Origin of the sequence: Humitalea rosea (assembly GCF_003253705.1) — a bacterium.
GTDB classification, from domain to species: Bacteria; Pseudomonadota; Alphaproteobacteria; order Acetobacterales; family Acetobacteraceae; genus Humitalea; species Humitalea rosea.
Genome location: NZ_QKYU01000018.1, coordinates 54404 through 109794 on the forward strand (window position 1 = coordinate 54404; position 55391 = coordinate 109794).

Annotated in this window: 58 protein-coding genes, 1 tRNA gene and 1 pseudogene (2 of these 60 running past the window's edge); 27 read left to right on the top strand and 33 right to left on the bottom strand. The window is 68.7% G+C overall.

Annotation, left to right across the window (positions count from 1 at the left end):
- From radA to C8P66_RS15770, 10 genes are all read right to left on the bottom strand, one after another.
- Nucleotides 1-333, bottom strand: the 5' end (the start) of a protein-coding gene (radA, locus tag C8P66_RS15725) for a DNA repair protein RadA (RefSeq protein WP_111399232.1). Its footprint begins 1077 nt before the window's first position; only the first 333 of its 1410 coding nucleotides appear in the window; its start codon is at nucleotides 331-333; its stop codon lies off the left edge, out of view.
- 58 nt (nucleotides 334-391) lie between these two features.
- Nucleotides 392-1165: an ABC transporter ATP-binding protein gene (locus C8P66_RS15730; protein WP_111399233.1), complete on the bottom strand. Its 774-nt coding sequence runs from the start codon at nucleotides 1163-1165 to the stop codon at nucleotides 392-394.
- Nucleotides 1162-1947 carry an MlaE family ABC transporter permease gene (locus C8P66_RS15735; RefSeq protein ID WP_408882141.1) on the bottom strand — a complete coding sequence of 262 codons (786 nt, stop codon included), beginning with the start codon at nucleotides 1945-1947 and terminating at the stop codon, nucleotides 1162-1164. The genes C8P66_RS15730 and C8P66_RS15735 overlap by 4 nt, the downstream gene beginning before the upstream one ends.
- Entirely contained in the window at nucleotides 1944-2999 is a 1056-nt protein-coding gene (gene alr, locus C8P66_RS15740) for an alanine racemase (protein WP_111399234.1), read from the bottom strand. Before alr ends, C8P66_RS15735 begins: the two co-directional genes overlap by 4 nt.
- Nucleotides 2989-4476, bottom strand: coding sequence for a replicative DNA helicase (locus tag C8P66_RS15745; RefSeq protein WP_111399235.1), 1488 nt, complete (start codon nucleotides 4474-4476; stop codon nucleotides 2989-2991). Before C8P66_RS15745 ends, alr begins: the two co-directional genes overlap by 11 nt.
- 81 nt (nucleotides 4477-4557) lie before the next feature.
- Nucleotides 4558-5124, bottom strand: coding sequence for a 50S ribosomal protein L9 (gene rplI / locus C8P66_RS15750; RefSeq protein ID WP_111399236.1), 567 nt, complete (start codon nucleotides 5122-5124; stop codon nucleotides 4558-4560).
- 26 nt (nucleotides 5125-5150) lie between these two features.
- Complete coding sequence (locus tag C8P66_RS15755) at nucleotides 5151-6029, bottom strand: hypothetical protein (protein ID WP_146422891.1); 879 nt, start codon at nucleotides 6027-6029, stop codon at nucleotides 5151-5153.
- 62 nt (nucleotides 6030-6091) lie between these two features.
- Nucleotides 6092-6364 carry a 30S ribosomal protein S18 gene (gene rpsR, locus C8P66_RS15760; RefSeq protein ID WP_111399238.1) on the bottom strand — a complete coding sequence of 91 codons (273 nt, stop codon included), beginning with the start codon at nucleotides 6362-6364 and terminating at the stop codon, nucleotides 6092-6094.
- A 3-nt stretch (nucleotides 6365-6367) separates the two neighbouring features.
- Nucleotides 6368-6859 carry a 30S ribosomal protein S6 gene (gene rpsF, locus C8P66_RS15765; RefSeq protein WP_111399239.1) on the bottom strand — a complete coding sequence of 164 codons (492 nt, stop codon included), beginning with the start codon at nucleotides 6857-6859 and terminating at the stop codon, nucleotides 6368-6370.
- 184 nt (nucleotides 6860-7043) lie between these two features.
- A complete protein-coding gene (locus C8P66_RS15770) occupies nucleotides 7044-7793 on the bottom strand; it encodes an SDR family oxidoreductase (protein WP_111399240.1) in 750 nt (249 codons plus the stop codon).
- Nucleotides 7794-7909: 116 nt separating this feature from the next.
- Between C8P66_RS15770 and C8P66_RS15775 the strand changes: the two genes are divergently transcribed.
- The 6 genes from C8P66_RS15775 (at nucleotide 7910) to mltG (ending at nucleotide 12837) form a co-directional block, all read left to right on the top strand.
- A complete protein-coding gene (locus C8P66_RS15775) occupies nucleotides 7910-8296 on the top strand; it encodes a winged helix-turn-helix transcriptional regulator (RefSeq protein ID WP_245903579.1) in 387 nt (128 codons plus the stop codon).
- Between the two features lie 82 nt (nucleotides 8297-8378).
- Nucleotides 8379-9341: an ACP S-malonyltransferase gene (gene fabD, locus C8P66_RS15780; protein ID WP_111399242.1), complete on the top strand. Its 963-nt coding sequence runs from the start codon at nucleotides 8379-8381 to the stop codon at nucleotides 9339-9341.
- Nucleotides 9342-9346: 5 nt separating this feature from the next.
- Entirely contained in the window at nucleotides 9347-10084 is a 738-nt protein-coding gene (gene fabG / locus C8P66_RS15785) for a 3-oxoacyl-[acyl-carrier-protein] reductase (RefSeq protein WP_111399288.1), read from the top strand.
- Between the two features lie 176 nt (nucleotides 10085-10260).
- Complete coding sequence (locus C8P66_RS15790; protein ID WP_111399243.1) at nucleotides 10261-10497, top strand: acyl carrier protein; 237 nt, start codon at nucleotides 10261-10263, stop codon at nucleotides 10495-10497.
- Between the two features lie 56 nt (nucleotides 10498-10553).
- Nucleotides 10554-11825, top strand: a complete 1272-nt coding sequence (gene fabF / locus C8P66_RS15795; protein WP_111399244.1) for a beta-ketoacyl-ACP synthase II — start codon at nucleotides 10554-10556, stop codon at nucleotides 11823-11825.
- Nucleotides 11826-11889: 64 nt separating this feature from the next.
- Nucleotides 11890-12837, top strand: a complete 948-nt coding sequence (gene mltG, locus C8P66_RS15800) for an endolytic transglycosylase MltG (RefSeq protein WP_111399245.1) — start codon at nucleotides 11890-11892, stop codon at nucleotides 12835-12837.
- Between the two features lie 10 nt (nucleotides 12838-12847).
- On the opposite strand, the gene C8P66_RS15805 is transcribed toward mltG, so the two are convergent.
- Together C8P66_RS15805 and C8P66_RS15810 are read right to left on the bottom strand one after the other, a co-directional pair.
- Entirely contained in the window at nucleotides 12848-14452 is a 1605-nt protein-coding gene (locus C8P66_RS15805; RefSeq protein ID WP_158537267.1) for a sensor domain-containing diguanylate cyclase, read from the bottom strand.
- Between the two features lie 115 nt (nucleotides 14453-14567).
- Nucleotides 14568-15350 carry an SDR family NAD(P)-dependent oxidoreductase gene (locus C8P66_RS15810; RefSeq protein WP_111399247.1) on the bottom strand — a complete coding sequence of 261 codons (783 nt, stop codon included), beginning with the start codon at nucleotides 15348-15350 and terminating at the stop codon, nucleotides 14568-14570.
- 38 nt (nucleotides 15351-15388) lie between these two features.
- Here C8P66_RS15810 and C8P66_RS15815 point away from each other — a divergent pair, with 38 nt between their 5' ends.
- Genes C8P66_RS15815 through C8P66_RS15825 form a run of 3 tightly spaced genes read left to right on the top strand, consistent with a single transcriptional unit; the run spans nucleotide 15389 to nucleotide 17833 of the window.
- On the top strand, nucleotides 15389-16282 hold the full coding sequence (locus C8P66_RS15815; protein WP_111399248.1) for a YicC/YloC family endoribonuclease: 894 nt from the start codon (nucleotides 15389-15391) through the stop codon (nucleotides 16280-16282).
- On the top strand, nucleotides 16279-16905 hold the full coding sequence (gmk, locus tag C8P66_RS15820; RefSeq protein ID WP_111399249.1) for a guanylate kinase: 627 nt from the start codon (nucleotides 16279-16281) through the stop codon (nucleotides 16903-16905). The genes C8P66_RS15815 and gmk overlap by 4 nt, the downstream gene beginning before the upstream one ends.
- 4 nt (nucleotides 16906-16909) lie before the next feature.
- The gene (locus tag C8P66_RS15825) at nucleotides 16910-17833 is read left to right on the top strand and encodes an AEC family transporter (RefSeq protein WP_111399250.1); all 924 of its coding nucleotides are present in this window, start codon (nucleotides 16910-16912) and stop codon (nucleotides 17831-17833) included.
- Here C8P66_RS15825 and rsmA read toward each other — a convergent pair.
- From rsmA to C8P66_RS15880, 11 genes are all read right to left on the bottom strand, one after another.
- Nucleotides 17796-18629: a 16S rRNA (adenine(1518)-N(6)/adenine(1519)-N(6))-dimethyltransferase RsmA gene (gene rsmA / locus C8P66_RS15830; RefSeq protein WP_111399251.1), complete on the bottom strand. Its 834-nt coding sequence runs from the start codon at nucleotides 18627-18629 to the stop codon at nucleotides 17796-17798. The two genes, C8P66_RS15825 and rsmA, sit on opposite strands and share 38 nt — an antisense overlap.
- Nucleotides 18626-19882 (bottom strand): peptidylprolyl isomerase, encoded by a 1257-nt coding sequence (locus tag C8P66_RS15835; RefSeq protein WP_158537268.1) that lies wholly within the window; start codon nucleotides 19880-19882, stop codon nucleotides 18626-18628. The genes rsmA and C8P66_RS15835 overlap by 4 nt, the downstream gene beginning before the upstream one ends.
- A gap of 142 nt (nucleotides 19883-20024) precedes the next feature.
- The gene (locus C8P66_RS15840; protein WP_111399253.1) at nucleotides 20025-22433 is read right to left on the bottom strand and encodes an LPS-assembly protein LptD; all 2409 of its coding nucleotides are present in this window, start codon (nucleotides 22431-22433) and stop codon (nucleotides 20025-20027) included.
- 9 nt (nucleotides 22434-22442) lie between these two features.
- Nucleotides 22443-23570, bottom strand: a complete 1128-nt coding sequence (gene lptG / locus C8P66_RS15845) for an LPS export ABC transporter permease LptG (protein WP_111399289.1) — start codon at nucleotides 23568-23570, stop codon at nucleotides 22443-22445.
- Nucleotides 23567-24751, bottom strand: coding sequence for an LPS export ABC transporter permease LptF (lptF, locus tag C8P66_RS15850; protein ID WP_111399254.1), 1185 nt, complete (start codon nucleotides 24749-24751; stop codon nucleotides 23567-23569). Before lptF ends, lptG begins: the two co-directional genes overlap by 4 nt.
- Before the next feature lie 14 nt (nucleotides 24752-24765).
- On the bottom strand, nucleotides 24766-25341 hold the full coding sequence (locus C8P66_RS15855) for a trypsin-like peptidase domain-containing protein (protein WP_158537269.1): 576 nt from the start codon (nucleotides 25339-25341) through the stop codon (nucleotides 24766-24768).
- 143 nt (nucleotides 25342-25484) lie between these two features.
- Nucleotides 25485-26945 (bottom strand): FAD-binding oxidoreductase, encoded by a 1461-nt coding sequence (locus C8P66_RS15860; protein ID WP_245903581.1) that lies wholly within the window; start codon nucleotides 26943-26945, stop codon nucleotides 25485-25487.
- 77 nt (nucleotides 26946-27022) lie between these two features.
- Nucleotides 27023-27823 (bottom strand): molybdate ABC transporter substrate-binding protein, encoded by an 801-nt coding sequence (locus C8P66_RS15865; RefSeq protein WP_111399256.1) that lies wholly within the window; start codon nucleotides 27821-27823, stop codon nucleotides 27023-27025.
- On the bottom strand, nucleotides 27820-28656 hold the full coding sequence (locus C8P66_RS15870) for a substrate-binding domain-containing protein (protein ID WP_111399257.1): 837 nt from the start codon (nucleotides 28654-28656) through the stop codon (nucleotides 27820-27822). The genes C8P66_RS15865 and C8P66_RS15870 overlap by 4 nt, the downstream gene beginning before the upstream one ends.
- Nucleotides 28657-28685: 29 nt before the next feature.
- Nucleotides 28686-29405: an ATP-binding cassette domain-containing protein gene (locus C8P66_RS15875; RefSeq protein WP_111399258.1), complete on the bottom strand. Its 720-nt coding sequence runs from the start codon at nucleotides 29403-29405 to the stop codon at nucleotides 28686-28688.
- The gene (locus C8P66_RS15880; RefSeq protein ID WP_245903583.1) at nucleotides 29405-30109 is read right to left on the bottom strand and encodes an ABC transporter permease; all 705 of its coding nucleotides are present in this window, start codon (nucleotides 30107-30109) and stop codon (nucleotides 29405-29407) included. Before C8P66_RS15880 ends, C8P66_RS15875 begins: the two co-directional genes overlap by 1 nt.
- 102 nt (nucleotides 30110-30211) lie before the next feature.
- Between C8P66_RS15880 and C8P66_RS15885 the strand changes: the two genes are divergently transcribed.
- Together C8P66_RS15885 and C8P66_RS15890 are read left to right on the top strand one after the other, a co-directional pair.
- Nucleotides 30212-31090 carry a helix-turn-helix transcriptional regulator gene (locus C8P66_RS15885; protein WP_111399259.1) on the top strand — a complete coding sequence of 293 codons (879 nt, stop codon included), beginning with the start codon at nucleotides 30212-30214 and terminating at the stop codon, nucleotides 31088-31090.
- 65 nt (nucleotides 31091-31155) lie between these two features.
- Nucleotides 31156-32370 (top strand): Kelch repeat-containing protein, encoded by a 1215-nt coding sequence (locus C8P66_RS15890; RefSeq protein ID WP_111399260.1) that lies wholly within the window; start codon nucleotides 31156-31158, stop codon nucleotides 32368-32370.
- On the opposite strand, the gene C8P66_RS15895 is transcribed toward C8P66_RS15890, so the two are convergent.
- Nucleotides 32258-32953: a glutathione S-transferase family protein gene (locus C8P66_RS15895; protein WP_111399261.1), complete on the bottom strand. Its 696-nt coding sequence runs from the start codon at nucleotides 32951-32953 to the stop codon at nucleotides 32258-32260. The two genes, C8P66_RS15890 and C8P66_RS15895, sit on opposite strands and share 113 nt — an antisense overlap.
- Before the next feature lie 54 nt (nucleotides 32954-33007).
- Between C8P66_RS15895 and glpK the strand changes: the two are divergent.
- Nucleotides 33008-34526, top strand: a pseudogene (gene glpK / locus C8P66_RS15900) (glycerol kinase GlpK).
- Nucleotides 34527-34646: 120 nt separating this feature from the next.
- Complete coding sequence (locus C8P66_RS15905; RefSeq protein ID WP_245903584.1) at nucleotides 34647-35237, top strand: DedA family protein; 591 nt, start codon at nucleotides 34647-34649, stop codon at nucleotides 35235-35237.
- Nucleotide 35238: 1 nt separating this feature from the next.
- Here the strand turns inward: C8P66_RS15905 and C8P66_RS15910 are convergent, their stop codons facing one another.
- From C8P66_RS15910 to C8P66_RS15925, 4 genes are read right to left on the bottom strand one after another with little or no spacing between them, the layout of a single operon-like run.
- Entirely contained in the window at nucleotides 35239-36048 is an 810-nt protein-coding gene (locus C8P66_RS15910; RefSeq protein WP_111399263.1) for a sugar phosphate isomerase/epimerase family protein, read from the bottom strand.
- Complete coding sequence (locus tag C8P66_RS15915) at nucleotides 36045-37202, bottom strand: dihydrodipicolinate synthase family protein (protein WP_111399264.1); 1158 nt, start codon at nucleotides 37200-37202, stop codon at nucleotides 36045-36047. The genes C8P66_RS15910 and C8P66_RS15915 overlap by 4 nt, the downstream gene beginning before the upstream one ends.
- Entirely contained in the window at nucleotides 37202-38356 is a 1155-nt protein-coding gene (locus C8P66_RS15920) for a Gfo/Idh/MocA family protein (RefSeq protein ID WP_111399265.1), read from the bottom strand. The genes C8P66_RS15915 and C8P66_RS15920 overlap by 1 nt, the downstream gene beginning before the upstream one ends.
- A 52-nt stretch (nucleotides 38357-38408) precedes the next feature.
- On the bottom strand, nucleotides 38409-39035 hold the full coding sequence (locus tag C8P66_RS15925; RefSeq protein ID WP_111399292.1) for a TetR family transcriptional regulator: 627 nt from the start codon (nucleotides 39033-39035) through the stop codon (nucleotides 38409-38411).
- 107 nt (nucleotides 39036-39142) lie between these two features.
- On the opposite strand from C8P66_RS15925, the gene C8P66_RS15930 reads away from it, so the two are divergent.
- The 4 genes from C8P66_RS15930 to C8P66_RS23575 all read left to right on the top strand — a co-directional run bounded on the left by C8P66_RS15930 (nucleotide 39143) and on the right by C8P66_RS23575 (nucleotide 42105).
- Nucleotides 39143-39880 (top strand): maleate cis-trans isomerase family protein, encoded by a 738-nt coding sequence (locus C8P66_RS15930; protein WP_111399266.1) that lies wholly within the window; start codon nucleotides 39143-39145, stop codon nucleotides 39878-39880.
- A 197-nt stretch (nucleotides 39881-40077) separates the two neighbouring features.
- The gene (locus C8P66_RS15935) at nucleotides 40078-41025 is read left to right on the top strand and encodes an SMP-30/gluconolactonase/LRE family protein (protein ID WP_111399267.1); all 948 of its coding nucleotides are present in this window, start codon (nucleotides 40078-40080) and stop codon (nucleotides 41023-41025) included.
- 48 nt (nucleotides 41026-41073) lie between these two features.
- A tRNA-Gly gene (locus tag C8P66_RS15940) sits at nucleotides 41074-41148 on the top strand.
- 453 nt (nucleotides 41149-41601) lie between these two features.
- Nucleotides 41602-42105 (top strand): hypothetical protein, encoded by a 504-nt coding sequence (locus C8P66_RS23575; protein ID WP_146422895.1) that lies wholly within the window; start codon nucleotides 41602-41604, stop codon nucleotides 42103-42105.
- Here C8P66_RS23575 and C8P66_RS23580 read toward each other — a convergent pair.
- Nucleotides 42086-42616 (bottom strand): hypothetical protein, encoded by a 531-nt coding sequence (locus tag C8P66_RS23580; protein ID WP_146422896.1) that lies wholly within the window; start codon nucleotides 42614-42616, stop codon nucleotides 42086-42088. The genes C8P66_RS23575 and C8P66_RS23580 overlap by 20 nt on opposite strands.
- Nucleotides 42617-42749: 133 nt before the next feature.
- Between C8P66_RS23580 and C8P66_RS23585 the strand changes: the two genes are divergently transcribed.
- Nucleotides 42750-43406, top strand: a complete 657-nt coding sequence (locus C8P66_RS23585) for a hypothetical protein (protein WP_146422898.1) — start codon at nucleotides 42750-42752, stop codon at nucleotides 43404-43406.
- A gap of 14 nt (nucleotides 43407-43420) precedes the next feature.
- Here C8P66_RS23585 and C8P66_RS15955 read toward each other — a convergent pair whose 3' ends face one another.
- The 4 genes from C8P66_RS15955 to C8P66_RS15970 form a co-directional block, all read right to left on the bottom strand.
- The gene (locus tag C8P66_RS15955; RefSeq protein WP_245903586.1) at nucleotides 43421-44692 is read right to left on the bottom strand and encodes a DNA methyltransferase; all 1272 of its coding nucleotides are present in this window, start codon (nucleotides 44690-44692) and stop codon (nucleotides 43421-43423) included.
- Nucleotides 44693-45022: 330 nt separating this feature from the next.
- Nucleotides 45023-45409, bottom strand: coding sequence for a hypothetical protein (locus C8P66_RS15960; RefSeq protein ID WP_111399271.1), 387 nt, complete (start codon nucleotides 45407-45409; stop codon nucleotides 45023-45025).
- A complete protein-coding gene (locus C8P66_RS15965; RefSeq protein WP_111399272.1) occupies nucleotides 45406-46728 on the bottom strand; it encodes a recombinase family protein in 1323 nt (440 codons plus the stop codon). Before C8P66_RS15965 ends, C8P66_RS15960 begins: the two co-directional genes overlap by 4 nt.
- Nucleotides 46729-46754: 26 nt before the next feature.
- Nucleotides 46755-47252 carry a DUF2924 domain-containing protein gene (locus C8P66_RS15970; RefSeq protein ID WP_111399273.1) on the bottom strand — a complete coding sequence of 166 codons (498 nt, stop codon included), beginning with the start codon at nucleotides 47250-47252 and terminating at the stop codon, nucleotides 46755-46757.
- Nucleotides 47253-47578: 326 nt separating this feature from the next.
- On the opposite strand from C8P66_RS15970, the gene C8P66_RS23590 reads away from it, so the two are divergent.
- The 9 genes from C8P66_RS23590 to C8P66_RS24130 all read left to right on the top strand — a co-directional run.
- On the top strand, nucleotides 47579-48811 hold the full coding sequence (locus tag C8P66_RS23590; protein ID WP_146422900.1) for a hypothetical protein: 1233 nt from the start codon (nucleotides 47579-47581) through the stop codon (nucleotides 48809-48811).
- The gene (locus tag C8P66_RS15980; RefSeq protein WP_111399275.1) at nucleotides 48771-49739 is read left to right on the top strand and encodes a winged helix-turn-helix domain-containing protein; all 969 of its coding nucleotides are present in this window, start codon (nucleotides 48771-48773) and stop codon (nucleotides 49737-49739) included. Before C8P66_RS23590 ends, C8P66_RS15980 begins: the two co-directional genes overlap by 41 nt.
- Nucleotides 49740-49854: 115 nt before the next feature.
- Nucleotides 49855-50415, top strand: coding sequence for a sigma factor (locus C8P66_RS15985; RefSeq protein ID WP_158537270.1), 561 nt, complete (start codon nucleotides 49855-49857; stop codon nucleotides 50413-50415).
- Between the two features lie 63 nt (nucleotides 50416-50478).
- On the top strand, nucleotides 50479-50790 hold the full coding sequence (locus C8P66_RS15990; RefSeq protein WP_245903588.1) for a hypothetical protein: 312 nt from the start codon (nucleotides 50479-50481) through the stop codon (nucleotides 50788-50790).
- Nucleotides 50787-51281 (top strand): hypothetical protein, encoded by a 495-nt coding sequence (locus tag C8P66_RS15995; protein ID WP_342768018.1) that lies wholly within the window; start codon nucleotides 50787-50789, stop codon nucleotides 51279-51281. Before C8P66_RS15990 ends, C8P66_RS15995 begins: the two co-directional genes overlap by 4 nt.
- Nucleotides 51282-51295: 14 nt before the next feature.
- The gene (locus tag C8P66_RS16000; protein WP_158537271.1) at nucleotides 51296-51475 is read left to right on the top strand and encodes a hypothetical protein; all 180 of its coding nucleotides are present in this window, start codon (nucleotides 51296-51298) and stop codon (nucleotides 51473-51475) included.
- Nucleotides 51475-52338: an ATP-binding protein gene (locus C8P66_RS16005; RefSeq protein ID WP_111399278.1), complete on the top strand. Its 864-nt coding sequence runs from the start codon at nucleotides 51475-51477 to the stop codon at nucleotides 52336-52338. Before C8P66_RS16000 ends, C8P66_RS16005 begins: the two co-directional genes overlap by 1 nt.
- A gap of 16 nt (nucleotides 52339-52354) precedes the next feature.
- Nucleotides 52355-53011, top strand: a complete 657-nt coding sequence (locus tag C8P66_RS16010) for a hypothetical protein (RefSeq protein ID WP_111399279.1) — start codon at nucleotides 52355-52357, stop codon at nucleotides 53009-53011.
- Between the two features lie 16 nt (nucleotides 53012-53027).
- On the top strand, nucleotides 53028-55391 hold the 5' portion of the coding sequence (locus C8P66_RS24130) for a Hint domain-containing homing endonuclease (RefSeq protein WP_211314168.1). It continues 366 nt past the right edge of the window; only the first 2364 of its 2730 coding nucleotides appear in the window; its start codon is at nucleotides 53028-53030; its stop codon lies off the right edge, out of view.

Sequence of the window (55391 nt, forward strand, 5' to 3'; positions counted from 1 at the left end):
TGCCGCCGCCTGCAGCAGGATGGTGGATTTGCCGATGCCCGGATCGCCGCCGACCAGCACCGCCGAGCCCGCGACGAAGCCGCCCCCCAGCACCCGGTCCAGCTCCGCCATACCGCTGCGGGTGCGCGGTGGGGGGGCGGAGGTGCCGCGCAGGGCGACAAACTCCACCCGCCGGCCGCCACCGGCGAGTTTGGCGGCGACGCCGGGGCCGCGGGATTCGGCGGTTTCCTCGACCAGCGTGTTCCAGCCGCCGCAGGCGTCGCAACGGCCCTGCCACTTCGGGGCGGTCGCACCACAGGCCTGGCAGACAAATTTAGGGGAGGCTTTGGCCAAGTTGGGGCTTTACTGCCAGGGGTTGGGGCAAAACGTGAACATCATGCCACCCCGGCCGCTATTTCCGCAACTCCATCTGGATCGGCCCCTCGCGTTCGCCGCGGGCGAACTGGTCCACCATGGGATTGCCGGTCTGGCCCAGGGTCGCGGCGGGGCCATTCCAGATGATTTTGCCCTTGTGGATCATCGCCGCGTCATCGCCGATGCGCCGGGCGCTGGCCATGTCATGGGTGATGGCGACGGTGGTGGCGCCGAGACGCTTCACGCAATCCACGATCAGCCCATCGATGACGGCTCCCATGATCGGGTCCAGCCCGGTGGTGGGCTCATCCAGGAACAGGATGTCGGGTTCGGCGGCAATGGCGCGGGCCAGGGCCACGCGCTTCTGCATGCCGCCGGAGAGCTCGGCCGGCGAAAGATCGCCGACGCTCGGCGCCAGCCCGACCTGCGCCAGGATCTCGGCGGCCTTGTCGCGGGCCTTGGCCCTGGAAATGCGCTTCTGGGCGAGCAGCTTGAAGCAGACGTTCTCCCAGACCGGCAGGCTGTCGAACAGCGCGCCGTTCTGGAACAGCATCCCGGTGCGGTCCATGATCTCGGTCCGCTGGCGGTCCGTCATCGCGGAGACGTCGCGACCGTCGATCTCGATCAGCCCGGAATCGGGGCGGATCAGCCCCAGGACGCATTTGATGGTGACGGACTTGCCCGATCCCGAGCCGCCCAGCACCACCATCCCGTGCCTGGCCCGGACATCCAGATCCACACCGTCCAGCACCACCTTGCTGCCGAACGCCTTGCGGACGTCGCGCAGCCGGATCTTTGGCGTATCGGTCATCGTGCGAAGAACATCTCGGTCAGCACATAATCCAGCGCCAGGATCAGGATCGAGGCCGATACCACCGCCGAGGTCGTCGCCTGCCCCACGCCCTGCGCGCCGCCCTTGGAGCGGTAACCATGCCAGCAGCCCATCAGGGTCACGACGAAGCCAAAGACCGCCGCCTTCACCAGGCCCGAGACCACATCCTCGGTCTTCAGCGTATCCATGGTGGAAACGAGGTAGGCGCCGGAGCCGAAGCCGAGCTTGGCGGTGGCGATGAGCCAGCCGCCCATGACGCCGAGCACATCGGCGACCACCACCAGCAGGGGCATGGCGAGCGTGCCCGCGACGAGGCGGGGGGTGACCAGATACTTCATGGGATCGGTGGAGAGCGTGGTGAGCGCATCGATCTGGTCGGTGACGCGCATGGTGCCGATCTCGGCGGCAAAGGAGGCGCCGATGCGCCCCGCGACCATCAGCGCCGCCAGCACGGGGCCGAGTTCGCGGGTGATGGACAGCACCACCACCGCCGCGGTCGCGCTCTCGGCATTGAAGCGGGAGAAGCCGGTGTAGGATTGCAGCGCCAGCACCATGCCGGTGAAGACCGCGGTCAGCGCCACCACCGGCAGCGAGAAGAAGGCGATCTCGACGAAGGACTGCCACAGCATGCGCCAGAACACCGGCGGCCGCAGCACATTGGACAGGCCATTGCCGGCAAAGATCGAGATCTCGCCGGTGTAGCGGCACACGCCGATCACGCTGCGGCCCGTGGCCGCCAAGGCATCGAGGGGATTGATCACGCGACCCAAGCCCTGTCGTAGCGGGCGCCAAGGCTGGTCAGCATCTCATAGCCGATGGTCCCGGCCACATGCCCGAGGTCATCCGGCGCGACGCCCTTGCCCATCAGGGTGATCATCTCGCCCGGCGCCGGTTCAGGCCCATCCGTCGCATCGAAGGTCAACAGATCCATGGAAACCCGGCCCACCAGCGGCACCCTCCGCCCGGCCAAGATGGCCCAGCCCCTGCCTGACAAGGCTCGGAGATAGCCGTCCGCATACCCCGCGGCAACGGTGGCGATGCAGGAGGGGCGGGTGGCGGTCCAGGCCGCGCCATAGCCGACGCTCTCCCCGGTCCGGACCTGACGTATCTGGAGGATGGGTGCCTCCAGTGTCACCACCGGCTGCATCGGGTTGGGCTGGCCCGGCGTCGGGTTCAGCCCGTAGAGCGCCGCCCCAGGTCGCGCGAGCGCCGTTGCGTAGCCGGCGCCCAGGAACAGGCCGGAGGAATTGGCCAGGCTCCGCGGCACATCGGGGTAGGGCGCGCAGGCGGCGGCGAAGCGCTCCTGCTGGGCTTCGTTCAGCGGATGGGCAGGCTCATCGGCGCAGCACAGATGCGTCATCACGAACCGCAGCACGATTCCCTGCCGCAGGGAGGGGGCGCCGGCAAGGATCATCTGTTCCGCCGCATCCAGCCCCAGCCGTGCCATGCCGGTATCGAGATGCAGGATCGCCTCCCGCCCCATCCCGGACCAGGCGTTGACATCGGGGAGGCTGTTCAGCACCGGCACCAGATCGCTGTCGTCGGGGGCGAAGCCGTTCAGCACCGCGATCATTGGCCCGGGGCCGATCGCCTGGCGCAGCGCCACACCCTCCTGCCGATGCGCCACGAAGAAATGGCGGCAGCCGGCATCGCGCAGCGCCGGGCCGATCGCGGCGGCGCCCAAGCCATAGGCGTCGGCCTTCATCACCGCCGCGGCCGTCTGGCCCGGATGCATCGCGCCCAGCAGGCGCCAATTGGCGATGATGGCGCCCAGGTTGACCGTGAGCCGGCCGCGCCCGATTTCAGTAAGCATCCTGGCCGTGCGTCACGTCCAGATTGCCGAAGCGGGTGAATTCCGCCTCGAAATACAGGTCGATTTTGCCGGTCGGACCGTGCCGTTGCTTGCCGAGATGCAGCTCGGCGCGGTTGTGGACCATCGACATGTCTTCCTTCCACTTGTCGTGGGCGGCGTGGAATTTCTCGCGGTCCGGGAAGTTCATCTCCTTCGGCTCTTTCTGCTGAAGGTAGTAGTCGTCGCGATAGACGAACATGACCACGTCGGCGTCCTGCTCGATCGACCCGGATTCACGCAGGTCGGAGAGCTGCGGCCGCTTGTCTTCGCGGCTTTCGACCGCGCGCGACAGCTGGGACAGCGCGAGCACCGGCACCGAGAGTTCCTTGGCGATCGCTTTCAGCCCCTGGGTGATCTGGCTGATTTCCTGCACGCGGTTTTCCGGCTTGGTGCCGGCGGCGGGGCGCATCAGCTGGAGGTAATCGACCACCACCAGATCCAGCCCCTTCTGGCGCTGCAACCGGCGGCAGCGGGTGCGCAGGGCGGAGATGGAGATGGCCGGCGTATCGTCGATGTAGATCGGCAGCAGCGACAATTCGCGGCTGGCCTCCACGAAGCGGTCGAAGTCGCGCTGGTCGATCTCGCCGCGCCGGATGCGGTCGCCGGAGATGCGGGCTTCTTCCGACAGCAATCGGGTAGCGAGCTGGTCGGCACTCATTTCCAGCGAGAAGACGGCGACGCCCGCCTTGGGGACCGCCATCGGCCCGCCCTTCTCCCGCGCCTCGGCCAGCAGGGATTTGGCCGCACCGAAGGCGATCTTCGTCGCCAGCGCGGTCTTGCCCATGCCCGGCCGCCCGGCGAGGATCATCAGATCCGAGGGGTGCAGCCCGCCCATCTTGGCATCGAGGTCGCGCAGCCCGGTCGATAGCCCCGAGACGCCCTCGCCGCGCGTGAAGGCGCGGGCGGCGGCCTCGACCGCCTGGGTCAGCGCGCGGTCGAAGCCCAGGAATCCGCCGCCCGTGGCGGTGTCCTTGCCCAGGTCGAACAGCGCCTGCTCGGCGGCCTCCACCTGTTCGCTGGCGATCAGCCCCTCGGCATCGCCGAAGGCGCGGTTCACGACGGTCTCGCCAAGGTCGATCAACTGCCGCCGCAGCCAGGCGTCATGGATGACGCGGCCATATTCGCCGGCATTGATGACGCCGACCGTCGCGGACAGCAGCTGCGCGAGGTAGGCGGCACCGCCGACCTCCACCAATTGCCCGGAATGTTCGAATTGGGCGCGGAGCGTGACCGCATCGGCCAATTGGCCGTTTTCCAGCCGCTGCTGGATCGCCTTGAAGATCAGCCCGTGGATCGAGTCGGCGAAGTGCTCGGCCGCCAGGAATTCGGAAACCCGCTCATAGGCCTTGTTATTGGCGAGCAGGGCGCCGAGCAAAGCCTGCTCGGCGGCGACATTGTGCGGCGGCAGGCGCGGCGTGACGGGCAGAAGTGAATCCATACCCGGCACCATAGCCCATCAGGCGGGGCCCGTGGGGGCCCCGGCCTGTGGATAACGGGCGCAGTTTGCGCGCCCGTCGTGTTACTCGCTGGCGGCGCCCAATTCGGCCAGCTCGGCGGCCAGTTCGGCCTCCAGGCTCGCTTCCTCGGCTTCGTCGGCGGCCTTCAGATCTTCGCCGCGGGCTTGCTTATCGGCCTGCTCGACGCTGCGGGCGATGTTCACGATCACGGGGAAATGCACTTCCGGGTGCAGCTCCACCTGGACGGTGTGCAGGCCGACCGTCTTGATCGGCTGCTCCAGCAGCACCTGGGCGCGGGACACGGTCAGGCCACCGGCGGCGCAGCCGTCGGCGATGTCGCGCGGGCTGACGGAGCCATAGAGGCCGCCGCTCTCACCCGCCTGGCGGATGATGGTGACGGTCAGGCCGGAGACGCGCTCGGCGACCCGCTCGGCCTCTTCGCGCTGCTTGAGGTTCTGGGCCTCGAGCTGGGCGCGCTGTTCGGCGAATTTGGCGAGGTTGTCGCGGTTGGCGCGCATCGCCTTGCCCTGCGGCAACAGGAAGTTGCGCGCATAGCCCGGACGGACCTTCACCGTCTCGCCCATCTGGCCGAGCTTGGCGACGCGCTGCATCAGAATGAGATCGATCATCGGGTAGGTTTCCCGTCCTTCATGTATCAGGTGGTGCCGCGCGCGGGGCGGGCGGCGAAGTGGTCGAAAAGGGCAAGTCCCACCAGGAAGATCGCGGTGGGCAGGCTGAAAATCGCAAGCGCGACATAGATGGCGCCGAGCATCAGCCCACCACCCTTGCGTCCGCGGCTGCGCGTATGGATGACGCCGAGACCGCGCAGCAGCATCGGCAGCAGCAGGATGATCAGCAGCGACAGCGTGGTGCCGCCGAAGCCATCCAGCAGTGCCGCGGCGAGGGCGATGGCCGGCAGGACCGGATAGGCGAAGGGCAGGCGCGTCGTGGCCAACCCCGGGTTCGGCACCAGGGCCAGGCCCCGCCGCGCGAGAAAACGCTGCGCGCCGATGCCGTTCACCAGCATCGCGACGGAGAGCCAGAAGCCCACCGCGGCCGCCATCACCGGGACGATATCGGCGACGAGGGCCTCGGAGGCCTCCATGCCCATCCGGTCGATACCAACCTTGACCAGGGCGGTCAGCACGACCTCCAGCCCGCCACTATCGGCCAGCAGCCCTTCGGCCACCAGGATGCACAACGCCGGGTAGGCACCGAGCAGGGCCATCGGCACCGAGGCCGTGAATCGCCCTTGCCGCAGACCCGTCGCGACCACCAGCATTGCCGGGATCGCGAAGGCTGCCGCATAGACGGCCACCGGAATCGTGCCGCCGAGCAGCGCCAACCCGAGGGCTGCCACCACGACGGCGCCGAGCAGACTGGGCAGGCCGAAGCCGAACCCCGCCAGGAACAGCGGCATCGGCGACAGCCAAAGCAAGGCCGGACCGAGCGGCAGGCCGCGGAAGGCCCACATCGCCAGCGCAGCCGAGGCAAATCCTCCCGCGCCGGCGGCAAGCCAGCGCGGATCGTTCACCAAGCTACCCGGGGAAGGGAGCGCCACCGTCGACATGCCTCCGGTTCCGTGCCCGTCCGCAATCAGTCCGCGATCACATAGGGCAGAAGGGCGAGGAACCGCGCGCGCTTGATGGCGTTCGCGAGTTCACGCTGCTTCTTGCCCGAGACGGCGGTGATGCGGCTCGGCACGATCTTGCCGCGCTCCGACAGGAAGCGGGACAGCAGGCGCACGTCCTTGTAGTCGATCTTCGGCGCATTCGGGCCGGAGAAGGGGCAGGACTTGCGACGACGGTAGAAGGGGCGACGCGCGCCGACCGCGGTGCGGCGGCCAGCCGGGCTGGTATCCTCGGACATCGCTTATTCCTCCCCGCCGCGGGGACGATACTCGCCGCCGCCTTCGTCGCCGTCATCGCGCCCACGGGCGCGGAATTCCTCGCGGTCGTCGCGCTCACGACCACGGCCGCTGCCGAAACGGCCAGCCGGACGGGGGCCGCGGAAGCCGCGGTCGCGCTCACGGTCGTCGGCGCGCTTCGCCAGGATCGCCGAGGGGGCCTCGGGGTCGATCTCTTCGACGCGCAGCGTCATGTGACGCAGGATGTCTTCGTTGAGGCCGAACTGCCGGGCCACTTCCTGCTCCGCCGCGGGCGGGCATTCCATGCCGAGGAGCATGTAATGCCCCTTGCGGTTCTTCTTGATGCGGTAGGCGAGGCCGCGGAGGCCCCAATATTCCCGCTTCTTGACCTCACCGCCGGTGGTGCCGATGATTTCGGCAACCTGATCGGCAATGGCTTCGACCTGAGCTTGGGTCAGATCATTGCGTGCGATGAACACGCTTTCGTACAACGGCACCGGTTTTCCCTTCGGCTGGCTCAGCCCGGATGGCGATCGGCGGAATGCCGATGGCCACGGAAACGGGCATAGCCGGGCGCGATGCCACGCGCCCGGCAGGGGCGCCGGCGTAGACCATATTTAACGGCGACAGGGAAGGGGCTTTGTGGGCCAGCCCCCGCCCAGCGCATCGGAAAGCCTGACGCTACGCCGGATTGAGCGCGCCGAACACCGCCGCGTAGCGGCCTTCCGCCTCGGCATTGCGCAGCACCTTGACCCGCTCGACCAGGATTTCGGTGGCGGCGGGGGTGTCGCGCAGCAGGCCCATGCTCTCGCGGATGAAATCCGCGAGCGGCAGCGCCTGCGGGTTCGCCGCCTGCCCAGGGGTCAGGTCGGTGGCGACCAGCGGCGGGGCCCATTCGATCACCTGCACCGAGGTCCCGCGCAGTTGGTGGCGCAGCGCCTCGCTATAGGAATGCATGGCCGCCTTGGTGGCGCCGTAGGTCGGCGTCGCCGCCAGCGGCACGAAGGCGAGGCCGGAGGTGACGTTTATGACCGCGGCCGCGGCTTTGCCTCGCAGATGCGGCAGCAGCGCGGCGGTCAGGCGGATCGGACCGAGCAAATTGGTAGTGATCGTCGCCTCGGCGTCGGCGAGGTCCACCGCCTCGGCCAGCAGATTCTCCGACCGCATGATGCCGGCATTGTTGATGAGGACGTTTAGCCCGGGGTGGTCCTGCACCACCGCCGCGGCGAAGGCCTTGATGGCCTCGGGGTCCTCGATGTCGAGCACGGCGAAGGCCATGCCGGGGCTGGCCGCGGCCGTCGCCTCCAGTGCCTGCCGGCGGCGGCCGGCGATGATGACCTGGTTGCCCGCGGCATGGAGGGCCTCGGCGATGGCGCGGCCGATGCCGGAGCCGCCGCCGGTGATGAGGATGGTGTTGCCTGTGATCTGCATGGGTCGCGCCTTGGAAAACTACGTGGAACTGCGTGCGGCGTTGATATAGAAGTCATGGTTTCTATCAGAAAGTAGGCACCTAAAAGTGCTATACTTACCCAATGGAGAGTGAGCGGATGCCTCTCGGTCTGGAGCAGCCCGAACTCGATCCTAAGGTCGAGGCGCTGGTGAACGAGTTGATCGGCCGGGTTGCCGATAAATGGACCATGATCGTCTTGGATGTGCTGGCCGAGCATGGCGAGCTGCGCTTCACCCGGCTTGGCCAGCTTGCGGGGGGTATCAGCCAGAAGATGCTGACCCAGACCCTGCGCCAGATGGAGCGGGACGGGCTGGTGATCAGGACCATCCATCCGGTCATCCCGCCCAAGGTTGAATACCGCCTGACCGAGCTTGGCCTCAGCCTGGGCACCGCATTTTGCGGCGTCTGGATCTGGGCGGGCGAGAATCTGGAGCGGATCGAGCAGTCCCGCCGCGCCTTCGATGCGGCCGCCGGCAAGGGCTGAATCCCCGCTTCGCATTGACAGCAGGCCCCCCCGCCGTTAGGCGCGGCCCCCACCGCATAGCCAGAAGAAGCGCTGCACCCCCATGGCAATCGCCTTTGTTTTCCCCGGTCAGGGCAGTCAGGCCCCCGGCATGGGCCGCGACCTCGCCGCTGCCTTTCCCATCGCCCGCGAAGTCTTTGGCGCGGTGGATGAGACGCTGAAGCAGCACCTCTCCCGGCTGATGTTCGAGGGGCCGCCGGAAGAGCTGACGCTCACCGCCAATGCCCAGCCGGCGTTGATGGCGCATTCCCTGGCGGTGCTGCGGGTGCTGGAATCCGAGGGCGGTTTCCGCCTTGCCGACCGCGTGGCGCTGGTCGCGGGGCATTCGCTCGGCGAATACGCCGCCCTTTGCGCGGCTGGGGCCTTCGATCTGGCGACCGCCGCACGGCTGCTCCGTATGCGCGGCGATGCGATGCAGAACGCGGTGGCCCCTGGCGTCGGCGCCATGGCGGCGCTGCTGGGCGTGGAGATGGCGCAGGCGATGGCGATCTGCGAACGCGCGGCCCGCGACCCGGAGACCGAGCAGCTTGAGGTGGTGGAGGCCGCCAATGACAATGGCGGCGGGCAGGTCGTGATCAGCGGGCATCGCACCGCGGTCGAGCGCGCCGTCGAAATCGCCAAGGCCGATGGCGTGAAGCGGGCGATGATCCTGCCCGTCTCCGCCCCCTTCCACTGCGCTTTGATGGCGCCCGCCGCCGATGTGATGCGCCAGGCACTGGGCGAGGCCACCATCCTGGCTCCCCTCGTGCCGGTGGTCGCCAATGTGACCGCCGCCAAGGCGATCGAGCCGGCCGAGATCCGTGACCTGCTGGTCCGCCAGGTCACCGCGACCGTGCGCTGGCGGGAGAGTGTCGCCGCCATGGTCGCCATGGGCTGCGACCGCTTCATCGAGATCGGCACCGGCCGGGTGCTGACCGGGCTTGCCAAGCGCAACGCGCCCGAGGCCCAGGCCATGGCCTGCGGCACCCCCGCCGATATCGAAGCCGTGTTGAGGAGCCTCACATGACCGCCCTGTTCCGCCTGGATGGCAAAGCGGCCCTGGTCACCGGGGCCACCGGCGGCATCGGCGCCGCGATCGCCCGCGCGCTGCACGCCCAAGGGGCGCGCGTCGCGCTTACCGGCCGGCGCGAGTCCGAACTCGCCGCCCTGGCCGCCGAACTGGGAGAGGGCGCCTTCGTGCTGCCTGCCGACCTCACCGATCCCGAGGCCCCGGCGGCGCTGATCGAGCGCATGGAGGCCGAACTCGGCGCCTGCGACATCCTGGTGAACAACGCCGGCATGACGCGGGACGGTCTGGCCCTGCGGATGGGCGACAAGGATTGGGCGGATGTGCTGGAGGTCGATCTGACCGCCCCTTTCCGCCTCGCCCGCGCCAGCCTGCGCGGCATGATGAAGCGCCGCAGCGGGCGCATCATCTCCATTGCCAGCATCGTCGGCGTCACCGGCAATGCGGGGCAGGCGAACTATGCCGCGGCCAAGGCCGGGCTGATCGGCATGAGCAAGGCCCTGGCCCAGGAAGTCGCCCCGCGCGGCGTCACCGTGAACGTGGTGGCACCCGGATTCGTGGCGACGGCGATGACCGATGTGCTGAACGATACCCAGAAGGCGGGGCTGATGGGCCGGATTCCCCTGGGCCGGATGGGACAGCCGGAAGATATCGCGGCGGCGGTGGTCTATCTCGCCTCGCCGCAGGCAGGGTGGGTCACCGGCGCAACGATCCATGTAAATGGTGGCATGGCGATGATCTGAGGGGCAGGTTTCGGGCGCCTGTGTCATGCGCCCCCTTGCCGCGAGGCGCCGTGACCGCTACGCGCCCCGCAGATTTCATGATATCGGGCTTTCATGATACGCGACCGGTCCGCCGGTCGGACAGGATTCCGGCGGGGGATGAACCCCGCCCACAGACAGGGACAGCAGGACCTCACATGAGCGATACGGCCGAAAAGGTGAAGAAGATCGTCGTCGAGCACCTCGGCGTCGAAGAGTCCAAGGTCACCACGGATGCCTCCTTCATCGACGATCTGGGCGCCGACAGCCTCGATACCGTTGAGCTGGTGATGGCTTTCGAGGAAGCCTTCGCGATCGAAATTCCGGACGACGCCGCCGAGAAGATCACGACCGTCAAGGACGCGATCGATTTCATCGAGAAGGCAAAGGCCTGAGCTTCGGCGGAACGCCGGATCAGGTCGCCGGGAGGGTATAGAGCTTGTTCGGTCGGATGACGGCGCCACGCCGTGTTGTTGTGACGGGCATGGGAATCGCCTGCCCGCTCGGGCTCGGCGTGCCGCATGTCTGGAAGCGCATGCTCGCGGGGGAAAGCGGCATCGGGGCGATTCAGTCCTTCGATACCACCAACCTCGCGGCGAAGATCGCGGGCCAGGTGCCGAACGGCACCAAGGCCGACGGCGGCCTCGACCTGAACGAGTGGATCCCCACCAAAGACCAGAAGAAGATGGACCGCTTCATTCAGCTCGCTCTGGTGGCGGCGACGGAAGCGGTCGAGGACAGCGGCTGGATGCCGGAAGACGAGGAATCGCGCTGCCGTACCGGCGTGATGATCGGCAGCGGGATCGGCGGCTTGCCGACGATCTTCGAGGCCTCGATCCTCATCAGCCAGGGCAAGCAGCGGCGCATCTCGCCCTTCTTCATTCCCTCGGCGTTGATCAACCTGGCTTCCGGCCACGTCTCGATCCGCTATGGCTTCAAGGGCCCGAACCACAGCGTCGTCACCGCCTGCGCCACCGGCGTGCATGCGATCGGCGATGCCGCGCGGCTGATCGCGGTCAATGACGCCGACGTCATGGTCGCCGGCGGGACCGAGGCGGCGGTGGCCGAGATCGGCATGGCCGGCTTCTGTGCCGCCCGCGCGCTGTCGACCGCCTATAACGACGATCCCACCAAGGGCAGCCGCCCCTGGGACGAGGGCCGCGACGGCTTCGTCATGGGGGAGGGCGCCGGGGTTCTGGTCCTGGAAGAACTTGAGCACGCCAAGGCCCGCGGCGCGCATATCTACGCCGAGGTCATCGGCTACGGCATGTCCGGCGACGCCTACCACATCACCGCGCCGGCCGATGGGCATGAGGGCGCCTTCCGCGCCATGCGCGCGGCGCTGGAAGACGCGCGGATGCAGCCCTCCGACATCCAGTACGTGAATGCCCACGGCACCAGCACCCCGCTCGGCGACGATCTGGAACTGGAAGCGGTGGAGCGACTGTTCGGCGACGAGGCACGCAACGTCGCCATGTCCTCGACCAAATCGGCCATCGGGCATCTGCTCGGCGCCGCGGGCGCGGTGGAGGCGGTGTTCAGCATCCTCGCCATTCGCGACCGGGTGGCACCGCCGACGCTGAACCTGGAAAAGCCCTCACGCGAAAGCGCCATCGACCGCGTCGCCCTGCATGCGCAGGAACGGCCCATCGATGTGGTGCTGTCCAATTCCTTCGGCTTCGGTGGCACCAATGCCAGCGTGATTTTTTGCCGAGCAGCCTGACGCCGGAAAAAATCACCGCCTTCGGTGCAACCGCCGGTCACGGCGCATACTTCACCGGATGCCGATGCGATTTTTCCTGAGTCTCCTCACCCTGCTCCTTCTGGCCGGGGCGGGCGCCGCTTGGTGGGGCCGCGAGGCCATTCGCGCCCCCGGCCCCCTGGCAGCGCCGATCCAGATCGTCATTCCGCGCGGCGGGGCGACGGCGATCGGGGCCATGCTGGCTGAGCGCGGCGTGGTCTCGGATGGCCGGGTTTTCGCGGCCGCCGCCTGGATCACGCGGGATGAGGGCCATCTGCGCGCCGCCGAATTCGCGCTGCCGGCCCGCAGTTCGATCGTCGAGGTTCTGGGCATCCTGCGCCATGCCCGCCCGGTGCAGCGCCGCCTGACGATCCCCGAGGGGCTCGCGATCCGCCAGATCATCCCCATGCTGGAAGAGGCCGAGGGGCTGGTGGGGGATGTGCCCGCCTTCGCCGAGGGCGCCTTGCTGCCGGAAACCTACACCTTCGAATGGGGCGACACCCGCGCCTCGATCGTGACCCGCGCCGATGCGGCGATGGATGCCGCCTTGGCCGAGACCTGGGCCGCGCGCGCGCAAAACCTGCCGCTCGCCTCCCCGCGAGAGGCGCTGGTCCTGGCCAGCATCGTGGAGCGGGAGACCGGCCGGGCCGATGAGCGTGCCCGCGTCGCCGGCGTCTTCATCAACCGGCTGCGCCGGGGCATGGCGCTGCAATCGGACCCGACGGTCGCCTATGCCGCCGCCGCCGGTCCGCTCGACCGGCCGATCAGCCGGGCGGATCTGGACCGCGATCACCCGTTCAACACCTATCGCATCCGCGGCCTGCCCCCTGGCCCGATCGCGTCCCCGGGGCGGGATGCGCTGGTGGCGGTGACCCGGCCGGAAGCCAATGACTTCCTCTATTTCGTCGCCGATGGTCGGGGCGGGCACGTCTTTGCCCGGACGCTGGAGGAGCACAACCGCAACGTCGCGAAATGGCGGGCGCTCACCCCGTAACGGCCTCGGGTCAGGACACCCGGTCGCGCGTCGGAGGCTGCGTGCCGTGCATCCGGTTCCGGCCGCCCCGCTTGGCGGCGTAGAGCGCCGCATCGGCGGCGGCGACCAACTCCTCCATCGGCAGCCCCGGCTGTGGCACCAGCGTCGCCACGCCGATGCTGAGGGTGACGATGCCGCCCGGATTGTCCAGATGCGGCATGGCCTCGGCCCGCACCAGGGTCAGCAGGCGCTCGGCGACCACCGCCGCCCCCCAGCCATCCGTCCCCGGCAGCAGCACGGCGAATTCCTCGCCGCCAAGGCGTGCCGGCAGGTCCGTGGTGCGCTGCTGCACATCGGTGAGGACCGTGGCGATCATCTGCAGGCAGGCGTCCCCGGCGGGGTGGCCGTAGCGGTCGTTGAACAATTTGAAGTGGTCCAGATCCACCATCAGCATCGCCACGGGCAGGTCCTGAGCCTGGCCCCAGACCCAGGCGGAGGCCAGCGCCTCGTCGAAGCCGCGGCGGTTGGCGAGGCCGGTCAACGGATCGGTGCGGGTCAGGCCTTGCAGCGAGCTGTTGGCGACGGCCAGCTCATCATTGGCTTCCTCCAGTCGCGCCTCGCGCAGGGCGATCTGGCTGGTCATGGCCATGAAGGCGAGGCGCAGCTCCTCCAGCTCTCCGGGCAGGCGTTTGTTCGTTCGGCTGGGCAGCGGCTGGCCTTGCCGCACCGCATGAGCGGCATCGGCCAGGATCCGCACCGGGCGCAGGATCAGGCTGCGCGCGACGAGGAAGGCGAGGCCCAGACCGGCCAGAGCGGCCAGCGCCGCCAGCCCCAGGGCAAGTATGAAGCGTTGATGGGCCGTGGCCAGCACCAGGCTGCGATCGACCGAGGCCGCGAAGACCAGCCCGCGGGTGTGGTCATGCGCGAAGCCGGCCATGCGCCGGCTGCCATCGCTGGCCAAGCGCTCGGTATGGCCCTCGGGAGCCGAAAGCAGAGCCTGCGTGAAGGGGCTTTGGGTCGGCATGGCACGGCCCACCTGCGGCCACTGGGCCAAAAGGGTGCCGTTCGGATCGAGGATGTCGACGGACACATCCGCCGATAGGGTGCCAAGGTTGGCGGAGGTGACCAGCGACCGCGCCAGCGCGAGCAGGTCGAGCGAGCCGAGGATCACGCTGGGACGGCGCGGCCCGTCCGGCAGGACGGTGCTTGTGATCCGCTGTGCGACCGGGATGAGCACGCGCCCGGTAATGCGCGAGACGATGGCCGATCCGACGGCGAGCCCGTCACGGCTCAGCGCCTGACGGACATAGGGGCGATCCGACAGGTTGATGCCAGGGGAAAAATCGGTCGAAAGGCAGATGATGTCGCCCCAAGGCCCGATGACGCCAAAGCTCGCGAGGACTGGGCTGGCTGCAGCGATCGTTCGCGTGCGTGCGGCGCATTCCTCAGGGTCCGCGACCCAGTCGAACGGCGCGTCGCCGATCAGGAACAGCGTCGAGGCGGCGGTGACCAGCGCCTCCTCATGCATGGCCACACCGAATCGGGCGATCTGGATCAGCCGGGCGGAGATCTCCCGTTCATGATCACGGCGCCCCGCATCGGCGACGTCCCAGATCAGCAGCATAAGCGGTGCCATCGCCAATAGCATCAGCACCCCAAAGACAGAGCCGATCCGAAGGAACCGTGGGGAGTCGCGTAAAAGCATCATTCAGTATAGGCAAAAATTTTCTTCAGTCTTGATCCTCATGTGTTCACATTTGCGCCGATTTTGCCGGCATGCGTGCCATGAGCCGGTGCCGGAGCCCGGGCGGCAACGCCCCAAACAGCCGTGCCAGCACATACAGCCGGCGTGGAAACACCACCCGCAGCCGCCCTGCCGCCAGCCCGTCGAGCACGCGCTTCGCGGCGGCTGCGGGCGACATCAGCCAGGGCATCGGAAAGGCATTGCCCGCCGTCATCGGGGTCCGCACATAGCCTGGGCAGACCGCCGAAAGCCGCACCCCGAAATGCCGCTCGGTCGCATCCGTCGCCTCCGCCCAGCGCTGCACCGCCGATTTGCTGGCGCAATAGGAGGCAGCGCCCGGCGCCGCCACAAAGGCCGCGATCGAGGCCATCACTGCCACTCGCCCCCGGGTGCCATCCCGCCCCGGCGCCTGTGCCCGCATCGCCGCGAGCGCCGGCAGCGCCACATTCAGCACACCGTCGAGGTTGGTGGCGAAAATCGCCCGCACCTGGGCCGCACTCTCCACCCCGTCGCCGGCGCCCGCGCTGATGCCGGCATTGGCGATCAGCAGGTCGATCCGGCCCATCCCCGCGATCCAGGCGGCGCAGGCTGCGGCATTGGTGACGTCGAGCAGCTGAATCCTCACCTCGGCCGCCCCACACTCCGCCGCGACCGCCGCGACCGCCGTGAGCCGCCCCGCATCGCGCCCGGCCAGGTGCAGCACCACCCCCGGTGCCGCCGCCGCGCATGCGATGGCGGCGCCGAGGCCGGAGGAGGCCCCCGTGATCGCAATGCTGGTCCACTGCCGCATGCCTTGTCCTTCCGCGCCGGGCAGGGGAGAAGGCCAGCATGGCGCTCTCTTCCATGACCGGATTTTCCCGCACCCAGGGAAGCCTGCCCGATGGCACGGTGTTCGTCTGGGAACTTCGCAGCGTCAATGGCCGCGGGCTCGACCTGCGGCTGCGCCTGCCGCCGGGGCAGGAGGCGCTGGAACTGCCGCTGCGGGACTTGGCCGGCCGCCGCTTCTCGCGCGGGAATATCCAGGCGACGCTGACCCTGCAGCGCGAGGCGCGGGCCATGCGCCCCACGCTGGACCCCGCGGTGCTGGATGCCGTGCTGGCCGAGGCGCTGGCGCTGGCCGCCCGCATCCCCAACGCCCCGCCGCCCCGCGCCGAGGCGCTGCTGGCGCTACCTGGCGTGTTCCGCGGCCGCGAGGCCGAGGCCGACCCCGTCGCCGATGCCGCCGCCTCTACCGCCTTGGCCGCGGGCTTCGAGGCGGCGCTGGATGGGCTGGTCGCCGCCCGCCATTCCGAGGGCGTGGCCCTGGCCGGGATCCTCGGCGGGCTGCTGGATGAGATTGCCGAGCTGCGCGATGCCGCCGCCACCGAGGCCGCGCGGCAGCCCAGCGCGATCACCCAGCGCCTGCGGGCTGCGGTGGCCGAGCTGCTGGACGGCGACCGCCGCGTCTCTGAAGAGCGCCTGGCCACCGAAATCGCCCTGCTGGCCCAAAAAGCCGATGTGCGGGAGGAGTTGGACCGCCTTGCCGCGCATGTCGATGCGGCCCGGGCGTTGCTCGCATCGGGCGCGCCCAGCGGCCGCAAGCTGGACTTCCTGACCCAGGAATTCGGGCGTGAGGCGAATACCACCTCCTCCAAGTCGCAAAGCCTCGCGCTGACCCGCGTCGCGCTGGACCTCAAGGCCGCGATCGAGCGGTTGCGCGAGCAATCGGCCAACCTCGAATGACCCGGCGCGGCGTCTGCCTGGTGCTCTCGGCCCCCTCTGGCACCGGGAAATCCAGCGTCGGCCGGGCCCTGCTGGCGCGCGAGCCGGAACTGTCCCTGTCCGTGTCGGCCACCACCCGCGCCCCCCGGCCGGGGGAGGTGGAGGGGGTCCATTACTACTTCCGCAGCCTGCCCGAGTTCGCGGCCTTGGCTGCGGCCGGGGCGATGCTGGAACACGCCGAGGTCTTCGGCCGCCACTACGGCACCCCGCGCGCGCCGGTCGAGGCCGCGCTGGCGGCGGGGCGTGACGTGCTGTTCGACATCGACTGGCAGGGGCATCAGCAATTGCGGCTGGCGCTGCCGCAGGATGTCGTGGGCGTCTTCCTGCTGCCGCCGTCGCTCACCGAACTGCGTCGCCGCCTGGAAACCCGCGCCCAGGATGGCCCGGCCGAAATCGAGCGCCGCATGGCCTCGGCCCATGACGAGATCGCGCATTGGGCGGAATTCGACCACCTGCTGCTGAACGACAGCTTCGAGGCGACGGTCGAGGCGGTTCGCTGCGTGCTCCATGCGGCGCGCTCGGCCCGGCACCGCCAGCCCGGCCTCGCCGCCCATGCCGCGGCCATGCTGCAACGGGAGTACTAACCCCATGCAGATGATGCTGGAGGTCGTGGCCCCGGTCTTCATCATGATCGGCCTCGGCTATCTGGCGGGGGCGCGGCGGATCGTCTCGGCGGAGCAGTTCCGCGGGCTCAACCTCTTCACCTTCAGCCTGGCTGCGCCGGCGCTGCTCTTCGCGGGCGGCACCTCGGGGCATTCGGCGGGCGGGGGCGCGGCGTTGGCCTTCTTCCTCGGCACCATGGTGCTGTATGCGGCGGTGCTCTGGGGCGGGGTGAAGCTGGGGCGGATGGCCCTCGGGCCGGCCGGGGTGCTGGCGCTGAACATCACCTTCGGCAACACCGTGATGATGGGCATCCCGCTGATCCGGGCGGCCTATGGCGAGGCGGGGCTGTCCATCCTGCTGACCATCCTCGCGCTGCATTCGATGGTGCTGCTGGGCACCGCGACGGTGGTGGCCGAGATCGGCCAGAATGCGGGCGCGCACTGGCACAAGGTGCTGCTGGCGACCGTGAAGGGCGTGCTGCGCAATCCGATCGTGATGGCGGTGATGGCGGCGCTGGTCTGGTCCACGCTGGAACTGCCGGTGCCGGGCTTCGTCCGCCGCACGCTGGAATTGCTGGGCGGGGCCGCACCGCCGGTGGCGCTGTTCTGCCTCGGCGGCTCGCTGCTCGGCTTTTCGGTGCGCGGCGCCGTGGGTTCGCTGGTGGCGACCGTGGTGCTGAAGCTGCTGGCCTTGCCGGTGCTGGTCTGGCTGGCCTGCGCGCTGCTGCGCCTGCCGGCGCTGGAGACCGCGGTCGCGGTGACGGCGGCGGCGCTGCCGACCGGGGCCAATGCCTTCCTGCTGGCGCAGCGCTATTCGGTGGGGGCCGATCGCAGCGGGGCTGCGGTGCTGGTCGGCACAGCGATCAGCGTGCTCACGCTTGGGGCGCTGGTGACCTGGTTCGGTCGCTGACGAGGCCCGCAAGGGTCGCGAATTCCGCCACCGTCAGCGTTTCCGCGCGTCGCGAGCCATCGATCCCGGCGGCCGCCAACAGCCCCTCGGCGTCGCCGAGGCTCTTGAGCGATCCGCGCAGCATCTTGCGCCGCTGGCCGAAGGCGGCGGCCGTCGTGCGCTCCATGGCGCGGAACAGCGTGGGCGCGGGGTCCTCGGCGTGGGGCTCCAGCACCACCACGGCCGACCACACCTTCGGCGGTGGGCGAAACGCGCCGGGCGGCAGGCTCATCGCGAGCCGCACCTCGCAGCGCCATTGGCACAGCACCGACAGCCGGCCATAGGCCTCGGTATTCGGCGCCGCGGCGATGCGTTCGGCGACCTCCTGCTGGAACATCAGGGTCAGGCGCTCGAAGGCCGCAGCCTGCCGCATCCAGCCCACCAGCAGCGGCGAGGCGATGTTGTAGGGCAGGTTGGCGATGATCTGGCGCGGTTCCGGCACCAGGGTCGCGAGGTCCAGCGACAGCGCATCCGCCTCGACCACGCGCAACCGTCCGGCGGCTTCGGCGACCAGAGGCTCCAGGACGGCCACGGCGCGGCTGTCGAATTCGATGGCGGTGACGGTGGCGGCCGGGGTGCCGAGCAGCGCCCGGGTCAGCCCGCCGGGGCCGGGGCCGACCTCCAGCACCTGCCGCCCGGCCAGATCGCCGGCCTGGGCGGCGATACGGCGGCAGATCGCCTCATCCAGCAGGAAGTGCTGGCCGAGGGATTTGCGCGGGGCGAGGGCTGCCGCCGCGGCCGCCGTCGCCTCGCTCACCCGCGGTCGGCCGAGGCGGTCCGCATCTCGATCTGGGCGCGGCGACGGGCCTCGCGCAGCTGCTGGCGGGAGACATTCTCAAGCCGCTCGCGGACGATCATCCCACGGGCGGCATCGGGCGTCATCTCGGCGAGGTTGCGCGTCGTGCGCTCGCAGACCGCGATGATGAGCACGCCATCGGGGGTGATCAGCGGCTGGCTCACGCGGCCCGGCTGCATCGAGGCAACGATGGTGCGCAGCGCCGGGGGCAGGTTCTCCAACGTGATCGGGCCCGGGTCGGCCGGGCGCGAGCCGCTGCGGGCCGCGGCCTCGACGCCCTGGCAGCCGCCGCCGATGCGCGCCGCGCGTTCGACCGTGTCGCGCTGCTGCTGGGTCGGGTTCTGCGGATCCAGCGCGCCCACGAAGGGCAGGAAGGCCTGGCGGATCGACAGGATGGTGGCGTTCTGGACGCCGGAGATGCGACGCTGCCGCAGGGCGATGATCTGGAAGCCGCCCGCAACCCGGATCGGGTTGGCAATCGCGCCCGGCGGCATGCGCCCGAGCACATCGGCGACATCGGGATCGACCTCCTCGGCGCTGACCCAGCCCAGGTCGCCGCCGGCCAGCGCCGTCTGGCTCTGACTGAACTGGGTGGCGGCGACGGGGAAGGGCACGCCCCCGCGGAGTTGGGCGACGACATCGGCGACGAAGCGCTTCACCGCCTCCTCCTCGTCCGGGTCATCGACCGGCACGAAGATCTCGCTGGCCAGGAATTCGGGCTGGCCGCTGCGGGCGCGGCGGGCGGCCATGAATTCGGCGATCTCGGTCTCACCGGGGTTGGTCTGGGGGCCGCCCATGGCGCGGACCAGCCGGGCCCAGCCGATCTGCACGCGGATCTGCTCATACAGCGTGCGCGGTTCCACACCGGCGCCGCGGAGCTGGCGGACCAGCCCGCCGGGCGGGAGGGAGTTGCGCCGCTCGATATCCGCGATGGATTCGGCGACATCGGCATCGGTGATGGAGACGCGGCGGCGCTGGACCTCCTGGGCGCGCAGCCGCTCATCCACCAGCAGCCGCAGGATGGGGGCGGCGAGGCGCTCGACCATCTGCGGCCCGACCCCGGCGCCGGCATTCAGCGCGAAGAGGCGGGCGCGGGAGGTGACGTCCGACTGCGTCACCACATCGCCATTGACGACCGCCAGGATGCGGTTGGTCTGGGCCGTCGCCGGGCCGGCGCCGAGCAGCACCGCCACCAACGACAGGGTCTGCAGCACTCGAGGAAGACGCATCATCATCTCTTGTCCGGTTGGCTCCATCCCGCAAACGGCTCTCTCGCACAGGCGCCGCCACAGGGCCAGCATGGATGCCGTTTCGGGGTGAAGAAGGTAACGGGCGATATATTTTTCAGAAATTTGGTCACATCGCGCGGAAGCCGAAATCGCCAACGGTCTTCAGCCCAATCCGGAACAACAGCAGGGTGTTGCCGGCTTCGGCGGTGCCTGTGGTTGCGCTCTCGGCAAAGGACCGGACGAAGCGCGCGTCGAGGATCAGGCACTCGTCCTCATAGGTCGCGCTGACGCCGTAGGAGACACCACGGTCCTCCTTCAGGTCATATCGGCCGAAGACATTCGCCCGCCAGTTCTCCGACACCCGGCCGGAGACCCCGGCCGAGACTTCCGAGCGTTCCTGCACCGGCAGGATCAGGGGGTTCGGGGGCGCGAAAAGATAGCCGCCATATACGGTGGTAGTCCCGAAGGAGACGGAGGCGCCGACCTCGGTCGCGCGGCTCTCGAATGTGTCCTTGTCCAGTCGCGCCCGGGCCAGCAGGTCGAGCCAAGGGACCGGCTGCAGCCGCGTGCGCGCCACATAGTCCGAGGAGCGGCCTTCCAGCCCCGAGCCCGCCGCGAAAACCTCGTCGGTCCGATCGCGGAAGCTGCGCCCGATCAACCCTTCGAGCTGGCCGCCATTGGGGAAATACCAGGCGCTGCGGAAGGCGGCATCGACGCGGTTGCCGCCTTCCTGGCGGTCGCGGCCGCCGAAGCGGTTCAGGTCGAAGAGGTTGGTGTCGGTAAATTCGAAGTCGAGGCTGTCCTCGTTGCTGATCTTGCGCTGCGCGCCCTGGGCGGGGCCGGAGACGAGCTGCACCCGGGGCTCGATCAACTGGCGGCCATACTCGCCGGCCGAGCGCACCATCGGCAGGCGCCAGTCGATCGCGCCGCGGGCATTGCCGGTCACGCCGCTCGAATCGTCAGCCCCGGCATAATAATTCGGCGCCAGATCCAGCCGTTCCGCGGAATAGCCGATGCCGTCGCCCTGCAAGCGGTAGGTCACCTGCTCGCCATAGGAGCCGAAGGTCGGCACCTCATAGGACAGGCGGGAGGCGACGCGCCGGGCGCTGGTGCCCTGATCGCGGAACACCGCATAGCCGCCGGCATCGTAGCTCAGCCGACCGCCCCAGGAATCAACCGGCTGGACCTGCTCATAATAGACGTTGGGCAGGACGACGGGGATCTGCGCGACGTCATCGACGGAACGCAGGCCCTGGTAGGCGCGGCCCTCGATGCGGGCATAGGCCTCGGTGCCCCAGAACCCCTCGGTGAAGGCGGTGCTGGTCAGGGTCTGGCGGCTGCCGTAGCGATAGGTCCGCAGATACTGGTCCGAACTCGCGCGGTTCAGGTCGAAGCCGTAGCGCCAGATCTCGTCGTAGGAGAAGCGGCCCTTGGAGAAGATGTGGCCGGCGAACCCCGTCTGTCCGTCGCTATCGGTGCCGTTCTGGTTGCCGAGGCTGCCCGAGGCTTCCAGCGTGCCGGCATTGAACCGGTGGCGGTATTCCAACCCCAGGTTCGGATCCTGCTGCACCGAGAGCAGCGGCGAGAGGGTCAGGTCGGACTGCCCGTCGATCGCCCAGTAATACGGCGTTTCGACGAAGGCGCCGAGCAGCGTGGTGGAGCCCAGCGTCGGCGACAGGAAGCCCGACTGGCGCGGCACCGAGGGGTCCGGATGCGACAAGTAGGGCGTGTAGAAGACCGGCACCCCGGCCATCAGCAGGCTCGCGTCGCTGTAGCGCATCCGCAGGTCGTTCAGGTCGCGGGTCGCGGTACGGGCCTGCAATTGCCAGGCGAGTGGGGCGGTCGGATCGGTGGCGCAGAGGTTGCAGGCCGAATAGACGATCCGCGACAGGTCGAGGATGCGCCCCTCGTCGCTGCGCCGCGCGCCATTGGCCACGATGCGGCCGTTCTGCAGCAGATAGCCGCTGATGTCCTCGATCACACCATCGCGCAGCCCGCCCTGCAACTCCGCGCGCTCGGCGAAGAGCACCTGGCCATCGGCCTGGAGCAGCTGGACATTGCCGGTCGCGGTCGCCACGCCGGAGTTGCGGTCATAGGTGAAGCGGTCGGCGCGCAGGATGCGGTCGCCTTGCCAGGCCTCGACCGAGCCGGTGGCGGTGACGACATTGCTCGTCTGGTCGAACTCCACCGCATCGGCGGTGAAGGTGACGGGGCCGTTGCGCTGCGCGCCGGCGACGCCGCCAGCCGGGGGCGGGGCCGGGGCCGGGGCCGGGGCCGGGGCCGAGGTTGGAGCCGGGGCCAAGGTCGGAGCCGGAGCTGCCGGGGTTGAGGCCGCCGGGGCGGCCGTGTTCTCGGGGATAAGCGGCACCGGCTGCGCCGTCAGCCGCACACCCGGCGAGAGGCTGATCGCCACCACCGCGCAGGCACCCAGCAGCGATATCCGGTGCCGTAGCTGAACCGGGTGGCGGGAGGCGAAGCACGGCAGGCGCTGGGGCGCCGAATCGCCGCGCCACTTCGGTTGGAATGGGGGCGCCATAGGTTCCGCCTAGCCGTCTTCGAGGTGAAGCAGAAGGGCCAGGGCCAACATCAGCCCCGCCACCGCCGGCGCCCAGGCGGCCAGGATGACCGGCAGGGTCCCGGCCTCGCCGAATTCGCCCGAGATGCGGTCGAGCACAAACAGCGCAAACCCGGCCGCGACTCCGGCTGCGATCATCTGCGCGACGCCGCCCCGCCGCGCCGGGCGCATCGAGAATCCGGCAGCCAGCAGCGCCATCGCCGCGGCCAGCACCGGCAGGGACAACAGGGATTGGTATTGCAGCCGGTGCCGCACGGCCGAGAAGCCGGCCTGCTCCAGCACGGTGATGAAATCGGGCAGCGCCCAGAAGGAGAGGGTATCCGGGGTGGCGAAGCTGTCCTCGATACGATCGGGCGTGAGGTCGGTCGGGAACTCAACGCGCGGCTGCGGATGCGCCGTGCGATCGGCGCCGAACACCAGCGCGGAGGTGAGCACCCATTTGCCGAATTCCAGCCGCGCCTCGGGCGCCTCGATCCGCTCAAGCGGCCGGTCCAGTGCCGAAAGGCGCCAGACCGTGACGTCGGTCATGCGGAAGGCCGCGGTCTGGCGCGGCGTGCGCGCCGTCTCGGCGACGGGGCGGCCGGAAAGGATGGCGACCCCGTGCGACTCCAGCCCGCGATCGGCCTGCCGCAGCCACAGCCGCCCGGCGGCCAGGGAGGAAACGCCGCCCCCCACCCGTAGATAGGCATTGTCCAGCCGCTCCGCCCGCGCCAGCAGCGCGGCCGAGATGGGGGAGAGTGCCGTCACCGCGAACACCCCAAGCGCCACCGCGACCAGGAGCGGGCCGATCAGGAAGCCCCAGGCCGAGACCCCCGCCGCCCGGGCGACAATCAGCTCGGAGGAACGGGTCAGGCGCCAGAAGGCGATCATCCCGCCCAGCAGCAGCGCGAAGGGCATGATCTGCATCGCGACGAAGGGCAGCCGCATGGAGGCGATGCTGGCCACCAGCGCGAAGCCCACATCCGGCCGCGTCGCCGCCCGGCGCAGCAATTCGATGAAGTCGAACAAGGCGACGAGCCCGGTCAGCGCCACCAGCATCGCCAGCGCCGCCACCGCGAAGCGTCGGGCGACATAGGACCCGAGGGTGAGCGCCATCATGCCGCAGGCAGCCCGGGTGAGGTGGGGGCGGTCTCGGGCGGGGCCGGCACCGCGCGCGGCCAACCGGGCGCCCCGGAGAGCACCCAGGCCGAGACCAGCGCCGGCGCCACCGCGACGATCCATACGAGCCGGATCCAGGCATTGTCCCGCGCCGCCAGATTGCCGACGGCGAGGCCGAAGGCCAGCAACACCACCACGCTACCGACGCCCACGAGGATGGTCCCGCCGCCGCCATGCCGGCGGAAGCCGCCACCGAGTGCTGCCGCCAGCCCGACCATGGCGAAGGAGAGGGCGGTCAGCGGATTGGACAGGCGCTGGTGGCCCTCGGCGCGGAACTTCCGCAGGTCGCGTTCGGCCAGTTGCTCGGCCGGGTCCGGGTTCAGCAACTCTTCCACGAAGCGCTCGCGGCTGTCGCGTCTGCGGTCCTCGTCGGCGGCGCGCGAGCGGGCCAGATCCACGCTGTTCTCGGTGAAGGTCAGGCTGCCGAGGCGATAGCCCTGCGGCGTGCCAGGCGGGCTGCCGGGCGGCGGCGCGGTGCGCTCCACCTGCTGGCGGATGCCGTTGTGCAACGTGACACGGGGGCCCTGGGGGGTGGTGGTGATGCGGCCCTCCTCGGCCAGGATCGTCACCGGGGCGCCGGCATCGCGGCCATCATGGATGATCAGCCCGCGCAGGGTGCCATCGGCGTCGCGCTGCCGGGCATAAACGGTCAGATCCGGCCCGATGGTGGAAAACACCCCCTCCTGCAGCAGCACCGCCGCCATCTGGTTGCGGATCTCGAATTGCCATTCGCGGAAGGCGGTATGGCTGATCGGCACCAGCCAGAGCTGCAGGAACAGGCACAGCGCCGTGGCGAGGGTGGCAAGCGCCAGCGCCGGGCGGGCGAGGCGCCAATCCGACAGGCCGGTGCCCCGCATCACCACCAGCTCCCGGTCGCTGGCCAGCCGGACATAGGTGAACAGCACCACCACGAAGGTGGTGATCGGCAGGATCACCGAGAAGAAATTGGGCAGCAGCAGCGAGGTCAGCTTCACGAAGACGCCGAGCGACAGCCCGCGATCGAGCACGAGCTCGATGAAGCGCAAGGATTGGGTCAGCCAGACCAGGGCCGCGAGGCCGAGTGTCACGGCGATGAGGCCGATGCCCAATTGGCGGAAGATGTAGCGATCGACGCGGCTCATGTCGGGTGGTTCTATCAGCGCCAGAGCGGGACGGCGACTCCGCTTGCGGGGCGGCGCAGCAAGGCGTGCTCCTCCTCCAGAAACGCCCGCAAGGCCGAGGCCAGCACGACCCGCGTCCGGTCCGGCGTCGGGTCATCCCGGTGGCTGACCACGCCCAGCAGGCAGCCCTCGGCGGCATCGAATACCCCGGCACCCGATTCCCCCGGCTCCAGCCGTGCGGCGATCTCGGCATAGCCGCCGAAGGCTTGGCGGTCCTCCCGCATCGTGCCCAGCACCCGGGCGCGGAACACCCGCCAGGGGGAGGCGACGATGACGGTCTCGCCCGCCGCCGCATTGAAGGCGCAGGGGTGGGCCGCCGGGCCCGAGCCCCCCGGCAGCCGCAGCAGCCCGAGGTCGCGGCCGCCGAGGTAGCGCAGGCCGATCACCGGCTCGACCTCCGCTGTGCCGCTGCCGACCAGCTCGGCGAGGCGGGTGCTGCCCTGGAAGGTGACGGTGCTGCGCGGCAGGCTGGGCGGGCAGCCGCGCAGCAGCGCCGGCGCGCCATCCACCACATGTGCGGCGGTGACGAAGAGGCCGTTGCCCAGATGCACGGCGCTCCCGGTCGCCTCGCAGGGCGCGAGGCCGGTGTGGACGAAGGCGAGGACGCTGGCTATCCGGGCGTCGGCGCTCTCGCGCGGCCGGGCGGCGCAGCCTGCCAGCCCCGCCGCCAGGGCCAGGGCCAGCAGCAGCCGGTTCAGCTGGGCAGAACCTTGCCCGGGTTCATCAGCCCCTGTGGATCGAAGGCGGATTTGATGCGCCGCATCGCCTCCAGCTCCGCACCCCCGCGCCACGACTCCATCATGTCGGTCTTGAGCCGCCCGATGCCGTGCTCGGCGCTGAAGGAGCCATCCAGGTCGCGGACGACCTCGTTCACCGTGTCCATGATGTCATGGCCGCGGGCCAGGAACTCCGCGGCGGACATGTCCTCCGGCTGGGCCAGGTTCATATGGATATTCCCGTCGCCCATATGGCCGAAGGGCACCGGGCGGCTGCCGGGGATCAGCTTGCGCAGCGCCGCCGAGGCGCGGCGGATCAGCTCCGGCGTGCGGGAGACGGGGACGGAGACGTCGCTCTTCACGCTGGCGCCGGCGCGTTTCTGGGCCTCGGGGTGTTCTTCCCGCAGGCGCCAGATCGCGGCAGCCTGGGCGTCGGATCGCGCCAAAGCGGCATCCAGCACCTCCTCGGCCGCCATCGCGTCCTCCAGCACCGATTCCATCAGCCCATGCAGATCGGCATCGGCGCGGGAGGAGGCGAGATCGACGAGGCAGTAGTGGTCGTGTTCGCCCTCGACCGGCACCGTCGCCCCCTCGATGTGGCGGCGGACCATGCCCATGCCGATGCCGGACATGTATTCGAAGGCGCGGATCGCCGTCTCGTCCCGGTCGCGGAAGCGGCGGAACAGCGCCAGCGCCGCATCCTCCGACGCGACGGCGCAGAGGGCGACCGCCGTCGCGCGGGCGGGCGGGTAGAGCCGCAGGGTGGCCGCGGTGATCAGCCCGAGGCTGCCCTCGGCGCCCACGAACAGATGCTTCAGCGCGTAGCCGGTATTGTCCTTCCGCAAGCGGCGCAGCCCGGAGAAGACCTGCCCATCGGGCAGCACCACCTCAAGGCCCAGCATCAACTCCCGCGCATTGCCGTAGCGCACGGTGGTATTGCCGCCGGCGTTGGTCGAGAGCACGCCGCCGATGGTGGCCGAGCCCTCGGCGCCCAGTGACAGCGGGAACAGCGCGCCGGCCGCCGCGGCGGCCTCTTGAGCAGATTTGAGGATGACCCCGGCCTCGGCCGTCATGGTCATGTCCAGCGTGTCCACATCCCGGATGCGGTTCATCCGGGTGAGGGAGAGGATGACCTGCCGCCCGCTCTCATCCGGGGCGGCGCCGCCGACCATGCTGGTATTGCCGCCCTGGGGCACCATCGGCACCCCGGCCTGGGCCAGCAGCCGAACGGTGGCCGAGACCTCGCTGGTGCTGGCCGGGCGCAGCAGGCAGGGGGTCGCGCCCTGGTACAGGCCGCGCCAATCGGTGGTCCAGGCAGCCAGATCGGCGGCATCGGTCACCACCCCCTTGGGGCCGAGCACGGCGGTCAGCGCCGTGAGCAGGCCCGGGGGCAGTGCGGGGAGGGGAGGGGTTGCATCCGGCATGGTGGTCGCATCCATGCGCGTGGCGGCGCCCCGGTCAACTGGGGTGGGTCAACTGGGGCGGCCGCATCGGAGCCTTGTGTGGCGCGGCCGCGTCAGCGCGTCCCCTGCGGCAGCCCCGGCGCATCGAAGCCGTGGCGGGCCAGTACCGCCTGGCCGGCCGGGGAGAGGATGAACAGCGCGAAGCGCGCCGCCTCCGGCCGGTCGGAGAGCAGGATCAGCCCGTAATCCGCCGCGACGGAGAGTGCCGCCGGCACCGCGATCTGTTGCAGCGAGGGGTCGGCGGCGCGGGCCAGCAGCGCATTGGTGCAATAGGCGAGGTAGATATCCGCCGCCCCGCGCTCGAACTGCCAGGCGTAGGAATCCCGCCCCGGCGGCGGGGTCGGGCTGTTCGGCCCGCCCGACAATTGCAGGGCACGCGCCTCCAGCGCCGCGCGTGCGCCAGGGCGCAGGCCCTCGGCGCGGGCGAACAGCGCGAAGGCGTAATCCCCCGACGGATCGGCGCGGGGGGTGGAGATGCCGAGCTTCACCGCCGGGTCGAGCATCCGGTCGAGCAGGGTCTCGCTCGTCACCGCAAGGCCGGACCGGGCGATGGCGCAAAGCCGGTTACGGGCGAAGAGCACGGTCGGGCGGCCGCGTTCCCGCCCCAGCGCCTCGGGGTGTTCCATATTGGCGCTGGCGAAGACCTCGGCGGGCTCGCCGGCGGCGATCCGCTGCCGCAGCAGGCCGGAGGGGCCGAAGCTGGTCGTGACCGGCCCGCCGCCAGGGCTGGCGGCAAAGGCGGTCGCGACCTCCGACAAGGCCGCGCGCAGGGAGCCGGCGGCGGCGAGCCGCACCGGCTCGGCGCTGGCCGGGGTGGCCGCCACCAGGGCCAGGAGCAGCGCCAGCCGCTTCACGACACCGGCTCGGGCTGGGTGGCGTTGGGGAAGAACAGCTGCTCACCGTTGATCTTGTAGCCCGCGATCGCCGTCTGTCCCGCCGGCGAGATCAGCCAGTCGATGAAGCGCTGGCCATCGACGACCTTGACACTCGGATGCCGCTGCGGGCTGACCAGCATGACGCCATACTGGTTGAACAGCCGGGCATCGCCCTCGACCACGATCTTCAGCTCCTGCCGGTTGCGGAAGGCGAGCCAGGTGCCGCGATCGGCCAGGATATAGGCGTTCTGCGCGGCGGCGGCGTTCAGCGCCGGGCCCATGCCCTGGCCGACCTCGCGGTACCAGGCGCCACGGCCCTGCACCGGATCGACACCCGCCTGCACCCAGAGCCGCAGCTCGGCCGCATGGGTGCCCGAGCGGTCGCCGCGCGAGACGAAGGGGGAGGCAGCGGCGGCGATGCGGCGCAGCGCCTCGGCGGTGTCCCGCAGCCCGGCGATATGGGCGGGATCGGCGGCGGGGCCGATCAGCACGAAGTCGTTGAACATGACGTGGTGGCGCGGCCCGCCATAGCCCTCGGTGACGAAGCGGGTCTCGGCGACGCGGTCATGGACGAACAGCACATCCGCATCCCCCCGCCGGCCGACATCCAGCGCCTGCCCGGTGCCGAGGGCGACGACACGCACGGTGATGCCGCTGGCCTGGGTGAAGATCGGCAGCAAATAGCCGAACAGCCCCGATTGCTCGGTGGAGGTGGTGGAGGCGACGGTGATGCTGCGCTCCTGCGCCAGCGCCGGCAGGGCCAGCGCCCCCAGGAAGACGGCGAGAAGGGTTCTGCGAAGCGTCTTGAGCATGGTGGCTCTCCCTTGAGTGTTGGTGTGCCTCACCAGACCAGCTGCCCTTGCAGGAAGGCGGCGGCCTCGGGCGTTTCGGGTTCGGTGAAGAAGACCTCGGCCGGCGTCTGTTCGAGCAGCCGGCCGCGATGGAGGAACACCACATCCCCGGCGAGGCGGCGTGCCTGCCCGAGGTCATGGGTGGTCATGACGATCTTGGTGCCGCGGGCGGCGAGGGCGGTGACGATCTGCTCCACCGCACGTGTCGCGGCGGGGTCCAGGCTCGCGCAGGGCTCGTCGAGGAACAGCACATCGGGGTTCAGCGCTGCGGCGCGGGCCAGCGCCAGACGCTGCTGCTCGCCGCCGGAGAGGCGGCGCGCGGGCCGCCCCGCCAGCGCCTCAAGCCCGACCAACGCCAAGGCGGCGCGGGCGCGCGCATCGCGTTCGCCGCGCGGCACCCCGGCCAGGGCCAGCGGATAGAGCGCATTGCCGAGCACGGAGCGCCGCAGCAGCACCGGGCGCTGGAACACCATGGCCTGACGCCGGCGGGGCTCGGGCGCGGGCGCGTAGACGATGCGGCCGGCGGTGGGGTCCAGCAGCCCATGCAGCAGGCGCAGCAGCACGCTCTTGCCGGCGCCATTGGGGCCGATGATGAGGGTGGGGGCGCCCGGTTCAATGGTCAGGAACACGTCGCACAGGATATCGACGCCGTTGCGGGCGAAGCCGAGCCCTTCGGCGGTCAGCGGCAGGATGGTGTCGGGCGCCCGCATCAGCCGGCCCAGCGTGCCGAGCTGTCGCGCAGCACCTGGGCCGCCGCATTCACCGTCAGCACGATCGCCATCAGCACCATGCCGAGTGCCAGGGCCAGCGGCAGGTCGCCCTTGCTGGTCTCCAGCGCGATGGCGGTGGTCATCACCCGGGTAAAGCCGTCGATGTTGCCGCCGACGATCATCACGGCGCCGACCTCGGCGCTCGCGCGGCCAAACCCCGCCAGCAGCACCGTCAGCAGCGCGTAGCGCCCGTCCCAGAGCAGGGTTGGCACCGCGCGCCAGGGGCCGGCGCCGAAGGAGCGGAGCTGTTCGGAATATTCCTCCCACATGCCTTCCAGCAGCTGCCGCGCCAGTGCTGCGAGGATGGGCGCGATCAGCACCGCCTGGGCGATCACCATCGCGGTGGGCGTGAACAGCAGGCCGAGCGGGCCGAGCGGGCCGGAGCGGGACAGCAGCAGATAGACCAGCAGCCCGCAGACCACCGGTGGCAGCCCCATCAGCGCATTGAGGGCGACGATCATCACCCGCCGCCCCGGAAACTGCGCCACCGCCAGCAGCGCCCCGAGCGGCAGGCCGACCAATGCCGCGATGGCGACCGCCGTCAGGCTGACCCGCAGCGACAGCAGCACCACCTGCACCACCGCGGGATCGGCGGTGGTGACCATCGAGGCGGCTGTGGTCAGGGCGCTGCCCAGGTCGTTCAAGCGTCTTTCCCCATGGCTTAGCAGAACTGGAACCGGCAGGAGAAAGCGTCAACCGTATTGGTGCTTGACGTGGCTACATCGTTTGCCGGATTTTGCCGGCATATGCCGGATGTCCTGACCCTGAAGGAGGCTGCGGCCTTCCTCCGCCTCTCCGAACGCTCGCTGTATGAGCTGGCGCGCGGCGGACGCGTGCCCGCCGCGCAGATCGGCGGCAAATGGCTCTTTCCCCGCCGGCAGCTGGAACACTGGCTGAGTGCGGCGGCGGATAACGCCGAAGGCGCGCGCGCAGCGCCCCCCGCCATCCTCGCCGGCAGCCATGATCCGCTGCTGGATTGGGCGGTGCGGCAATCGGGCTGCGGCCTGGCGCTGCGCTCGGGGGGCAGCCTGGAGGGGCTGGCGGCCCTGGCCGCCGGCGAGGCGGTCGCCGCCGCCACGCATCTGCTCGACCCGGATAGCGGTGCCTTCAACGAACCGGCGGTGCGCGAGATGCTGGCCGGGCGCGGCGTGGTCGGGCTGGTCTGGGCTTGGCGGGAGCAGGGGTTGATGGTCCCCGCCGGCAATCCGCTGGGGCTCGCCCGCGTCACCGACCTGACCCGGCCGGGGCTTCGGATGGTCGGGCGGCAGCCGCGGGCGGGCAGCCACGTCCTGCTCGGGCATCTGCTGGCCGAGGCCGGGGTGCGGGTCGAACAGATCGGCTTCCTGGCGCAGCCGGCGCTGGCCGAGGATGAGGTGGCCGCCGCCGTGCTGGAAGGCCGCGCCGAGGTCGGCTTCGGCATTCGCGCCGAGGCGACGGCGCGGGGGCTGGATTTCGTGCCGCTGATCCGGGAGCGCTTCGATCTGGTGATGGAACGCAGGCATGCTTTTGAGCCGCCGCTGCAACGGCTGCTGGGCTTTGCCCGTGGTGCGCTCTTCGCCGCGCGGGCGGGGCACATGGGCGGCTATGACATTGCGCCGACGGGGCAGGTCGCGTTCAACCTTTGAGGCAGCATCTTTCCGTTGCATGAACGGATCGCTATCTGGGACCCATCTCTGTGGAGAGGTGCGACATGAACCGCAGGTTGCTTCTTGGCAGTGCGATGGCCCTGGCTGCGGGGCGCGCGCGGGCGCAGATGCCGCATCATGGCGCGCCGATCCCGCCCGAGCGGCTTGCGCCCCTGCGCGGCGATGGCCCGGTCGTCCTGACCCCCGCCCAATACGCGCAGCGCTTCGTGGAAAGCCCCGCCCCCGCCGGCCCGTCCGGCCACTGGGAGGAACGCGCGCTGCTGCCGATCCCGCGCACGGAGATGGCCTGGGCCGCCGAATGGGCCGGCAAGCTGCATGTCATCGGCGGCTATGCGGAGCAGCTGGTCAACAACAGCTACCACCATGTGTATGATCCCGGGGCCGACAGTTGGGCCGAGGCCGCCCGCCTGCCGCGGGGCGCCAATCATGTCGGCGTGGTCGCCCATGCCGGGCGGATCTATGCCTTCGGCGGCTTCTCGGCGCAGAACCGAAATGCCGACACGCTGGCCTTTGTCTATGACGTCGCCGCCGATCGCTGGGACGCCATCGCGCCGATGCCGCGGCCGAGGGCGGCCGGCTCGCTCGCGGTGCTGGGCGGCAAGATCCACCACATCGGCGGGGCCTCGAACCCCGACAGCGAACGCGCCTCGGTCGGCTGGCACGAGGTCTATGATCCGCAGGCGGATGCGTGGAGCGCGCGAAAAGCGCTGCCCGGCGCCCGCGACCATGCCGGGGCGGTGGTGCGTGAGGGCGCGATCCATGTGATCGGCGGCCGGTTCAACACCTTCGAATACAACACCGGCCTGCATCACGTGTATTTCGCCGACCGCGACACCTGGGAGGCACGGGCGCCGCTGCCGACGCCGCGCTCCGGCCATGGGTTGGTGATCTTGCGCGGGCGGTTCTTCGCGATGGGGGGCGAGAGCGGGCGGTTCGAGGGGCGGGTGCTGACCGGCCATGTGCATGGCCAGGTCGAGAGCTACGACCCCGTCGCCGATACCTGGCAGCAGCATGCGCCGATGCCGACGCCGCGCCATGGCATGGGAGCCGTCACCATCGGCGACTGGATCCATGTGGCGGGTGGCGGGCCGGTGGTGGGCGGCGGGGTGAAATCCGCGGTGCACGAGGCCTTGTACCCTGGGGTGATCAGGCCTCCGCGAAGGCGGGGACGGCGCGTGCCAACCCGCCATAGGCATCCAGCATCCGCTCGCGCCAATCATAGAGCGGATCATCCTTGGCCAGCAGCGCAAACGGGCTGACGCAGCGCGCCCATTGGAAGCAGCCGAAGACGATATGATCGGCATAGGCGGGGGTGACGCCGCCCAGCCAGTCGCGCTGGCGCAGCACGAGACGCAGCGGCAGCAGCGACTGGCGGAAGGCGACCACCGCCGTCTCCCGGTCGGCCGAGACCTGCGCCAAGGGCATGCCAAAGCGCGCCTCGCGGCTCTCGTGAAAATAGGCGCGGTCGTGTTCGACCAGTACGGCCGGAATATCGGCGACGATCAGCCGCGCGATGGGGCCCATCAGCATCGCATCGGCGAAGCTGTTGACGAAGAGCGACAGCGCCCGCCCGCCCTCGCCACGGAACAGCGAGGGGCGGGCGGGGTAGCTCTCCTCCAGCCATTCGGCGATGGCCCAGCTGTCGGACAGGCTGCCGCCCGGGTGTTCCAGCACCGGCACCTTGGTATGCGGCGCGATGGCGGCGCGATCGGTGAAGCGCCAGGGCAGGGTTTCGACCGCCAGCCCCTTGTGTACCAGCGCCATCCGGGTGCGCCAGCAATAGGGGCTGAAGCGCCGCGCGGGGTCCTCCCCGGCCAGATCCCATAGCTTCAAGCCGCTCATGTGTTTGATCCCCGCAGTCCAGCCTATGCTGCCGCCAGGGGAGGGGCTGTGCAAATGGACGACACGCTGTTGCTGGCCCTGGACCAGGGCACCACCTCGACGCGCGCCATCGCCTTCGGGCTGGATCTGGTCCCGCGCGCCACGGCGCGGATCGAGCTACCGCAGCACTACCCGGCCCCGGGCTGGGTGGAGCATGAGCCGGCCGACCTGCTCGCCCATAGCCTGTCGGTGCTGCGCGAGGTGATGGCCCGCGCGCCCGGCCGCATCGCCGGGCTCGGGCTGACCAACCAGCGGGAGACCGTGCTGCTCTGGGATCGCGCAACCGGGCGGGCACTGGCCCGGGCGATCGTCTGGCAGGACCGCCGCACCGAGCCCGCATGCGAGCGGCTGCGGGCCGAGGGCGCCGGACCCCTGATCGCCGAACGCAGCGGGCTGCTGCCGGACCCCTATTTCAGCGCGACCAAGCTCGCCTGGCTGCTCGACACCATCCCCGGCGCCCGCCCGGCCGCGGCCCGGGGGGAGCTGTGCTTCGGCACGGTCGATAGCTGGCTGCTTTGGCATCTGACCGGCGGGCGGGTGCACGCGACCGATGCGACCAACGCCGCCCGGACCATGCTGTTCGACATCCGCAACGGTTGTTGGGACGATGATCTGCTGCGGCTGTTCGACATTCCGCGCGCGGTGCTGCCGCAGGTGATGGATTGCGCCGCCGAATTCGGCACCACCGATCCCTCCGTGCTCGGCGCGGCCCTGCCCATTCGCGGGATCGCGGGCGATCAGCAGGCGGCGACCCTGGGCCAGGCCTGCTTCACCCCGGGGATGGTGAAATCGACCTATGGCACCGGCTGCTTCGCCCTGATGGTGACGGGCGATACGCCGGTCGCCTCCGCCAACCGGCTGCTGACCACCATCGCCTGGCAGTTGGGCGGCCGCCGCACCTATGCGCTGGAGGGCGCGATCTTTGCCGCCGGGGCTGCGGTACAATGGCTGCGGGATGGTTTGCGGATCATCGGGGATGCCGCCGAAAGTGGGCCGCTGGCCTTGCGTGCCGACCCGGCCCAGGCGGTGGTGATGGTGCCGGCCTTCGTCGGCCTCGGCGCGCCGCATTGGGATGCGGAGGCGCGCGGGGCCATCTATGGGCTGACCCGCAACACCGGCCCCGCGGAGATTGCCCGCGCGGCGCTGGAGGCCGTGGCCTTCCAGACCCGCGACCTGATGGACGCGATGGCCGCCGACCTCTCCGGCCTGTCGCCCACGGTGCTGCGCGTCGATGGCGGGATGAGCGCCAGCGATTTCACGATGCAGTTCCTGGCCGATATCCTGGACGCGCCGGTGGACCGGCCGGTGGTACAGGAGACGACCGCCCTCGGGGGCCGCCTATCTGGCGGGTGTACAGGCCGGGCTGCTGGCAGCGCCGGGTGATGTCGCCGCCGGTTCGCAATGGCGGTTGGAGCGGCGATTCCTGCCCGGCATGGCCCCGGCGGAGGCCGCGCGGCGCCGTGCTTTATGGCGGGGGGCCGTGGCAAGAACATTAACGAACCGCTCACGCCATGATGCGCAGTATCCTCTTTGACCCGGCCCGAAAGCCGCCTAGGCTAATGATAGGACATTAAGACACCTTCATTTAGTTCGGGCATCGGATTACGAAGATCGGTCCACCCGAGGTGGGGCGAGATCGGCGGCACGGGGAGTCATGCGATTGGCCGAGTTCTGGGCCGAGTGGGGTTGGCTGGCCTATGGCGTGGCTGCTCTCTGGGCGTTCTTCGAAGGTGAGACCTTCGTGCTTGCCGCCGCGGCGGTGGGGGCGGTGTCTGGCGCCGTGAATCCCTGGATCCTGGGCGGCTGCGTCTGGTTCGGCTCCTATGCCGGTGACCAGACCTGGTTCTGGCTCGGGCGGCGATATGGCCCCAGTGTCCTGCGACGATTTCCAAACGCCGAGAAAAAAGTTGTTTCTGCGACGTCGCTGCTCGATCGCTACGGCACCATGTTCGTGCTGAGCTTCCGCTTCCTTTATGGCATCCGCAACGTGGCCTCGGCGGCCTGCGGTCTCGCGGGCATGGACCCGGCGCGGTTTGCCATCCTCAACTTCATCGCGGCCGGGATCTGGGCCTGGACCTTCGTCGCGGCCGGCTGGTACCTCGCGGTCTGCCTGGGGCCGGACTCGCTTGGCTACGTCATCGCGGCCGTCGGGCTGATCATCCTGCTTGGCTTCCTCACCCGCGCCTGGCTGGCGCGCCGCCGTCGCCGGGCCGTGGCCCTGGCCGGCGAGGGGCCGCTGCGCTGAGTCAGCCGATGGCGGCGTGGCGCTCCTTCATGATCCGCAGCACATGGTCTGGGTCCTCGGACCACCAGCGGCGGGAGAGGAGTTCCACCTCCACCAGCCCGGCGTAGCCCGCCGCCTCCGCCATCGCCTGGAAGCCGCCAAGGTCGATGACGCCATCGCCCGGCATGCCGCGGTCGAAGACGAGGTCGGTCGTCGGCACCAGCCAATCACAGATATGCAGCCCGGCGATGCGGCTGCCCGCACGTGCCATGTTCGCCGCCAGCACCGGGTCCCACCACACATGGTAGGCATCGACGGCGACCCCGGTGCCCGAGCCCAGCGCATCGCAAAGATCCAGCGCCTGCGCCAAGGTGGAGAGCACGCTGCGATCGGCGCAGGTCATCGGATGCAGCGGTTCGAGTGCCAAGGTGACGCCGGCTGCGCGGGCCTCGGGCAGGATCGCCGCCAAGCCATCGGCCACCATCTGCCGCGCCCCGGGCAGGTCGCGCGAACCGGGCGGCAGGCCGCCGCAGACCATGACGAGGCAGGCGGCGCCGATGGCATGGGCCTCGGCGATGGCGCGGCGGTTGTCCTCGATGGCGGCGGCGCGGCCGGCGGCATCTGCGGCGGGGAACATGCCGCCGCGGCAAAGCCCGCTGACGGTCAGCCCCGCATCGCGGATTTGCCGCGCGGCGGCCTCCACACCCATGGCGGCCAGCACATCCCGCCAGGGCGAGATGCCGGGGATGCCGTGCCGGGCACAGCCCTCGATGCATTCCGCGAGGCCCCAGGCTTCCTTGACGGTGACGGTGTTGAGCGAGAGCGGCCTCATGCCACGCCATGCACCGCGAGCAGCGACCGCATCCGCGCCACCGCGAGATCGGGATCGCGCAGCAGCCCGGCCGCATCGGCCAGCCGGAACAGTTCCGAAAAATGCTGGATGGAGCGGGTGCTCTGCTGGCCGCCGACCATGACGAAATGGTCCTGGTGGCCGTTCAGCCAGGCCATGAACACCACGCCGGTCTTGTAGAAGCGTGTCGGCGCCTGGAAGATGTGGCGCGACAGCGGCACCGTTGGCGCCAGGATGTCGTGAAAGGTGGTGAGGTCGTTCTTCGACAGCGCGGCCAGCGCGCCGCCGACCGCAGGCGCGATCGGGTCGAAGATGCCGAGCAGCGCGTCGGAATGGCCCTGCGCATCGCCGGCGATCAGCTCGGCGTAGTTGAAGTCGTCGCCGGTATACATCCGCACCGATTTCGGCAGGCGGCGGCGCATGGAAATCTCTTTCTGGTCATCCAGCAAAGAGATCTTCACGCCATCGACCTTGTCGGCATGGGCGTGGATCACGGCCAGCGCCGTCTCCATCGCCGCCATGTGGTCGTGGTTGCCCCAGTAGCCTTCCAAGGCCGGGTCAAACATCTCGCCCAGCCAATGGATGATCACCGGCTGCTTCACCTGGCTCAGGATGCGGTCATAGACGCGCTCGTAGTCGGCCGGGGATTTCGCTGCCTTCGCCAAGGCGCGAGACGCCATCAGGATGATGCGGCCGCCCATCGCCTCGACCGCCGCGCATTGTTCCTCATAGGCGCGGATGACGTCGTCGATGGTGACGTCGGGGCCGGGCGGCAGATGGTCGGTGCCGGCGCCGGAGGCCATGACCGCGTCCGGAAAATCCCGCATGGCGTCGAGCGAACGCTTGATCAGTTCTTGCGCGCCCACCCAGTCGAGGCCCATGCCGCGCTGCGCCGTGTCCATGGCCTCGGCGACGCCGAGGCCGAGTGACCAGAGGTACTGGCGGAAGGCGATGGTGCGGTCCCAATCGACCTTCACATCCAGCCAGGGGTCCTGCGGCGCCATGGCGTCGGCGACCAGATGCGCCGCGGCGAAGGCAATGCGGGGGAAGGGGGGCGTCGCCTTGGGGAAAACGCGGGGGGCGCCGGTGGTGAAGGGCGCGAGACCGCCCGGCACGGGAAGCGTGAGGGTTGCCATCACACGGTCAACTCCGGCAGGTCGATCCAGCGGCGCTCCGCCCAGGATTGCAGCCCGGCTTCAGCGAGTTGCACGCCCTTGGCGCCGGCCAGCAGATCCCAGGGGTAGGTCGGAACGTCGCCGGCCACGTAACGCAGGAATAGCTCCCACTGGGCGCGGAACCCGTTCGGGTAGGCCTGGGTATCGGGGATTTCCTGCCAGCCCTCGAAGAAGTCGATGGGCTGCGGCACGTCCGGGTTCCAGACGGGCTTGGGCGTGTTTACCCGGCTCTGGGTCCAGCATTTTTGCAGGCCGCAGACGGCGCTGCCATGGGTGCCATCGACCTGGAAGGTGGCGAGGTCGTCGCGCCGCACGCGGGTGACCCAGGAGGAGTTGATATGGGCGATCACCCCGCCTTCGAGCTGGAAGGTCGCATAGGCGGCATCGTCGGTATCGGCGACATAGGGCTTGCCGTCCTCGCCGATCCGTTCGGGGATATGAGTGGCGCCGAGGCAGGAGACGCTGCGGACCTCACCGAACAGATTGTCCAGCACGTAGCGCCAGTGGCAGAGCATATCGAGGATGATGCCGCCGCCTTCCGCTTTCTTGTAGTTCCAGGAGGGACGCTGCGCCGGTTGCAGATCGCCTTCAAAGACCCAGTAGCCGAACTCGCCCTTCACCGACAAAATCTTGCCGAAGAAGCCGCTGTCGATCGCCATCTTCAACTTGCGCAGGCCGGGCAGGAACAGCTTGTCCTGCACCACGCCGTGCTTGATGCCGGCGGATTTGGCGATGCGGGCGAGATCCAGCGCCTCGGCCAGCGTGTCCGAGGTCGGCTTCTCGCAATAGATGTGCTTGCCGGCGGCGATCGCCTTGCGGATCAGCCCTCCGCGCATCTGCGTCGTGGCGGCATCGAAGAAGATGGTGTCCTCGGGGTTCGCCAGGCAGGCGTCGAGGTCGGTCGACACCCGCTCGATCCCATAGGCCTTGGCCAAAGCGCGCAGCTTGCCTTCGTTGCGGCCGGTGATGACGGGGTCGGGCATCAGCCGGTCGCCATTGGTCAGCGGCACGCCGCCATCGGCGCGGATCGCGGCGATGGAGCGGATGAGATGCTGGTTCATCCCCATCCGGCCGGTCACGCCGTTCATGATGAGGCCAATGCGTCGTTCCGCCATGCGCTGTCTCCCGATCGGTAACCGGATGGTTACTTCCTCGGTCGGGCGGTCGTCAAGGCCGCAGGTAGCCGAGCACGACCTCCTCGATATGCGCCTCGCGCGCGGCCAGCGATGCCTCGGTATGCAGTTCCGCGCCGAAGATGGTGGAGAGGGTGTGGCGGTTGGCGATGTAGAAATGCCCGAGGCCGAGGATCGAGACGTAGAGCTGCATCGCATCCACCCCGTCGCGGAACACACCCTCCCGCTGCCCGCGCGCCAGCACGGCGCCGAGGGCGGCCAGCAGGGGGGAATAGAGTGCCGGCACCGCGCCGCTGCGCTTGAGATAGGCGGCGCGGTGGATGTTCTCCTGGTTCAGCAGCGCCACGAATTCGGGGTGGGCTGCAGTATAGCGCAGGTTGAAGCGCACCAGCGCCCGCATCGCTTCGACCGGCGGCAGGTCGGCGGTTTCCAGCGCATGTTCCTCGGCGCGCTTGGCGGCATAGGCGGTTTCCAGCACCGCCAGCCACAGCTCCTCCTTGCTGCCGAAATGCGCGTAGATCATGCGCTTGTTGGCATCGGCGCGGGTCGCGATCTCATCCACCCGGGCGCCGGCCAGCCCGTTGGCGGCGAATTCGGTCAATGCCGCATCGAGGATACGCTGGCGCGTCGCGGCCGCACGCGGCGACAGGGGGGCCGCCACCCCGCGTCTGCCTACCTCCGCCAAATCGCTCATATCGTACTGTCCTTGCCTGTCGGCCTGCATCTTGGACCATGGACGGCGGGGCTTCCGCTTGCCAGCCTGAAGCCATGGACGCAACACGGCTGATGCCGCCCAAACCCCGGCTGATCGGCACGATCACCCCCTCAGGCAATACCGTGGTCGAACGCACGACCCAGGCGATGCTGCGCGATCTGCCGGAGGCCGCGGCGCTGTTCGCGCGCATCCCCGTGCATGGCGAACGTGATCCGTTTCCGGACAGCTACAACCTGGACGCGATGCTGGTGGCCGCGGCTCTGCTCGCCCATGCAAGGCCGGATGCGATCATCTGGAACGGGAGCAAGGGCGGGAGCATCGGGCTCGAGCACGACCGCGACCTGGTGGCGCGGATCACGCAGGCGACAGGCATCCCCGCCGATACCTCCGGCCTTGCGCTGCTGCGCGCGTTGGAGCGGGCCGGTGTCCGCGCCATCGGGCTGCTGACGCCCTATGCCGAAGGGCCCCAGCACCGGCTGGTGGAGCGCCTCGGGCGGGATGGCGTGGCGGTGGTGGCGGAGCGGCATCTGGGGATGACCGACAATCTGTCCTACGCCTCGGTCGGTTACGAGACGATCCTGTCCCAGGCGCAGGCGCTGGCGGCGGGCAGGCCGGATGTGCTTCTGGCCTGGTGCACCAATTACCCGGCGGCACCGCTGGCGGCCGAGGTCGAGGCGGAGACGGGGATACCGCTTTGGGATGCCACCGCGCTGGGGCTCCTTGGCGGGCTCGGGCTGGCCGGGGTCACGGCACGGCCGGTGGGCTGGGGCAGCCTTGCGGGAGTGATCTGAGCGCCCGTCAGGCGCCTGCGACGTCTGACGGGACCGACCGAGCCATGATCGCGCCCGATGCGGTGCCGCGGCCCGGCCCGGGGACCGGCGGCATGGCTGCTGAATTGTCCGCGGCATGCGATTTCCAGGATCTCGACGGGAAAGGATTGGCACCCGGATTGAGCCGGGCCACGCTGCAGGGAATTGGAGGAATTCCCATGCCCGACGCCCCCCCCTTCACCCCCTCGGCCCGGTATCCCGAGGAAGCGTTTGAGATGCTCGACCCGTCCTTCGCCCGGTTCCGGGTGATGAATTCGGTGATCGAACGGCTTTGGACCGGGGGAGCCTGGTCTGAAGGGCCGGTCTGGTTCGGTGCGCACCGGACCCTGCTTTGGTCCGACATTCCCAACCAGCGGATCCTGCGGTGGGAGGAGGATGGCGGCACCGTGTCGGTGTTCCGCAGCCCCTCCAACTTCGCCAACGGCAACACCACGGACCGTAGCGGCCGGTTGGTCACCTGCGAGCATGGCGGACGGCGCGTCACTCGGACAGAACATGATGGGCGGATCACCGTGATGGCCGACCGGTTTGAGGGGAAGCGGCTCAACAGCCCCAACGATCTGGTGGTGAAATCGGATGGCAGCATCTGGTTCACCGATCCGCCCTTTGGAATCATGAGCAACTACGAAGGCAGCATGACGGAGCCCGAATTGCCGCACGGCGTGTACCGGGTCGATGGCAGGACGCGGGCGATCAAGCTGGTCGCCGAAGGCATCCCCGGGCCCAATGGCCTCGCCTTCAGCCCCGATGAATCGATCCTCTACATCGTGGCGAGCCGGGCCGAGCCGCGGCAGATCCTGGCCTGTGATGTGTTGGATGATGGCGCAAGGCTCGGAACGCCGCGCGTGCTGATCCAATGCGCCGCAGGCGAATCGCCGGACGGGTTCCGTTTGGATACGGAGGGCAATCTGTGGTGCGGCTGGGGCATGGGCGCCGGCCAGGATGGGGTGCGGGTTTTCAACGCTGCGGGAGCGCCGCTTGGGCACATCCACCTGCCGGAACGCTGTGCAAACCTTGAGTTTGGCGGCCGTCACCGCAACCGGCTGTTCATGGCGGCAAGCCGGTCCCTCTACGCCGTGACGGTTAACGCCACTGCCGCGGTCTGATGGGCTTGCATGGCTTGAACCTGCATGGCATAGGCTGCGGCAGAGCGGGCGGGCGTAGCTCAGGGGTAGAGCACGACCTTGCCAAGGTCGGGGTCGAGGGTTCGAATCCCTTCGCCCGCTCCAGTCGGTTTCCCAACCTACCGTTTCCCGTTCCCGAGTAGCGCTGTGAACCGCAGGTTTTCTGGGGTTTTGGCGCGACGGCTTGATGGTTGGAGAACGCAACGACCGGCGTTTCCGTCTCCCCAGGGCCATTCTCTCTCCGAAGCTCGGGACTTGGGCGATTGAGTCTACAAGCCTGAAACCCTGGAAACAGGCCGATCTCCCGGCGCGCAGCCGACTTGGGGTTGGGGGTGAGACCGCTCGGGCGATGGCCACCCGGCGCAAACTGCGGCCGTCTCTCATCCCGAGGGTAAAGGCCCCGTTCTGGGTTCGAGCAGGCGTCTCGCCACATCATCGGCCGAGGCAAGGGACGACGAGCGGCAGCGAACCCGTGTAGAGTCAGCGCTTGTTGGATGAAGATCTGGCGATGGGCAGGGGGCGACAGCGTTGAGGCCAGAAATACAGATAACCGTCGCCATGCTGGAAGAGGCAGCGCGGCTGGCCCCTACGGTGCGGGTCGCGCGAACCCAAGAGAGCGAAGTGGACACGCTTGGCGGTATTCTTGGTGAGTTTGCGTTCGCCGAGTGGTTTACGGGCGACTGGCGTAGCGCGCACGAGGTAGGCCGAAATAAAGGCCACGCAGATTTCCGGGGCGTTGTTGAAGTTAAGGCATCCGTTTACCCGTTCCGCGAAACGCTGCATTTGGTCGTGCGCGAGGACTACGGAGGGAAACCGAAACCCCTCTACGTGCAGGTGATTGTCTCCACAGACCCCGGATCAAAGAAGTCTATCGTGCCGGGGACTCGGGCCATTCTGTGCGGCTACGCGTATCATGAGGACGTTGCCGCAGCGAAGCTCATGCCCATGCCGATGGGGGGTGGGCGCTTCACACGCTACCGGACTTTCCAGATTCCTATCCGCCAACTTCGGCCGATGGGCGGTTTCCAGGAAGCCTACGAGGCTATTTCTGGTCCGGGTTGACGGGACGCGGTGTTGCGCCTTCCACAGCTTCGACCGCCTTCAGCGCGGGCACGACCAGCGAATAAAATCGATCGCGACTGATGCTGGTTCCGGCTCCGAGTTGGCCCGTATCGTAAAGACGCCGAATCAGCGGAGAGGGGACAACGAAGACCGGCACATCCGGAAACAACGTGATGTCAGAGCAAAGATAGCCGCCGATCGAGTCGAGTTTTTCGAAGAAGCCTCCTTCCTCAAAACGCCGCCCGCTGCCGACCATGTAACTCGGGCAAAAATAGATGTTCTTGCTGACAGATCGAACTTCCCAGCACTGACCTGCCTCGTCGATCAGGTCGTAGCCGGCGCCCTCCGAGGCAGCGAGCCGCCATCCCGGATGGGCGTCCCGGAATCTCCGTTCAAGGATGAACGAAATGCGTCGACCGTCCCTGAAATAACGAACGACGTCGTCCCTGCCGATCTTCAGGGCAGCCGCGAGCCCATCCAGCTCCCAGGTAAAGCGTAGCGTGCGATCCAATCGACGACATCCCAAGCATCTAGATCGCAAAAGGAGCATTTGCGGCAGCCTCCGTCTAGTGACGGACCGCGGCTCCCCTATCCGCCAGGATCAGCAGAGGAGATGATACCGAATCGATGCAAGCGGGGAAACCATGGCGGCACGTTCGGCGCGAGTTGTGGCTGTGGAGGATGCTGAGCCTGAGGCCAAGCTCACGTCCTTCAGTGAATTTTACACAAGACTCCAGCGGTGGGAGGGAATTGCCAATCCTCGGAACCTCATTGGCCCCTGGCCGCCGCGACGGCGGGAAGGGATCGCCGCTGCACTTTCGGCAGGGTTCGACGCCGCTGGCTTGCTTGGCGCCGAGATACCCGGATTTGCCGGTAGCACCCCCCAGTCCAGAGGTAATAAGGCAGCAAAGTTCCTGAAGGACCGGCTTACCGCCGTTCCCTCCTATCGGTTGGGCGTCATCGGTGGGGCGGGATACCCAGATTTCGTCCTACGGTGGCAGGGCGGATGGTGCTGCGCAGAGGTGAAGAGCACGTCCAAGCTGGATGGCGACGCCAGCAGCCTCCGCATCGTGCTGACCGGCTCCACCGCGCGTCTACGTGCTGAAATCGATAGAATCGGCCACGACGCGCCTCCGCCATGCCACCTCCTCTTCACGCTCAACCACAATGATGAGGGCGTCGTGACCGGAATGCGGCTGGACTTTCTCGAGCCGGACACGATGGTCAGCGTCAAGCTTGAAGCGTCCACTTCCCGAGTAATGCTTGGGCGAGGCCAGCAGAGATTTCACTCGCACCCTTGAGGTGCGCGCTTCGTTTAATGACGGCGAAGGAGCACGATTCGGTTGGTGTTTGTGCCCTTTGCATTGTTGTCCACGCCCCAGCAGTTGGCCGTCTTTGTGAACTCCTGCTGATTGACTATGACGGCCAGCCTGTCGAAAGGCAGACCTTCGGCAGCGCGCCACACCGCACGCTCTAGTAGAACCTTTCCATTACGGACTTCTCCCACCTCGAACGCTACATGGCCTCCGGGCCGGACGATTCGTGCCATTTCGGTCAAAGCGGCGCGAACCATCGCCTCCCAGGCTACCTCGGTGCGGTGCATAGCGATCTCGACGGCGTCGGCGTCAATGCCCGCGAACCATCCGCGCAGCCAATTGTCTTGCGCATATTGGACGATATCGAGGAAGGGCGGCGACGTAACAACGAGGTTCGCTGATCCGTCGGGTATGTGCGCCATCCGGGCGGCAGGACCCGTTCCAAGCATCGCGGGAGGGTGTGCGGGGGGAAGACCGTCCTTCAGCAGCTGTCGGGTCTTCTTGAGGATAACTGCCTTCACGTCGCGCAGAGGGGGCACTTGGTTGCGTTTGACGTTTATACGGAGCTGGTTCGTTACCGAGGTCGCTTGGTTCGGCGGCAGCGTGTAGACCGAGAAGAAGCCAGGCGAGTGGCCGGTGAGACGGTTGATCGCCACCATTCGTAACCAGTCTGTGGCAGGGTCGGGGCGCCGCTCGTCGAGTGGAGCCTCCCGCAATAGCCATTCTCGCAGTGCGCAGATTTGGCTGAGCGTCCCGGGGTGATAAAAGGCGAGAAGGTCACTGCGGACTTGGCCGGCGCGTTCCCAGGAAACCTCATTGAGGCGCTTCGCGATCATCGCGAGCGGTGGCGGCGCAAGGCGCGGACGGGTAAGCAGCGTAGACAACGGGTTGACGTCATTCCCGAGGGGTCGGCGGGCCATGAGCGCTGCCTGCACCGGCGTGGTCCCTCTGCCCATGAACGGATCAAGCACCCCGTCGCCGGGGAGGGTCAGTCTGTCGATGAAAAACTCGGGCAGCTGCGGCTTAAAGCAGGCGCGATAGCTGACTTCGTGGATGCTGTGTGCCTGACGTTGGCCCGCGGTCCAGAACTCGTTTACCAGGTAGGGGATCCCGTCCTCAATCCACTCGCGTGTCTCTGTTCCGAAGTCCCGAAATGACCGGACTGCGGCCAGAAAGACCTCCGACGACATAGCGCTGGGCGTTGCAGACGAAGCAGGGACCGACGGCGCAAGCGCCGGCTCATCGAACAGAGGCAGAGCTTCACGCTGCACGCGGAGGGCGGACGATCTGGACATAGCGACTCCAATTCAATGTGCACACTAACGCAGCGACGAGGCGCGTACAACCCTCAATGCTCCCGCGGCGCCGCGAGGCAAGGTTCCTCTATTAGCCGCGTTTCGATGCAGGCCGCGTTGTCTGGCTTGCTCCACGGCCCAAGCGGGCCTCGGCTTTGTGAAATTTCACCCCGGCGCGGCCTCAGCTGGCGACGGGATTGGAGCCGACCTCCCGCGCGACGGCCGGCGGCCTGCCACTCAGGACTGCCGCCAGAGGCGGCGTGTAGCAGTGCGGTCAACTTTCCCGCGTCCCCATGGATCGCGCGGTCATTGATCCGCCCACAGAGCAGTGCGCTGTTGGTCCCAGGATTCTGTAACCCCAGCAAGAAGGATGGGAAGACTGAGGACTTTGGACTGCCCGCTCAAGACCGCATCAATCACGTCTGGCGCCAGAAGGGTCAGGGTAAGCAGGCGCCCGAGGTAGCCGCGGTCAATCTTTTCGGCGCACGCCATCTCGGTGACCGACTCGTAGGTCCTCCTGTCGAGCATGCGCTGATAGCGAAACGCCCGAGCAAGCGCCTTTAACAGCGCCGGGTCGGCCCGCGTCGTGACCGGCGCGACACCATCCGCTATCGGGGTCACGACGGTCTTCCGTCCCGGCCGATGCCGAATCGCCAGCGGCACTCGGACCGTGATGCTGGTGGCTGCCGTCATGCCGCTGCACTCAGGGCATCGGGCCCGATGGCGGTGAGGTCCCGCACCAGGCTGCCGAGCCCGTCCAGCCGCAGCCGAATGTCCGCGCCGGCCGGGCCGACCACCACCCGCTCCACCAGCGACCGCACGATCCGCGCCTGCTCCGCCGGAAAGAGGTGCTCCCACAGCGGGTCGAGCCGATGGAGCGCGTCCTGGGTCTCGCCCTCAGTCAGGTCCGGCGCCTCCCTGCGCGCCGCCCGCCACGTGCCGACTACGATCTCAGGCTGCCGGAGCAGCGCTCGCACCTGGTCCACCACCGCTGCCTCGATCTCCGCCGCCGATACCCGGCGCACGATGCTGGCGTCACCGGCGGCGTCGCCCTTCAGGACCCGCTGCGCCACATAGTAGCGGTAGAGCCGGCCGTTCTTCCGGGCGTGGGTCGGCGACAGCGCCCGGCCATCCACCCCAAAGATCAGTCCCTTCAGCAGCGCCGGCGTTTGCGCCCGATTCTGGTTGGCGCGCACCCTTGGGCTGGTCTGCAGCACGGCGTGCGCCCGGTCCCACAGTTCCCGCGGCACGATGCCCTGGTGCTCACCGGGATAGATCTGCCCCTTGTGCGCGGCCTCGCCGACATAGGTCCGGTTGTTCAGCAGCTTATAGACGTCGCCCTTGTCGAGCGGTCGCCCGGCCTTGCTGGTGGCGCCCTCCGCCCGGAGACGGGTCACCGTCTCGATGCCCGATCCCGTCTCGGCGAAGATCTCGAACACACGGCGCACCCGCGGCGCCTCGTCCTCGTTCACCACTAGCTTCCGTGCCACGACGTCGTAGCCGAGCGGCACCTTGCCCCCCATCCACATGCCGCGGGCGCGGGAGGCGGCGAACTTGTCGCGGATCCGCTCGCCAATGACCTCTCGCTCGAACTGCGCAAAGCTGAGGAGGATGTTCAGCGTCAGCCGGCCCATCGACGTGGTGGTGTTGAAGCTCTGCGTGACGGAAACGAAGGTCACGCCGTGCGCGTCCATCACCTCCACCAGCTTGGCGAAATCCATCAGCGAGCGACTGAGCCTATCGATCTTGTAGACGACAATCACATCGACCAGGTCGGCCCGGATGTCGCGGAGCAGGCGCTGCAATGCCGGTCGCTCCAGCGTGCCGCCCGAGAACCCGCCGTCGTCATAGCGGTCGCGCACCAGCAACCAGCCCTCGGCGCGCTGGCTGGTGATGTACGCTTCGCAGGCGTCGCGCTGCGCGTCGAGCGTGTTGAATTCCTTCTCCAGCCCCTCGTCGGTGGATTTCCGCGTGTAGACCGCGCAGCGCAGTTTCTTCGTCGTGGCCGGCATGGCCGGCTCGATGCGAGCGCGGCGGGTCATGCGTCACCTCGCGCGCGCAGTCCGAAGAACGTCCAGCCGTTCCAGCGCGTGCCGGTGATATGGCGCGCGATGGCTGAGAGCGACTGGTAGGGCCGCCCCTCAAATTCGAAGTCGTTGACGCGCACCGTGACCACGTGCTGCACGCCCTGCCATTCGCGGAGCAGGCGCGTGCCGGCCAGCGGCCGGCTGTCGGCACGAATACGGCGCAGGACGACGTTGCCGCCATCCAATTGCTCGCCCAGCGCCACCAGCCGGTCGACGGTCTCGGGCTTCAGCCCGCCATAGGCCAATTCCTGGATGCGATAGGCCAGCCGGCTCTGGATGTAGGCCCGGTTCCAGGGCGGCGGCTCCTTGCCGAACAGTTCCCGCCATTGGTCCTTCAGCGTGGCGGTCGGCGCCGCCGGCAGCGCGGCGAGCCGGCTCAGCACCTGCGTCGGCGGGATCTTCGGGATGGTCGGTGCTGCCGCGGGCGCGGCAGGTGAACGTCTGGTCATGCGAGTCCCTTCCTGTTGGGTTTCGCATGCAGGCGCTGGTGGGCAGTGGAGTGTAGGAGAGTGTCTCCCGCCCCCCGAGCTATCTCGGCATCGCGCGGTTCATCCTCGGCAACGCGGCTGCGGAGCCGCACCAGGCCCGCAGCGAGGATGCCGCAAACCTCTCGGAGGTGGGGCGGCAGGTGGGCGTTGACGGGAAGGTTGGATCGAGGCGCCATGCTATTGATTACCGGCGTCGCGGTCCGAGTGTTTCACCCAACCACCGATTGGATTCGACAGCGGTATGCCTCATGATGTACCGGTTTCGTTCCCCATCACAGGACCGTCACGTGCAGAAGGACTTCACCAAGTTCGCCAACCAGCGGTTTCTCAAGACCGTGAACTGGGAGGTCCTGGGCCGTCTTCTGGCCAAGCACGCGGAGGGGTTACCAAAACTGGCTCTCTCCCTCCTGGCGGCCAACCCCGCGGAGGGCCGCAAACAGATCTCGGATTTCCTTCTCGGGCCGCGCGACGATTACCCCGAGACGCTGATCCACGATTTGCACCGGATCGTCCGCCTCGACAGCGCGCAGGGCATGCAGCTCATCCTGGACGAGGCTGAGCGCCAGAAGGTCGTCATCATGGAGCCGGCGGATCGCGCGACGGCCACGGCGCGCGACATCGCCCTCCTTGCTTTCGTCGACCATCCGGAGGTTTTCGCGGAAGCCGAGCACACCTCGGTCTTCGTACCGCCGCCGAGCGTGTCGGAATTCAATGCCCGCGAGGAAGGCGTGACGCCCGAGGTCACCCCTGACACGCTGGAAGCCCTGCGTCTCGCGGCGGGAGAGCTCTTCGCAGCCGACCTGCGGGGCAAGTACTGCCGCGTGCGTCCCTACGAGGACGATGGCGAGCTCTGCATCGCGGTCAGGCACGGCGCGCCGCCGGTATCGACCGAGGTAGTCAAGGGTGAGAAGGACAGTGTGATCGGCTTCCAGGAGATCGACACAGCCGTCATCTCCTATGCCGAACTCACGGGCCGCCTCACGGTCTGGGGCTGCGCCAAGAAGCGCCGGGGCGACTTGGCCGAGGCCTTTGCCACCCACATCCTGGGCCAGCCCGGCTTGTTCAAGGCGGCGGACGCACAGCGCCTCTACACGCTCGAGCCGCTGGAGCGATCGGGCGGCGCCTTCACCTTCCGGAAGGGTGACGACGACGAGATCGATCGGATCCTGATTGTCGAAGCGCAGGCCAACCGGGTGACCACCAACATCAAGACCGGGCAAGAGAAGACCCTCTTCTCGCTGACCGTCCGCGACCCATCTGGCAACGCCCTGAAGCTGCTGCATCAGAGCCGGACGGACATCATCTACGGCGACAATGCTTGGCGGTTGGGTCACATCACCGCACGGGTCGTCCTCAAGACGCAGGGCGGCCGGGCACCGACCATCACCGTCAAGATCAAGCCCGACGATTCACTCAGCTTCCAGCGCAGCCGCCACAAGAAGCGGGTGATGGCACTCCTCGCACTAAACAATCTGGTCCATGCACGACAGTCTGGCGAAGCTGCTCTGGCAGCTGAGTGAGGCGGGTGAGCCGGCCGTGATGTTCGGCCGGCAGCACACCGCGGATCAGGACGCCATGCTCCAGCGCCTGCTGGCGCTGGGCGTGCTGCTGCATGGCGAGCCAGTGACGACATGGGATCCGTGCGGTGACTGCGACTGTGGCGCCGATGAGCGTCGTATTCGGTGGAATGCCAACATGCCATTCGCCGCCTGCGCGGCGGACCATCGTCGTGACCAGCAGCTGGCCCCAGACGACGTTCGGACCCTCAGCGTGGCGATCCCGACCCTCATCCAGGAGGCCGCCACGGCCACGGGGCTCGGTCAGGTTGAAGAGATCGCCCTCGGGATCTGGCGCCTCGGGCGTCTGCCAGATGGGCGCGTAGTGGTGGCGGCGCCGACGCGGGCCGCCTTGCTGCAGCCGGGTCTGGTGGGCGCAGTCCGCATGGTGGACCGTGAGGGCCCGATCGTGCTCATCGGACCGACCCTTGGCGAACGGGACCGCGCGCTGCTTGCCAGCCAAGGCGTCCACCACGTCACGCCTTGCGATGCCTTGGCTTCATCTGGCAGCGGGCCGCCTCTGGCTTTCGATATAGGCCTGCTGCCTGATGGGCGCGCCGGAATGTATCGCCTGGCCCTCACAATCGGGACGCGAACGGTCCGCCTTGGCGAGCAGGAAACGTCGCTCCCGCCACGGCCATTCCAGCTTCTCAATATCCTCGCGCTGCAGCATCGGCGCGGAAAGCCGATCGTGAGCCGGCACGCCCTCCTGGACGAAATCTTCACCCCCAGCACCGCCGAAGCCGCGGTCCGCGATCTCGTGGGTGAACTACGCAAGAAGCTGAAACAGGCATTTGGTGATTCCGAGGAGGTCGCGCAGCTGATCGCGACCCACACCACCGCCGGCTACGCCATCAGCCTCCCCCCTCTCACCGTATCGATGATGGAATAATAGGCGGCGGGCCGAGCCGGGCCCGTTCCCACAACGCTCCCACACCTGTCCCACCCCTGTGGGAATGCGGCCCCGGCAGTTTCGGCTGGTCATCAACGACCAGCCGGAGCCACCTATGCACCCGCTCACCTTCGCCGAATTCGAACCACTGCACCGCATGGCCGAGCGCATGTCGCGCGGCCTGTGCCGCCGCCTCGGGCTTCCCGCGTATGACGCCGAGGATTTCGCCCAGGACCTCCTGACCGACTTCCTCGCCCGGCTGCCCGGCTTCAACGCGGCTCAGGGCGAGCTCGGCGCCTTCGCACTCACCTGCTTCCGGCACCATGCCGCGCTGCTGGCGCACCGCACCCACCGGCAGCGGGCACTCCACCACCCCGCCTCCCTCGATGATCCGTTGCCTGGCGGCACCACGGTCGGCGCCGTGCTGTCGGAGGCGGACGGCTACGGCGCGTGGATGGGGCAGCAGACCGACGCCTTCGCCGACGTGAATCGTCGCCTGGACCTCGAGCGGATCGCTGGCGTGCTGACGGAAGAGGATGCGCCGCTCTGCGCTGCTCTCGCGCGTGGCGACGTCGATCCAGCCCGTCACGCCGGCCTGTCCCGCACCACGGCGTTCCGGCGCGTGCGCGAGATGCGGCTGCGGCTGTGCGCCGCCGGCGCCACTCCGGCGGCGTGAAACAGAATGACCTCAGCCTCGGTAATCATGGTCATGCACAAACTCATCACCGACATCCGCGCAGTGGCGAAGCCTCTCACCGAGGCTTCCCTCTGCACTTGGCTCGGCGCCGCGGCTCCCGGCGACAGCATCACCTATCACCGTGGCGCGCTCGCCCGGCAGGTCTGCCCGCAGTTGCAGTGCCTGCCCGAGCAGGAGCGCACCGCGCTGCAGCGCCTGGCGGCCCGCGCCTTGAAGCTGGCCGAACTCGGCCTCGCCGACATCGTGCAGCGCCGCCACGGCTATGAGGACTACGCCTACATCCTCGTCGCCCGCCGCCGCCCGCGCCGCACCGCATCAGCCATCCTGCCGCTGCTGCTCGCGGAGGCAGCATGATGGACGCGCTCCGCACCAACCGCCCCACGCTTGATGCGCTGCGCCACCTGCCGGTGAGCGACGTGATCGCACTTCCGGCCGAGCATCTGGCGCTGCTCCAGACCGATGCGCGCGAGACGCTGGACGCGGCCAAGCGCATGCAGGACTGGATCGAGGCCGCGATTGCACTCCGCTACGAGCAGCGCGCCCTGGGCGCCCGTGCCGCGGCCGGCAAGGACACCGGCACGGTCCGCTTCCAGGACGGCGCCGTGGAAATCGCGGTCGACCTCCCTAAGCGGGTGGAATGGGACCAGGCCCGGCTCGCCGCGCTGTCCGAACAGATCCGCGCCGGCGGCGAGGATCCTGGCCAGTACGTCGAGACCACCTTCAAGGTCTCTGAGCGCGCGTACACCGCCTGGCCCGACCGCATCCGTCTTGCCTTCGAGCCGGCACGCACCGTCCGCACGGGCCGGCAGACCTTCAAGCTGACCCTCAAGCCGGAGGGCGTGTGATGCGCAGCACCCACATGACCACGCCGCTGCCGACGCGCGATCCGGTTCAGGAAACGAAGCGCATCGCCATCGGCCCCCGCGCGGTCATCTCGGCCCGCCAAGGCATCGGCAAGACCTGCCAGCTCCTGTCCTGCGCCACGGCGATAGTCCTGCTTCCCGCGGGTGGGAAGCATGTCAATCGGAGGAACCGCTGATGGCGCTGCGGATCATCACTGCCGATGAGCGGCAGGCAGAGGAGCGCGGCGTCAAGGCCGCCATTCTCGGCAAGCCCGGCATGGGCAAGACCTGGCTTCTGAACACGACCTGCGCCGTAACCACGCTCTTCATGGACCTGGAGGCAGGCGACCTCGCAGTGCAGCACTGGCGCGGCGCATCGATCCGTCCGCGCACCTGGGAGGAATGCCGCGACCTCGCGCTGTTCCTGGCCGGTCCGAACCCCGCTCTGCGCGACGACCAGCCCTATTCCGCCGCGCAGTATGCCCGTGTCGTGCAGGCCTATGGCGACCCGACGCGTATGGATGGCTTCGCCACCATCTTCGTGGACAGCATCACGGTTGCCGCCCGGCTCTGCTTTCAGTGGTGCCGCGGCCAGCCCGAGGCGCATTCCGAGAAGACCGGCAAGTCGGATCTACGCGGCGCCTATGGGCTGCACGGCCGCGAGATGATCGCCTGGCTCACGCACCTGCAGCACGCCCGCGGCCGCAACGTGATCTTCGTCGGGATCCTCGACGAGAAGCTCGACGACTTCAATCGCCGCGTCTTCAGCCTGCAGATCGAGGGCAGCAAGACCAGCCTCGAACTGCCGGGCATCGTCGATGAGGTGCTGACGCTGGCGGAGATCAAGGACCAGGGCGGGCAGCCGTTCCGGGCGCTGGTCTGCCAGACGCTGAACCCCTGGGGTTATCCGGCGAAGGACCGCAGCGGCCGGCTCGACCTGCTGGAGCCACCAGACCTCGGCCGCCTCTTCGCGAAGATCCGCGGCACGGCAGCACCCGAAGCGGCACCCGCGCTGCCGGCGCCGCTCATGACCGCCGCCACCGACACCCCCACCACCTGACCGGAGGAGAAGCATCATGGCTTCCTGGAACGATTACAACGACGCCCAGTCGAACCCGAACCTGATCCCCAAGGGCACAATCGTGCGGGTGCGCCTGACCATCCGTCCCGGCGGCTTCGACGATCCGAGCCAGGGCTGGACGGGCGGCTATGCCACGCGCAGCAGCGCCGGCGCCGTCTATCTCAATGGCGAGTTCACCGTGCTGGAGGGCCCCTACGCCAAGAGGAAGGTCTTCACGCTGATCGGCCTCTACAGCCCCAAGGGGCCGGAATGGGCGGGGATGGGCCGCAGCTTCCTGCGCGGGATGCTGAACTCCGCCCGCGGCATTTCCGACAAGGATGTCTCGCCCCAGGCGCAGGCGGCGCGCCGCATCGGCGGCTTCGCCGATCTCGATGGCCTCGAGTTCGTGGCGAAGATCGAGCACGGCACCGATGCTGGCGGCGAGGCCAAGAACGAAATCCGCATGGCGGTGACGCCGGATCACCGGGATTACGCGAAGGCAATGGGACGGCAGGTGGCACCGGCTGGTTATGCGGCACCGCAGCCTGCCTATGCCCCGCCAGCGCCGACCTACGCAGCCCCCGCGGCGCCGGCCATGCAACAGGGCGCCTTCCCGGCTCCCACGCCGCAGCCCGCTCCCGGCAACGATCCGCGCCCCGCCTGGGCGCGCTGAGGGAGGGCCGCACCGCATGATGCTCCGCCCCCGCCAGAAGCTCTTCGTCGAGCGCAGCCTTCGTGCGCTCGGCGTGCACGGCAACACCCTCGGCGTCGCTCCGACCGGCTGCCATGCCGCGGGCACGCCCATCCTGATGTTCGACGGTGCTATCCTGCCGGTCGAGGATGTCCGCATCGGTGATCGGCTTATGGGCCCGGACAGCTCGCCCCGCACAGTGCTGGAACTGCACGCGGGCGAGGACGAGATGGTCGAAGTGCGCCCCATTAAGGGCGATCCGTTCATCGTCAACGCAGGCCATATCCTCACACTCATCAAGGTCAACGAAGGCTCCCGCGGTTCGCACGCGACAGCGGCCCCGGGTGGGACGATCCTGGACATCAGCGTGGACGACTATCGTCAGCGCAGCACCTACTTCCGTCATCTCCATAAGCTGTTTCGGGTCAGTGCCGACTTTCCCGCGCGCGAACCGCCGACGCTGGATCCCTACTTCCTCGGACTTCTGCTTGGGGACGGCAGCCTCAAGCACGGGTCCCTGGCGATCACGACGCCCGATGTCGAAATCGTCGAGACCTGCTTCGCAATGGCTGGCCAACTCGGGCTTGCGATCCGTACCGATCAGCTGGGGGACAACGAGGCGAACTCCTACCATTTCTCGGGGCGGCAGGGCGGCACCAATACGCTCCGCAAGGTGCTGCGGGATCTTGGTGTGCTGGGCGTCGGAGCATCTGAGAAGTTCGTGCCCGACGCTTACCGTCTCGGATCGCGCACCGTGCGCCAGGCGATCCTTGCGGGCCTGCTCGACACGGACGGCCATTTGACGCGTGGCTGCTTCGAGATCGTCTCGGCCTCGCGCCGCATGGCCGACGATATTGCCTTTATGGCGCGAAGCCTCGGGTTACGTGCATTCATTGCGCAGCGACAGGTCAATGGCACAGCGTACTGGCGGCTGTGCATCTCGGGCGACACCACCTGCCTTCCGCTCCGCGTCGTACGGAAAATTCCTCAACCGAGGCGGCAGAAGAAGGATGTGCTTCGGACGGGCTTTACGCTGCACGATGTTGGCAAGGGGACGTATTGCGGTTTTACCGTCGACGCCGATCATCGCTACCTGCTGGGCGACTTCACCGTAACGCACAACAGCGGCAAGACGATCATGCTCTCGGCGGCGGTGGGCGAGCATATCGGCAACAGCGCCGCCAAGGCCGCGGTCCTCGCGCATCGGGATGAGCTGACCGCCCAGAACCTGGCGAAGTTCCGCCGCGTGAACCCCGGCATCGCCACCTCGGTCGTGGATGCGGCCCAAAAATCTTGGGCCGGCCAGGTCACCTTCGCCATGGTGCCGACCCTGACACGCCAGGCGAACCTGGACGCCATGCCGGCGCTGGACCTGCTGGTGATCGATGAGGCGCATCACGCCGTCGCGGACAGCTATCAGCGCATTATCGGTCGGGCTCTGCATCGCAATCCGATGTGCCGCATCTACGGTGTCACCGCCACACCCAACCGCGGGGACCGCAAGGGTCTGCGGGACGTCTTCTCCAACGTCGCCGACCAGATCCGGCTCGGCGAGCTGGTCCAGTCCGGCCACCTGGTGCCGCCCCGCACCTTCATCATCGATGTGGGCGTGCAGGATGAGCTCCGCGCCGTCCGCCAGTCCGGTGACGACTTCGACATGGCCGCCGTCGATCAGATCATGAACCGCGCGCCCGTCACCGAGGCAGTCATCAAGCACTGGCAGGAGCATGCGAGCGATCGCCAGACAGTGGTGTTCTGCTCGACTGTTCCCCACGCCGAGGGCGTCGCCAGTGCCTATCGGCAGGCCGGTGTTTCAGCGGCCACAGTGACCGGTGAGATGCCGGAACACGACCGCCGGCGTGTCCTGGCCGCCTATGCCGCTGGCAAGCTCCAGGTCGTGGTCAATGTCGCGGTGCTGACCGAGGGCTGGGATCACCCACCGACCTCCTGCGTCGTGTTGCTGCGGCCCAGTTCCTTCAAAAGCACCATGATCCAGATGATCGGCCGCGGGCTGCGCACCGTCGATCCCGCCGAGCATCCCGGCATCGTCAAACGCGACTGCATCGTGCTCGATTTCGGCACGTCGTCGCTGCTGCACGGCTCCCTCGAACAGGATGTCGACCTGGAGGGATATGAGCCCGAGGGCGAGGCGCCGACCAAGACCTGCCCCAGCTGCGAAGCCGAGATCCCGCTGGCCTGCACAGCCTGCCCGCTCTGCGGCGCCAAGCTGATCATGCCTGTGGTGCCGGGCGCGGCCGATGAGCACCCTGGCGGTTCGCTCTCCGACTTCATCATGACGGAGATCGACTTGCTCCGGCGCTCCGCCTTCCAGTGGTGCGACCTGTTCGGCGACGACGCCGCG

Coding starts and splice junctions, on each gene's coding strand:
- C8P66_RS15730 (WP_111399233.1), bottom strand. CDS start 1,165: ATGACCGATACGCCAAAGATCCGGCTGCGCGACGTCCGCAAGGCGTTC.
- alr (WP_111399234.1), bottom strand. CDS start 2,999: ATGCTTACTGAAATCGGGCGCGGCCGGCTCACGGTCAACCTGGGCGCC.
- C8P66_RS15745 (WP_111399235.1), bottom strand. CDS start 4,476: ATGGATTCACTTCTGCCCGTCACGCCGCGCCTGCCGCCGCACAATGTC.
- rplI (WP_111399236.1), bottom strand. CDS start 5,124: ATGATCGATCTCATTCTGATGCAGCGCGTCGCCAAGCTCGGCCAGATG.
- rpsR (WP_111399238.1), bottom strand. CDS start 6,364: ATGTCCGAGGATACCAGCCCGGCTGGCCGCCGCACCGCGGTCGGCGCG.
- C8P66_RS15770 (WP_111399240.1), bottom strand. CDS start 7,793: ATGCAGATCACAGGCAACACCATCCTCATCACCGGCGGCGGCTCCGGC.
- C8P66_RS15775 (WP_245903579.1), top strand. CDS start 7,910: ATGCCTCTCGGTCTGGAGCAGCCCGAACTCGATCCTAAGGTCGAGGCG.
- fabD (WP_111399242.1), top strand. CDS start 8,379: ATGGCAATCGCCTTTGTTTTCCCCGGTCAGGGCAGTCAGGCCCCCGGC.
- C8P66_RS15790 (WP_111399243.1), top strand. CDS start 10,261: ATGAGCGATACGGCCGAAAAGGTGAAGAAGATCGTCGTCGAGCACCTC.
- fabF (WP_111399244.1), top strand. CDS start 10,554: ATGACGGCGCCACGCCGTGTTGTTGTGACGGGCATGGGAATCGCCTGC.
- mltG (WP_111399245.1), top strand. CDS start 11,890: ATGCGATTTTTCCTGAGTCTCCTCACCCTGCTCCTTCTGGCCGGGGCG.
- C8P66_RS15805 (WP_158537267.1), bottom strand. CDS start 14,452: ATGGCACCGCTTATGCTGCTGATCTGGGACGTCGCCGATGCGGGGCGC.
- C8P66_RS15810 (WP_111399247.1), bottom strand. CDS start 15,350: ATGCGGCAGTGGACCAGCATTGCGATCACGGGGGCCTCCTCCGGCCTC.
- C8P66_RS15815 (WP_111399248.1), top strand. CDS start 15,389: ATGGCGCTCTCTTCCATGACCGGATTTTCCCGCACCCAGGGAAGCCTG.
- gmk (WP_111399249.1), top strand. CDS start 16,279: ATGACCCGGCGCGGCGTCTGCCTGGTGCTCTCGGCCCCCTCTGGCACC.
- C8P66_RS15825 (WP_111399250.1), top strand. CDS start 16,910: ATGCAGATGATGCTGGAGGTCGTGGCCCCGGTCTTCATCATGATCGGC.
- C8P66_RS15840 (WP_111399253.1), bottom strand. CDS start 22,433: ATGGCGCCCCCATTCCAACCGAAGTGGCGCGGCGATTCGGCGCCCCAG.
- lptG (WP_111399289.1), bottom strand. CDS start 23,570: ATGATGGCGCTCACCCTCGGGTCCTATGTCGCCCGACGCTTCGCGGTG.
- lptF (WP_111399254.1), bottom strand. CDS start 24,751: ATGAGCCGCGTCGATCGCTACATCTTCCGCCAATTGGGCATCGGCCTC.
- C8P66_RS15860 (WP_245903581.1), bottom strand. CDS start 26,945: ATGGATGCGACCACCATGCCGGATGCAACCCCTCCCCTCCCCGCACTG.
- C8P66_RS15870 (WP_111399257.1), bottom strand. CDS start 28,656: ATGCTCAAGACGCTTCGCAGAACCCTTCTCGCCGTCTTCCTGGGGGCG.
- C8P66_RS15875 (WP_111399258.1), bottom strand. CDS start 29,405: ATGCGGGCGCCCGACACCATCCTGCCGCTGACCGCCGAAGGGCTCGGC.
- C8P66_RS15885 (WP_111399259.1), top strand. CDS start 30,212: ATGCCGGATGTCCTGACCCTGAAGGAGGCTGCGGCCTTCCTCCGCCTC.
- C8P66_RS15890 (WP_111399260.1), top strand. CDS start 31,156: ATGAACCGCAGGTTGCTTCTTGGCAGTGCGATGGCCCTGGCTGCGGGG.
- C8P66_RS15895 (WP_111399261.1), bottom strand. CDS start 32,953: ATGAGCGGCTTGAAGCTATGGGATCTGGCCGGGGAGGACCCCGCGCGG.
- C8P66_RS15905 (WP_245903584.1), top strand. CDS start 34,647: ATGCGATTGGCCGAGTTCTGGGCCGAGTGGGGTTGGCTGGCCTATGGC.
- C8P66_RS15910 (WP_111399263.1), bottom strand. CDS start 36,048: ATGAGGCCGCTCTCGCTCAACACCGTCACCGTCAAGGAAGCCTGGGGC.
- C8P66_RS15915 (WP_111399264.1), bottom strand. CDS start 37,202: ATGGCAACCCTCACGCTTCCCGTGCCGGGCGGTCTCGCGCCCTTCACC.
- C8P66_RS15920 (WP_111399265.1), bottom strand. CDS start 38,356: ATGGCGGAACGACGCATTGGCCTCATCATGAACGGCGTGACCGGCCGG.
- C8P66_RS15930 (WP_111399266.1), top strand. CDS start 39,143: ATGGACGCAACACGGCTGATGCCGCCCAAACCCCGGCTGATCGGCACG.
- C8P66_RS15935 (WP_111399267.1), top strand. CDS start 40,078: ATGCCCGACGCCCCCCCCTTCACCCCCTCGGCCCGGTATCCCGAGGAA.
- C8P66_RS23575 (WP_146422895.1), top strand. CDS start 41,602: ATGCTGGAAGAGGCAGCGCGGCTGGCCCCTACGGTGCGGGTCGCGCGA.
- C8P66_RS23585 (WP_146422898.1), top strand. CDS start 42,750: ATGGCGGCACGTTCGGCGCGAGTTGTGGCTGTGGAGGATGCTGAGCCT.
- C8P66_RS15960 (WP_111399271.1), bottom strand. CDS start 45,409: ATGACGGCAGCCACCAGCATCACGGTCCGAGTGCCGCTGGCGATTCGG.
- C8P66_RS15965 (WP_111399272.1), bottom strand. CDS start 46,728: ATGCCGGCCACGACGAAGAAACTGCGCTGCGCGGTCTACACGCGGAAA.
- C8P66_RS15970 (WP_111399273.1), bottom strand. CDS start 47,252: ATGACCAGACGTTCACCTGCCGCGCCCGCGGCAGCACCGACCATCCCG.
- C8P66_RS15980 (WP_111399275.1), top strand. CDS start 48,771: ATGCACGACAGTCTGGCGAAGCTGCTCTGGCAGCTGAGTGAGGCGGGT.
- C8P66_RS15985 (WP_158537270.1), top strand. CDS start 49,855: ATGCACCCGCTCACCTTCGCCGAATTCGAACCACTGCACCGCATGGCC.
- C8P66_RS15995 (WP_342768018.1), top strand. CDS start 50,787: ATGATGGACGCGCTCCGCACCAACCGCCCCACGCTTGATGCGCTGCGC.
- C8P66_RS16000 (WP_158537271.1), top strand. CDS start 51,296: ATGACCACGCCGCTGCCGACGCGCGATCCGGTTCAGGAAACGAAGCGC.
- C8P66_RS16005 (WP_111399278.1), top strand. CDS start 51,475: ATGGCGCTGCGGATCATCACTGCCGATGAGCGGCAGGCAGAGGAGCGC.
- C8P66_RS16010 (WP_111399279.1), top strand. CDS start 52,355: ATGGCTTCCTGGAACGATTACAACGACGCCCAGTCGAACCCGAACCTG.